The 57,671-nt window shown below is 47.5% G+C and carries 46 protein-coding genes (1 of these 46 only partly in view); 31 read left to right on the forward strand and 15 right to left on the reverse strand.

What is annotated here, in order from left to right; all coding sequences use genetic code 11:
* The 21 genes from mfd to BM265_RS01555 all read left to right on the forward strand — a co-directional run.
* Nucleotides 1-1,716, forward strand: the end of a protein-coding gene (gene mfd / locus BM265_RS01455) for a transcription-repair coupling factor (RefSeq protein WP_074959709.1). The gene continues 1,737 nt to the left of window position 1, outside the view; only the last 1,716 of its 3,453 coding nucleotides appear in the window; the start codon falls outside the window, past its left edge; its stop codon occupies nt 1,714-1,716.
* 54 nt (nt 1,717-1,770) lie between these two features.
* Nucleotides 1,771-2,475 carry an AzlC family ABC transporter permease gene (locus BM265_RS01460; RefSeq protein ID WP_074959710.1) on the forward strand — a complete coding sequence of 235 codons (705 nt, stop codon included), beginning with the start codon at nt 1,771-1,773 and terminating at the stop codon, nt 2,473-2,475.
* The gene (locus tag BM265_RS01465) at nt 2,472-2,771 is read left to right on the forward strand and encodes an AzlD domain-containing protein (protein WP_074959711.1); all 300 of its coding nucleotides are present in this window, start codon (nt 2,472-2,474) and stop codon (nt 2,769-2,771) included. The genes BM265_RS01460 and BM265_RS01465 overlap by 4 nt, the downstream gene beginning before the upstream one ends.
* Nucleotides 2,772-2,809: 38 nt before the next feature.
* Nucleotides 2,810-5,635, forward strand: a complete 2,826-nt coding sequence (locus BM265_RS01470; protein WP_074959712.1) for a sigma-70 family RNA polymerase sigma factor — start codon at nt 2,810-2,812, stop codon at nt 5,633-5,635.
* A gap of 917 nt (nt 5,636-6,552) precedes the next feature.
* On the forward strand, nt 6,553-6,984 hold the full coding sequence (gene mraZ / locus BM265_RS01475) for a division/cell wall cluster transcriptional repressor MraZ (RefSeq protein ID WP_051506341.1): 432 nt from the start codon (nt 6,553-6,555) through the stop codon (nt 6,982-6,984).
* A complete protein-coding gene (rsmH, locus tag BM265_RS01480; protein ID WP_074959713.1) occupies nt 6,985-7,920 on the forward strand; it encodes a 16S rRNA (cytosine(1402)-N(4))-methyltransferase RsmH in 936 nt (311 codons plus the stop codon). It abuts the gene before it with no gap.
* A gap of 88 nt (nt 7,921-8,008) precedes the next feature.
* A complete protein-coding gene (locus BM265_RS01485) occupies nt 8,009-8,512 on the forward strand; it encodes a septum formation initiator family protein (protein WP_074959714.1) in 504 nt (167 codons plus the stop codon).
* Nucleotides 8,513-8,638: 126 nt separating this feature from the next.
* Entirely contained in the window at nt 8,639-10,972 is a 2,334-nt protein-coding gene (locus BM265_RS01490; protein WP_074959715.1) for a penicillin-binding transpeptidase domain-containing protein, read from the forward strand.
* A gap of 35 nt (nt 10,973-11,007) precedes the next feature.
* Nucleotides 11,008-12,441 (forward strand): UDP-N-acetylmuramoyl-L-alanyl-D-glutamate--2,6-diaminopimelate ligase, encoded by a 1,434-nt coding sequence (locus BM265_RS01495; protein WP_074959716.1) that lies wholly within the window; start codon nt 11,008-11,010, stop codon nt 12,439-12,441.
* 48 nt (nt 12,442-12,489) lie between these two features.
* Nucleotides 12,490-13,854 (forward strand): UDP-N-acetylmuramoyl-tripeptide--D-alanyl-D-alanine ligase, encoded by a 1,365-nt coding sequence (locus BM265_RS01500; protein ID WP_074959717.1) that lies wholly within the window; start codon nt 12,490-12,492, stop codon nt 13,852-13,854.
* On the forward strand, nt 13,851-14,867 hold the full coding sequence (locus BM265_RS01505) for a glycosyltransferase family 4 protein (RefSeq protein ID WP_074959718.1): 1,017 nt from the start codon (nt 13,851-13,853) through the stop codon (nt 14,865-14,867). Before BM265_RS01500 ends, BM265_RS01505 begins: the two co-directional genes overlap by 4 nt.
* Nucleotides 14,868-14,901: 34 nt before the next feature.
* Nucleotides 14,902-16,131, forward strand: a complete 1,230-nt coding sequence (locus BM265_RS01510; protein WP_081358332.1) for an FtsW/RodA/SpoVE family cell cycle protein — start codon at nt 14,902-14,904, stop codon at nt 16,129-16,131.
* A gap of 186 nt (nt 16,132-16,317) precedes the next feature.
* A complete protein-coding gene (murG, locus tag BM265_RS01515) occupies nt 16,318-17,451 on the forward strand; it encodes an undecaprenyldiphospho-muramoylpentapeptide beta-N-acetylglucosaminyltransferase (protein WP_074959719.1) in 1,134 nt (377 codons plus the stop codon).
* 79 nt (nt 17,452-17,530) lie between these two features.
* Entirely contained in the window at nt 17,531-18,472 is a 942-nt protein-coding gene (locus BM265_RS01520; protein WP_074959720.1) for a hypothetical protein, read from the forward strand.
* Between the two features lie 69 nt (nt 18,473-18,541).
* Complete coding sequence (gene murA / locus BM265_RS01525) at nt 18,542-19,798, forward strand: UDP-N-acetylglucosamine 1-carboxyvinyltransferase (protein WP_074959721.1); 1,257 nt, start codon at nt 18,542-18,544, stop codon at nt 19,796-19,798.
* 75 nt (nt 19,799-19,873) lie between these two features.
* Complete coding sequence (locus BM265_RS01530) at nt 19,874-21,040, forward strand: cell division protein FtsQ/DivIB (RefSeq protein ID WP_074959722.1); 1,167 nt, start codon at nt 19,874-19,876, stop codon at nt 21,038-21,040.
* A 195-nt stretch (nt 21,041-21,235) separates the two neighbouring features.
* Nucleotides 21,236-22,423 (forward strand): cell division protein FtsZ, encoded by a 1,188-nt coding sequence (ftsZ, locus tag BM265_RS01535; RefSeq protein ID WP_074959723.1) that lies wholly within the window; start codon nt 21,236-21,238, stop codon nt 22,421-22,423.
* 340 nt (nt 22,424-22,763) lie between these two features.
* Nucleotides 22,764-23,699: a coiled-coil domain-containing protein gene (locus tag BM265_RS01540; protein ID WP_074959724.1), complete on the forward strand. Its 936-nt coding sequence runs from the start codon at nt 22,764-22,766 to the stop codon at nt 23,697-23,699.
* The gene (locus BM265_RS01545; protein ID WP_074959725.1) at nt 23,699-24,259 is read left to right on the forward strand and encodes a FumA C-terminus/TtdB family hydratase beta subunit; all 561 of its coding nucleotides are present in this window, start codon (nt 23,699-23,701) and stop codon (nt 24,257-24,259) included. Before BM265_RS01540 ends, BM265_RS01545 begins: the two co-directional genes overlap by 1 nt.
* Nucleotides 24,260-24,438: 179 nt before the next feature.
* On the forward strand, nt 24,439-25,806 hold the full coding sequence (locus BM265_RS01550) for a serpin family protein (protein WP_074959726.1): 1,368 nt from the start codon (nt 24,439-24,441) through the stop codon (nt 25,804-25,806).
* A gap of 768 nt (nt 25,807-26,574) precedes the next feature.
* A complete protein-coding gene (locus tag BM265_RS01555; protein WP_074959727.1) occupies nt 26,575-27,963 on the forward strand; it encodes a sensor domain-containing diguanylate cyclase in 1,389 nt (462 codons plus the stop codon).
* A gap of 58 nt (nt 27,964-28,021) precedes the next feature.
* Here the strand turns inward: BM265_RS01555 and thrS are convergent, their stop codons facing one another.
* The 3 genes from thrS to BM265_RS01570 all read right to left on the reverse strand — a co-directional run bounded on the left by thrS (nt 28,022) and on the right by BM265_RS01570 (nt 31,088).
* Nucleotides 28,022-29,965 carry a threonine--tRNA ligase gene (gene thrS / locus BM265_RS01560; RefSeq protein WP_074959728.1) on the reverse strand — a complete coding sequence of 648 codons (1,944 nt, stop codon included), beginning with the start codon at nt 29,963-29,965 and terminating at the stop codon, nt 28,022-28,024.
* A gap of 69 nt (nt 29,966-30,034) precedes the next feature.
* Nucleotides 30,035-30,661: a suppressor of fused domain protein gene (locus BM265_RS01565; RefSeq protein ID WP_081358333.1), complete on the reverse strand. Its 627-nt coding sequence runs from the start codon at nt 30,659-30,661 to the stop codon at nt 30,035-30,037.
* A gap of 28 nt (nt 30,662-30,689) precedes the next feature.
* On the reverse strand, nt 30,690-31,088 hold the full coding sequence (locus BM265_RS01570; RefSeq protein ID WP_074959730.1) for a hypothetical protein: 399 nt from the start codon (nt 31,086-31,088) through the stop codon (nt 30,690-30,692).
* A 595-nt stretch (nt 31,089-31,683) separates the two neighbouring features.
* Between BM265_RS01570 and rny the strand changes: the two genes are divergently transcribed.
* Nucleotides 31,684-33,252: a ribonuclease Y gene (rny, locus tag BM265_RS01575; protein WP_431767982.1), complete on the forward strand. Its 1,569-nt coding sequence runs from the start codon at nt 31,684-31,686 to the stop codon at nt 33,250-33,252.
* A 77-nt stretch (nt 33,253-33,329) separates the two neighbouring features.
* Nucleotides 33,330-34,910 (forward strand): O-antigen ligase family protein, encoded by a 1,581-nt coding sequence (locus BM265_RS01580; protein ID WP_074959731.1) that lies wholly within the window; start codon nt 33,330-33,332, stop codon nt 34,908-34,910.
* A gap of 74 nt (nt 34,911-34,984) precedes the next feature.
* Here the strand turns inward: BM265_RS01580 and BM265_RS01585 are convergent, their stop codons facing one another.
* The 8 genes from BM265_RS01585 to BM265_RS01620 all read right to left on the reverse strand — a co-directional run bounded on the left by BM265_RS01585 (nt 34,985) and on the right by BM265_RS01620 (nt 42,263).
* Nucleotides 34,985-35,401, reverse strand: a complete 417-nt coding sequence (locus BM265_RS01585; protein ID WP_074959732.1) for a hypothetical protein — start codon at nt 35,399-35,401, stop codon at nt 34,985-34,987.
* 98 nt (nt 35,402-35,499) lie between these two features.
* Nucleotides 35,500-36,288, reverse strand: coding sequence for a nucleoside phosphorylase (locus BM265_RS01590; RefSeq protein ID WP_074959733.1), 789 nt, complete (start codon nt 36,286-36,288; stop codon nt 35,500-35,502).
* A gap of 127 nt (nt 36,289-36,415) precedes the next feature.
* Nucleotides 36,416-36,982 carry a DUF3592 domain-containing protein gene (locus BM265_RS01595; protein WP_074959734.1) on the reverse strand — a complete coding sequence of 189 codons (567 nt, stop codon included), beginning with the start codon at nt 36,980-36,982 and terminating at the stop codon, nt 36,416-36,418.
* Nucleotides 36,983-37,031: 49 nt separating this feature from the next.
* Nucleotides 37,032-37,871 carry a DUF3592 domain-containing protein gene (locus tag BM265_RS01600; RefSeq protein WP_074959735.1) on the reverse strand — a complete coding sequence of 280 codons (840 nt, stop codon included), beginning with the start codon at nt 37,869-37,871 and terminating at the stop codon, nt 37,032-37,034.
* A 127-nt stretch (nt 37,872-37,998) separates the two neighbouring features.
* A complete protein-coding gene (locus BM265_RS01605) occupies nt 37,999-38,520 on the reverse strand; it encodes a DUF3592 domain-containing protein (RefSeq protein ID WP_074959736.1) in 522 nt (173 codons plus the stop codon).
* 19 nt (nt 38,521-38,539) lie between these two features.
* Nucleotides 38,540-39,577 (reverse strand): leucine-rich repeat protein, encoded by a 1,038-nt coding sequence (locus BM265_RS01610; protein ID WP_074959737.1) that lies wholly within the window; start codon nt 39,575-39,577, stop codon nt 38,540-38,542.
* A gap of 322 nt (nt 39,578-39,899) precedes the next feature.
* Nucleotides 39,900-40,739, reverse strand: a complete 840-nt coding sequence (gene nadC, locus BM265_RS01615; protein ID WP_074829930.1) for a carboxylating nicotinate-nucleotide diphosphorylase — start codon at nt 40,737-40,739, stop codon at nt 39,900-39,902.
* A 21-nt stretch (nt 40,740-40,760) separates the two neighbouring features.
* The gene (locus tag BM265_RS01620; protein ID WP_074959738.1) at nt 40,761-42,263 is read right to left on the reverse strand and encodes an L-aspartate oxidase; all 1,503 of its coding nucleotides are present in this window, start codon (nt 42,261-42,263) and stop codon (nt 40,761-40,763) included.
* Nucleotides 42,264-42,655: 392 nt separating this feature from the next.
* Between BM265_RS01620 and BM265_RS20510 the strand changes: the two genes are divergently transcribed.
* The 7 genes from BM265_RS20510 to BM265_RS01650 all read left to right on the forward strand — a co-directional run bounded on the left by BM265_RS20510 (nt 42,656) and on the right by BM265_RS01650 (nt 49,749).
* Nucleotides 42,656-43,186, forward strand: a complete 531-nt coding sequence (locus BM265_RS20510) for a GntR family transcriptional regulator (RefSeq protein WP_242940746.1) — start codon at nt 42,656-42,658, stop codon at nt 43,184-43,186.
* A gap of 21 nt (nt 43,187-43,207) precedes the next feature.
* Nucleotides 43,208-43,786 (forward strand): substrate-binding domain-containing protein, encoded by a 579-nt coding sequence (locus tag BM265_RS20515; protein ID WP_242940747.1) that lies wholly within the window; start codon nt 43,208-43,210, stop codon nt 43,784-43,786.
* 163 nt (nt 43,787-43,949) lie between these two features.
* The gene (locus BM265_RS01630; protein WP_074959739.1) at nt 43,950-44,648 is read left to right on the forward strand and encodes a helix-turn-helix domain-containing protein; all 699 of its coding nucleotides are present in this window, start codon (nt 43,950-43,952) and stop codon (nt 44,646-44,648) included.
* Nucleotides 44,649-44,819: 171 nt separating this feature from the next.
* Nucleotides 44,820-45,893: an ABC transporter substrate-binding protein gene (locus tag BM265_RS01635; protein WP_074959740.1), complete on the forward strand. Its 1,074-nt coding sequence runs from the start codon at nt 44,820-44,822 to the stop codon at nt 45,891-45,893.
* A 169-nt stretch (nt 45,894-46,062) separates the two neighbouring features.
* Nucleotides 46,063-47,586, forward strand: a complete 1,524-nt coding sequence (locus BM265_RS01640; protein ID WP_074959741.1) for a sugar ABC transporter ATP-binding protein — start codon at nt 46,063-46,065, stop codon at nt 47,584-47,586.
* Nucleotides 47,573-48,667 carry an ABC transporter permease gene (locus BM265_RS01645; protein ID WP_074959742.1) on the forward strand — a complete coding sequence of 365 codons (1,095 nt, stop codon included), beginning with the start codon at nt 47,573-47,575 and terminating at the stop codon, nt 48,665-48,667. Before BM265_RS01640 ends, BM265_RS01645 begins: the two co-directional genes overlap by 14 nt.
* A 20-nt stretch (nt 48,668-48,687) precedes the next feature.
* On the forward strand, nt 48,688-49,749 hold the full coding sequence (locus BM265_RS01650; RefSeq protein WP_074959743.1) for an ABC transporter permease: 1,062 nt from the start codon (nt 48,688-48,690) through the stop codon (nt 49,747-49,749).
* Nucleotides 49,750-49,959: 210 nt separating this feature from the next.
* Here BM265_RS01650 and BM265_RS01655 read toward each other — a convergent pair whose 3' ends face one another.
* The 3 genes from BM265_RS01655 to nuoE are packed head-to-tail and all read right to left on the reverse strand — an operon-like array spanning nt 49,960 to nt 54,120.
* Complete coding sequence (locus BM265_RS01655; protein ID WP_074959744.1) at nt 49,960-51,702, reverse strand: NADH-dependent [FeFe] hydrogenase, group A6; 1,743 nt, start codon at nt 51,700-51,702, stop codon at nt 49,960-49,962.
* 19 nt (nt 51,703-51,721) lie between these two features.
* Entirely contained in the window at nt 51,722-53,614 is a 1,893-nt protein-coding gene (locus BM265_RS01660; protein WP_081358335.1) for an NADH-quinone oxidoreductase subunit NuoF, read from the reverse strand.
* Between the two features lie 14 nt (nt 53,615-53,628).
* A complete protein-coding gene (gene nuoE, locus BM265_RS01665) occupies nt 53,629-54,120 on the reverse strand; it encodes an NADH-quinone oxidoreductase subunit NuoE (protein ID WP_013499541.1) in 492 nt (163 codons plus the stop codon).
* Between the two features lie 580 nt (nt 54,121-54,700).
* Between nuoE and BM265_RS01670 the strand changes: the two genes are divergently transcribed.
* Nucleotides 54,701-55,330, forward strand: a complete 630-nt coding sequence (locus BM265_RS01670) for a cytidylate kinase-like family protein (protein ID WP_074959745.1) — start codon at nt 54,701-54,703, stop codon at nt 55,328-55,330.
* Nucleotides 55,331-55,596: 266 nt separating this feature from the next.
* Here BM265_RS01670 and ptsP read toward each other — a convergent pair whose 3' ends face one another.
* Nucleotides 55,597-57,270: a phosphoenolpyruvate--protein phosphotransferase gene (gene ptsP / locus BM265_RS01675; protein WP_074959746.1), complete on the reverse strand. Its 1,674-nt coding sequence runs from the start codon at nt 57,268-57,270 to the stop codon at nt 55,597-55,599.
* Nucleotides 57,271-57,671: the final 401 nt, after the last annotated feature.

Consider the following 57,671-nt stretch of genomic DNA (forward strand, 5'->3'; position numbering starts at 1 on the left):
CTTACAAAGCTGTATGCACAGCGCCAGATGGCAAAGGGATATTCCTTTGAGCCCGATGATGACTGGCAGAGGGATTTTGAGGAGAGATTCGATTATCAGGAGACCGATGACCAGCTGAGGGCGATAAACGAGATAAAGGGCGATATGGAAAAGCACACCCCGATGGACAGACTTCTCTGCGGTGATGTTGGCTTCGGCAAGACGGAAGTTGCGCTGAGGGCGGCTTTCAAGTGCGTTGTAAACGGAAAGCAGTGTGCTATACTGGCACCCACCACGGTACTTGCATGGCAGCACTATCAGACGGCGATTAAGCGTTTTGAGCATTTCGCGGTGAAAGTGGAACTGCTGTCAAGATTCCGCAAGCCCAAGGAACAGGCGGCTATAGTTCGCGAACTTAAAAGGGGTACTGTTGACCTGATAATAGGTACACACAGGCTGGTATCAAAGGATGTTGAGTTCAAGGACTTGGGTCTTGCCATTATAGACGAGGAACAGCGTTTCGGTGTGGCACACAAGGAGAAGTTCAAGGAGAACCACCCCGGGGTGGATATACTGACCCTTTCGGCGACACCTATACCCAGAACGCTGAACATGGCTCTCAGTGGCATAAGGGATATGTCAGTTATAGAAGAGCCGCCTATGGACAGACATCCGATACAGACCTACGTTATCGAGCATAATGACGGCGTTATACTGCAAGCCATAAGCAAGGAGTTAAGGCGCGGCGGACAGGTATACTATATACACAACAGGATAGATACCATACTCAGGACGGTTGACCGTCTGCAAAAGAGCTTGCCCGATGCAAGGATAGCCTATGCCCACGGAAAGATGGACGAAAAAGAGCTATCCGAGATATGGCGGCAGGTTGTTGAGCATGAGGTGGATATACTTGTATGCACTACGCTGATAGAAACGGGCATAGATGTTCCTAACGTGAACACGCTGATAATCGAGGACGCTGACAGGCTGGGACTTTCACAGCTGCATCAGCTGAGAGGTCGCGTGGGACGTTCAAACAGGCGTGCTTTTGCTTACTTCACATTCAGGCGCGGTAAAGTGCTGAACGAGACCGCAAGCAAGAGATTGCAGGCGATAAGGGAGTTCACTCAGTTCGGTTCGGGCTTCCACATAGCTATGCGCGATCTTGAGATACGAGGCGCGGGAAGTATACTTTCGGCAAAACAGCACGGTCATATGGAGGCTGTGGGATACGATATGTATTTAAGACTCCTCAACGAAGCCATAGCTGAGCAGAGGGGCGAGGAGATACCTCATTCGCCTGAGGACTGCCTTGTGGATATTGCGATAAATGCTTATATCCCCGATGGCTACATTGAAAATGCGGCGCAGAGAGTTGATGCGTACCGCAAGATAGCTTCGATAGCGACGGAAGAGGATTCACGCGATGTTCTGGACGAACTGATTGACCGTTACGGAGAACCGCCGAAATCGGTGCTTGGTCTGGTGCAGATAGCACTGCTGAGAAACAGAGCTTCAAGGCTTGGCATAAAGGAAATAAAGCAGATGGGTCCGAAGATGCAGTTCTATATCACGACTTTAGAGCCAAGGCAGATAGCGGCGCTGGCAGGAAAATACAAGAGCCGTGTGCGCTTCGTGGACGAGCTGAAACCGTATTTCGCGGTGACAGCGGCAAAACAGCAAAAGTCTGCGGAGCTTATGCAGGAAGTCATCGAGACTATAAACCTGCGCTGAATACAGTATCATCATGGTTTATATGGGGAGACCCGTTAAGATAGGAGAATAGATTTGAAAAAAGATTTCGTAAGGGGTATGTCGCATGGGGTGCCGATAATGCTGGGGTATCTGTCGGTATCCTTTGGATTCGGCATAATGGCGGTCAGCAATGGGCTAAGTGCGCTTTGTGCTTCGCTGATATCCCTGACCAACGTTACAAGCGCGGGACAGGCGGCAGGCGTTGACATCATTGCGGCAGGGGGAACTCTGCTGGAGATGGTGCTTGTGCAGATAACTATAAATATGAGATATTCGCTGATGGCGCTGTCGCTTTCACAGAAACTGGACAAGAAATTCACAACACCCCACAGGTTAGCGGCAAGCTACGGCATAACAGACGAGATATTTGCGGTGTGTGCCGCACAGGAAACTCCGCTGACACCGGCATATATGTACGGTATGATATTCGTGGCTGTGCTGGGCTGGGTAAGCGGTACGGCAATGGGTGCGGCGGCAGGTCAGCTTCTTCCTGCGGCTGTATCAAGCGCTATGGGACTGGTGCTGTATGGTATGTTCATTGCGATAGTGATACCTCCCTGCAAAAAGGAAAAAAGCGTGCTGGCGGTATCGCTGATAGCAGTGGTGATAAGTCTGCTGTTCAAGTATGTTTTCACTGCTGTGTCAGGCGGATTTGCGATGATAATTTGCGCGGTGGCGGCTTCGCTGGCAGGAGCCTGGCTTTTCCCTGTAAAAGATAAGCAGGAGGGAAAAGAATGAGTATAGCGATTTATGTAGCGGTGATGGCGGGAGTTACCTACCTGATACGCATGGTTCCCTTTACATTTTTCAGGAAGAAGATAACTTCAAGATTCTGGCTGAGTTTTCTGCACTACATACCATATGCGGTACTCAGTGCCATGACAATGCCCGCCATATTCTACAGCACGGGCAGTACAGTCACTGCCGCGGCGGGAACGATAGTCGCGCTGGTGATGGCTTATTTTGAACTTCCGCTGATAGCGGTGGCGCTGGGCGCTTCGGCAGCGGCTTTCATAGCGGGGCTTATAATTTAGTAGAAGAAACAACGAGTTGAGGACAAAAGGAGAAGACTTTGGATACCAACGATAAAAGATCATTTTTTGAAAAACAATATCTCAGGCTGTATAAAAAGCTTTATTACAGCGCACTGGCGGTGCTTTGCAGTGAAGCCGATGCGGGTGAAGCTGTTCGTGAGGGCGTGCTTGCGATGTACGCGGTTTTTGACGGTGAATGTACGGCTAGAGAGTTCGATGTAAGGATATTCTCGGTGCTTATGGAGAATGCTGAAAAATACCGCAGGAATAAGGGCTTTTCACGAGGTGGGGAAGTCGGGAAATCAGATGTGCCGCAGGTATTGAAAGAGATCGAAAAGATATCCCACAAGGAAAGGCTTTGCCTTGCGCTGAATGGCATAGCAGGGTTTTCGGCGGCTGATATCGCGGATATCACCGATATGAAGCCATTTGAAGTGAAATCGAATCTCTCTGACGGCAGGAACAGGCTTAAAAACAGCGGTCTGAAAGGTTTCAGGCGCGGAGTGCTGATAAAGGGTCAGGAAGAAATGTTCCCGATACCCGAAAAGCTTCTTCCTGAGAATATCGGTGAGATGCTGGATAACGGCAGTGTGGCGATAACATCTGCGGCGATAGATGCTGCAAACAAGGAACAGCGAACTTTCAGAAAGCGCAGTGATCTCCCGAAGATAGCTGCGGCTACCGCTGTGATAGCTGTTGTGGGCGGGATCGGATTTATGCTTCATGGCGGAAAAACTCCCGAAAAATCAAAGGGTACGGAAAATGTCAGCTCTCAAGCAGAAGAGGAAAGAGATGATATAGATTTCTCAGGTCTGAGGCGAGGTTCTTATAAATCACTGCATACATATTTAATTGAAAGCCACGACAAAAACTGGGAATATTCAAACTATATATCAGATACGAGATATATAAGCAGCAATAATTTTACGGAAGAGCAGATCTTTAGCGATTTGAGTAGGTTTTACGAAAGTTCTTACAGCTACGGAGATATAAAACTGCTTACAGACAGCGATCCTGCTGAGGCTGACAGCAGAGAAAAAAGCAAGCTAAGAACATTTTTGCAGGAAAATGACAAGGTGTTCAGATCAAGATTTACAACTATAAACACCTGCAAACTTGAAAAGGGCAAGGCGGTATTTTCAGAGAATGATCTGATGGACAGCACATATATCAGGCAGGAACTTGCCGAAAATCAGGTATTCAAGGAAAACGGCACCAAGTACGGACCATACATCGTGGGTATGAAGCTGCAGGGCAACTATCTGATAGCGGCGTATAATTTTCATATGCCCGAGATAATAGACGACAAAAAGATCTGCCAGGAGTACTGCGGGGTATGCGTTTTTGACAAGAACAGCGAAGAGCTTCTTTATGAGTACGAACAGCCGGGCATAATGGGTAAGCTCTGCGTTGACGATAATGGCAGGATAACGGTTATAAGTCAGTACAACACGGGCAAAAAGGCTGCTGAAGCTGAGGCGTACAATTCGGGCAGACCTGCTTTTCTTCCTGATATATATGAAAACGGTGAAGCATCGCTGATATCGGAGGACGATATATATATTTCTTCCTTTGCTGAGAGTTCAAAGCTTACGGTAATGAGCAGCATTGATATCTCGGGAGATATGATGTGTACTGACAAGATGGTGCTGACTGCTGAGCTTTTCGGCATGGTGGAAAGCGGCGGCGATATGATACTGAAGTCGTCATGCGATGATAGCGATGGGGACTCAGTGCAGCTGATGCGCATAGATACCTCGGCAGGACTGGAGCTAAAAGCTGTTGGTAATATCCCGAGCGATACGGGAGTATCTTTCGGTGTTATTTCGGATTATACGTCATATTACATCAATAATGGTTCGAATGAATTCATAATAGAAAACGGGATACTATATATTGTCAACGGCAGTGGTGTAATGTGTTTTGATGAGGAACTGAACTATCTGGGAGAGTACGTGCGTTCGGTATACCTCGATGAACTTTCCGATGACACTGAGTTATGGGGCGTGGATTGGCATACTGCGGCGTTTGATGGCTCAACTGTATATTTTGCGGATATCATCGAAGATCTGGACCGTGACGATGAAGATGTGCTGATACTTGAATCGGTGGATCTGAGTGATATAAACTCTCCTAAAGCTATCAGTTACAAAGAGGATACGCTTTCGGCGCCTGCGGCATGGGCAGGATATGGATATAACGGTGCTGTGGAAGACGGCAGGTTGCTACATATGCTGGTATCAGGCGAATCGGAAGATAACATGAACTGTACGATACAGCTTGTTAGCCTTCGTCCCGAAGATGTTGCCGAGGGTAAGGCGGGGCGCAGGGTATATGATATGAAACAAAACGGAGAAGCAGTTATCCCGAGTTTCGATGATGTTAAATATGCAGAGGAGTTGCCTTTGCACAAGCCCGGAGTGATATCTCAGCTGAAAGACCTGCCGTTCGATAATGATTATTCTTCGTTTTATCAGATAAAAGGAAAATATATGTGTATGGCAATTGAGAGCATGATCGACTGTGATGCCAAAGAGATATCCGAGGACGAATACATAGACTTGTTGAACGTTGACGAAACCGGTGAGTTCGATAAAGTCGAAGTAAAGTATGATGACAATGATGAGCCAAAATACTATTATTACAACAGCATAACCTCAAGTCTGAGTTATATCCTGATAGAAGTTCAGGGGGACGAGCTGAAACAGGTATATACAACGCCGTCTGAAACTGTTGAGCTGGAGGGATTTTATGCTCATCCCTCTGAGGATACAGAGGGTTTTGCGGTGTACGATAACTATCTGTATATCTTTGATTCTAAGAACTCAGCCGTTGGCTATAATATTGCGGATACCGAAAAGTAAATAGTCTGATATTTGAGCACGTTCGCAGTCTGCGGGCGTGCTTGATTTTTTGGGGATACAAAAGTGCGTCATACTTGCAGATGAGATCGGCACTTGACGCATCCGCGGAGAATACGCCGTCGGCACAATATGATGGGGTGACCGGTACGGCGTTGATCTTATATGGTATATCAAAGACGGTGCTTACTGCGGGGGCACCGCCTTAAACGTTTGCGGATAATAGTTTATAGGATGCTTTTATGCATAATGACGAAAAGAATGTTGAAAACCTTGGGGGTAATTGGGAAAATGAGATCGTTTGTGGGCGGTTTGTCACTCATGGGGTGTATTTCTACGAAAATTTTATGTGGGGTCGATATTGTAATAATTAACTTCGTTAACAAAATGTGCTGTAACCGATTTTTAGTTTTTGGCAAAAAATGTAAGTTTTAACTGTACGTTGATTTACGCATTAAATCGATAAAGTAACAAAAGTTCTGTATTTTGTGTGAACTTTTAAGAAAACTTATTGACGAGTACCAGTTATTGTGGTACAATAGGACTATAGGAACAGCCCTTGCGGCAGTTTTCACGGCGAGCAGTGTAATAATTTTGTAATTATATGTGTGTTCGCTAACTAAATATCCGAAAATTTAATGGGTCAAACACCCAGATATAGTGGTTGGTTTGAGTTAATAAAAAGTTTACAAGTTACAGAAAAATTACAAAACCCTCTCTAAAAGTTACAAAATGCGACATCAGGTTACAAGTAGATCGTGCCGAGTACAATAAATTTCCCTGCATCTTCAAGAATTCAGGAAAAATACCAATTGCAATTTTTTTCATTATGCTGTATAATGTTCATAGTGGTAAAAAGTGCGATTTGGTGTCAAAGTTTTACCAAGTCGCGGCAGATATGTCCGTGAGGGGGTGAGCGCTTGGCTTTAAAGACCTTGATGGGTACTTATAATCAGAGCATGGACGTAAAGGGACGCATGAGCTTCCCTGCAAAGTTCCGTGAGATCATCGGCGAGCGCTTCATCGTTACGAGAGGTATCGACCACTGCCTGCTGGTATTCTCTCCCGAGGATTTCGACAGGCTCAACGAAAAGTTCCGTGAGATGCCCCTGGCATCGGGACGGGATATCATAAGGTTCTTCACGGGCAGCGCCATTGAAGCCGAAGCGGACAAGCAGGGAAGGATACTGGTGCCTCAGCCGCTGAGAGACTGGGCGGGACTTGAAAAGGAAGTCATCGTGATGGGACTGACCGACCGCTGCGAAATCTGGGATAAATGCAGGTGGGAGGAACGCAGTGCGAAGCTGGACGATGAAGCACTGCTGGCGGCTCTTGAAGGAGTTGGGATATAAATGGAATTCAAGCACGTCTCTGTTTTGCTGAACGAGTGCATCGAGGGACTTGATATAAAGCCTGATGGCATCTATTGCGATGGTACTGCGGGCGGCGCGGGACATTCGCGTGAGATAGCCAAAAGGCTGACCACGGGAAGGCTCATCGCTGTTGACAGAGATCCCGAGGCGGTGGCTGTTGCGACGGAAAGATTGTCGGGACTGCCTGCGACTGTTGTTCACGGAAATTATTCCGAACTGGACGAGATATTCGCAAGGCTCGGTCTTGACGGCGCAGACGGCATACTGATGGATCTGGGCGTATCCTCCTATCAGCTGGATAACGCGGAACGAGGATTTTCGTATCACGCGGACGCTCCGCTGGATATGAGAATGAGCAGTGAAGGACTTTCGGCACGTGACGTTGTAAACGGTTACGATGAACGGACACTGGCGAGGATAATATTTGAGTACGGCGATGAGAAATTCTCGCGGAATATCGCAAAGAAGATAGTTCAGGTCAGGGAAGAAAAACCGATAGAGACCACGCTGGAGCTTGCCGAGGTGATAAAATCGGCTGTACCCCAGAAGGTCAGAAGAGAGAAAAATCCCTGCAAGAAGACCTTTCAGGCGATAAGGATAGAGGTAAATGCGGAGTTGGAACATCTGAGCACCGCGCTGGACAAGGCTTTCGATCTGCTGAACGTGGGCGGAAGGCTTTGCATAATCACTTTCCATTCGCTTGAAGACAGGTTGGTCAAACAAAGATTCAAGAGCTTTTGTCAGGGCTGTATATGCCCGCCTGATTTTCCCGTGTGCGTTTGCGGGAGAACTCCGAGAGGAAAGCTCATAACAAAGAAACCGATCGAACCAACAGATACAGAGAACGAAGAAAACAAGCGCGCACACAGCGCAAAACTCAGGATAATAGAGAAGATAAAGAACGACCCGCAGTGACGGGAAAAGACAAAGAGAGACAGACAAAAAGGAAGCTTGTGTAAAATTTTCTGTGCGCTTTTGGGGCGCGTATAGAGGTGTATCATAAATGACAAAATATAACGACCACAGCAATCTGGCTCATGAATTCGAACTGCCTTACGTGGATAATCCCGAACATGGCAGAACGGCTGTACATGAAGAAAAGAAAAAGCCCAATGCTATCCCTGCTGCTCCTGCTATGAGCATCGGTGCGAAGCTGGCGTGGGCTATACTGATAATCATAGCTGTTTCTCTGATGGGAAGCCTTATCTACGGCAAGGTGGAGATATCCAGACTTTACAATGAAAGGGCCGGTCTGGAAAAGCAGCTCGATCAGCTGCAGAACGAAAATGTAAGTATGCAGTCTGAGATAGCAGAGAGAATGAATATGACCAAGGTCGAGGAATATGCAAGGAACGAACTGGGTCTGCAAAAGCTTGATAAATCTCAGATAGAGTATATAGAGATCGAAACACCCTCAGTGGCTGAGGTAAAGGGCGGCGATAAGGAAGATGCTCTCACTCGCTTTAAACGCTGGATCGATCACGCTTCGGAATATCTGAGGCACTAAATCATATATTATATAAGAAAGTTAAGCACAGATAAATTGTACTTAGCTTTCTTGTTCTATTTTCAAATAGGTTATGTCTTCCCGCGGGGAAGCATAAAACGCATTTATCGGGACGGAGGTTAAGTGATGACCGATAAACCAAGTCTTAAAATGAAAACAAGGCTCACCATATGGCTGTGCCTGCCTGTTCTGCTATTGCTGATATACATGATATGGGGCATATGGAAGGTATCCATAAAGGAAGGCGCAAAGTGGAAAGAGCTGGCTAATTCACAGCAGCTGAAATCCACGGTGGTGCCTGCTTCAAGAGGTTCTATGTATGACGCAAAGGGCAATGTTCTTGCCCAGAGCGCTACGGTGTACAGGATATATGTTGACCCCATAATGCTGAAACAGCAGTGCGATGCAAGGGACAAACGTATCGAGGAACTGAAAGCCGCGATCAAGGAAGAGGACAGTACAGAGAAGGTACTCAAGTACAAGGAAGAACTTGATAACGCAAAGACAAGCACCGAGACTTTCGATGAGCTTGTGGAGTTCCTGGCGCTGAAGCTGAAGATGGACACAGGCGATGTAAGGACCAAGCTTGGTGATATCACAAGCCAGTACATCATACTTGGCGAGGGTATCGAGAAGACCCTCCGCGATGAGATAGAAGATAAGCTCACTGAGCTTAAAATAGACGGCGTAAGAGGCGAAGAGCAGACAAAACGCGTTTATCCTCAGGAATCCCTGGCTGCCCATGTGCTGGGTTATACGGATTTCGAGGATAATGGTATATACGGTCTTGAAGCTTATTACGATGACTACCTCAAAGGCGTTGACGGCAGAGTAGTAACCGCAAAGGACAAGGACGGAAACGATATACCCTACCGTTACAAGCAGAGCTATGATGTTCAGAACGGCAACGACCTTAACCTGAACATTGATATCAATATCCAGTATATGCTGGAAAAAGGTCTGCAGAAAGCGTATGAAGAAAATCAGCCTACTGACAGAGTCTGCGGTATAATCATGAACCCCAAGACGGGTCAGGTATATGCCGAGGCTACGGCATTCAGCTACGACCCCAACGAGCCTTCGCTGATATCTGATAAGCAGGTGGCTGCGAAGCTGGCGGGTATGAAAAATTCTCCCGAATATGAGACTGAAAGACAGAATGCATGGAGTTTGCAGTGGAAGGACAAGTGCGTTTCGGAACTGTATTTCCCGGGCTCTGTATTCAAGATAATCACAGGAGCATCAGCAATTGAAGAAAAGGCGATATCGCTGGACGAAACATTCAACTGCAACAACCATATAACCGTGGAAGACAGAGATATCTCCTGCTGGACCACAGGCGACCACGGCGCACAGAATCTGGCGGCGGCTATGGCGAACTCCTGTAACCCTGCTTTCGTGCAGATAGGTCTTAAACTTGGTGCTGATAACTTTGTAAAATACTTCGACGGATTCGGTTATAATGAGCTTACGGGCATCGACCTGCCCGGCGAGGTAAATTCCTACAATATACATCAGCTCAGCTGGCTGGGCCCCGTTGAACTTGCTACATCTGCTTTCGGTCAGACCAACAAGGTAACACCGATACAGATGATAACAGCAGTATCAGCGGCAGTAAACGGCGGATATGTTGTTACACCGAGAGTAGTCAGCAGCATAACCGACCAGAACGGAAACGTTGTAAAGAGAAATGACAGGGAAGTCAAGAGACAGATAATCTCCGAAGAGACTTCCGCTGCCATGAGAGAGATACTCAAGGGCGTTGTTGAGACAAACAAGAGTTCCAACTGCTATATACCCGGTTACAGCATAGGCGGTAAGTCGGGTACATCGCAGAAGCTGGACGAAAATGCAAAGGGCGATACCTACGTTGGTTCCTACTGCGCATTTGCTCCTGCGGAAGACCCCGAGATAATCATGCTGGTACTTGTGGATCACCCCACAGGCGAACAGTTCTACGGAAGTATGGTGGCTGCGCCTATCTGTCAGGAAGTGCTCAGCGAGGTACTGCCTTACATGGGTATGTTCCCGAACTACACCGAAGAGGAACTGGAAAGCGTATCCATCAATGTTCCAAATGTTCAGTACTACACTGTTGAAGAGGCTACAAAGACACTGGAAGAACTTGGATTTGTAGTTAAGATAAAGGGCGAGGGCGATACAGTCCTGAGACAGATGCCCGCAAGCGTTAAGATCGAGCACGGCGGTTCTGTTGTGCTGTATACTGATCAGAGAACAGAGATCGAGAAGGTCACTGTGCCCAGTATACAGGGTCTTACAAGAAGTCAGGCAAAGGCAACTCTGGAAACTTACGGTCTGAATCTTATAGCAGAGGGTTCTGCGGCGGCTGAAGAAGTAAGCTACGCGCTGGGTGACCAGACTTACGAACCGGGTACCAGCGTACCTCTTGGTACAGCCGTAACGGTAACATTCGCGACTATGGAGGTAGCTTCACAGTAAGGCTGAATGAAAAAACTTTTAAGGGATGAACATGAATGAGATTATATGAACTGATAAAAGAAGTGGCAGAGACTTCTCTGCCTGATATGGAAATAACGGGACTGACCTCCGATACCAGAGGGGAAGTCACCGAGGGCAGCATTTTCGTGTGCATAAAGGGCAAGACCTTTGATGGACACGATGCAGCAAAGCAGATGCTGGAAAAGGGCTGTGCAGCAGTTGTCTGCGAGAGAGATCTTGGTCTTGAAAAGCAGATAATCGTTGAGGACACAAGGGCAGCTTTCCCAAGACTGTGCGCAGCATGGTTCCGCCACCCCGAGAGAGAGCTTGAACTCATCGGTGTTACAGGCACTAACGGAAAGACTACCATCACCACGGTGATAAAGAAAGTCCTCAGCGGATTTGGCTGCAAGGTGGGTCTTATTGGCACCTGCCAGAACGAGATAGGCGATGAGATAATTCCCACTGCAAGGACAACTCCCGAGCCTTACGACCTGTTTGAGCTGTTCAGAAAAATGGCAGACGCAGGCTGTAAGTACACCATTATGGAGGTATCATCTCAGGGACTTGAACAGAAGAGAGTTCAGGGCTGTCATTTCAGGGTGGGTGTATTCACTAACCTTACTCAGGATCACCTTGATGTACACGGTACAATGGAGAATTATTATCAGGCAAAGAAGATGCTGTTCGATATAAGCGATACAGCGATAATCAATATCGATGACAAGTACGGCGAAAGGTATACTAAGGAGATCCCTTGTCCTTTCAAGACCTACTCGGTGAGCAGAAAAGCCGATTACCGTGCTGAGGATATCATGCTTGGCACTGACGGTGTGAAGTACGTGTTCAGCGACGGCAAGGTGAAGAAGAACGTAAGCTTCAATATGCCCGGACTTTTCAATGTATCCAACTCCCTGGCTGTGATAGCTTGTATGGAAGAACTTGGATATACTCCCTGCAAAACAATAGCAGGATTTGAGAAGATACAGGGCGTTCGCGGCAGAGCGGAGATAATCCCCACAGGCAGAGATTTCACTGTTATATGCGATTACGCTCACACTCCCGATGCGCTGATAAACGTGCTTTCGGCTATAAAGGAGAGCGCTAAGGGCAAGGTGAAGTGCTTATTCGGCTGCGGCGGAAACCGCGACCGCACAAAGCGTGCGCCCATGGCAGCAGCTGCGGCTGAACACGCTGATTTTCTGATAGTTACATCGGATAACCCCAGAGATGAAGACCCCGATGATATCATAAACGACGTACTCAAAGGACTTGAGGGCAAGGATACTCCCTATGTCCGCATGACCGACAGGCGCGAGGCTATCCACTGGGCGATAAAGAATGCCGAAAAGGACGATATCATCGTGCTGGCAGGCAAGGGTCACGAGGATTACCAGATACTTGCAGGCGGAGTTAAGATACACTTCGACGAGCGTGAGGTAGTCGCTGAGGCGCTGAAGGAACTTTGATAATTAACCTGACCCGAGGGTACGGGTCGAGCAAAGGGTGGTAAAGCAATGGAAAAATTAATGCTTTCAGAGATAATACAGGCTGTAAGAGGAAGCTATGGCTTTCCTGCCGATGTTGAGGTAAAGGATATCTCTACCGATACAAGAACTATAACAGAGGGCTCGCTGTTCATAGCGCTGAAAGGTGCTAACTTCGACGGGCACGATTTTGCCGCACAGGCTATGGAGCTTGGTGCTATAGCTGTGGTGACGGAAAGACCCGTTGACGGCGCAAGATGCCTTATCGTGGATTCCACCGCGCAGGCATTGCTGGATGCGGCATCATATTACCGCAGTAAATTCGATATACCACTGGTGGGCATAACAGGCAGTGTGGGAAAGACCACCACCAAGGAAATGATATACAGCGTGCTTTCCCGCAGTTTCAAGACACTTAAAACCGAAGCCAACCACAATAACGAGGTAGGTATGCCCAAGACTTTGCTGGAGCTTGATGATTCCCATCAGGCGGCAGTTATCGAGATGGGCATGAACCACAAGGGCGAGATCTCGAGAATGTCCACAAGCTGCAAGCCGACTATCTGCGTTATTACCAATATCGGTGTTTCGCATATTGAGAATCTCGGTTCCCAGGAGGGCATACTCAAGGCTAAGATGGAGATACTTGACGGCGCTTCCGCTGATGCTCCGCTGATACTCTGCCGTGATGACAGACTTCTCGCAAAGGCTGAGATATACGGCGGCAGGAAAGTTTGGTACTACTCGGTATCCAAAAAGGACTGCGATGTTTATGCTTCAGATATCGCTGCTGACAGCAAGGGCATAAGCTTCACTATACATTATAACAGAGAAAAGCTCAACGCTAGGATAAATTGTCTGGGTGAGCATAATGTCAAGAATGCGCTGGCAGCTTTCTGCGCCGGTGCGGCGGCAGGTATGGAGAATGAGGATATCATTGCAGGACTTGCTGATTTCAGACCTGAGGGCATGAGACAGAATATTATCAGTGAGAATGGCATGACCTACGTGCTGGATTGCTACAATGCAGCTCCCGATTCCATGAAAGCGAGCCTTTCGGTGCTGAGCCAGATATCTGTACGCGGCAGACGTTTCGCTGTGCTTGGGGATATGCTTGAACTCGGAAAGGGCGCGGCGAGATATCACCGTACTGTTGGCGAGTATGTCAAGGCATCAAAGACAGATGTACTGCTGTGCTTCGGCAAGAATTCGGCGTACTATATAGAGGGCGCTTGCGACAAGGGCTTCGACCGTGAGAATACTGCACATTTTGAGACTTACGAGGAGCTTGTGGAGTATCTGAAAGCAAATCTCAAAGAGGGCGACGCTGTGCTGTTCAAGGGCAGCCGCGGCATGAAGCTTGAGGAAGTTTACGAGGCGATAAAACAGGCGTGAAGCTTTCGTTTATAATATTTGCTCTGCAGCTTGCCGTGGGCGGACTGCTGGGGCGGCTTTTCATTCCCGTGTTCAGAAAGATGAAGACAGGAAAAATGGAAATATATATCGGCGACCGATTTAAGCAGGACGGCTCCGAGCCGCGGGGCGGCGGAGCGCTGATGCTGTTTTGCTTTGTAACAGCCTGCTTTGCGGCGGCTGCCGCTGAGGGTTTCAATGCCAATGAGATAAAGGCAGCGGCTTTCACGGCGATATTCGCCGCGGTGCTGACCGCTGTGGGACTTATGGAAGACTACGACCGCGATGTGCGCGGCGGGATAGGCATGAAAAGCAGATACAGGGTGACGATAAAGCTGCTGCTTTGCGGCGGCTATACCGCGCTGATGGGGCTTTTCGGGTACAGCTGCAAGCTTGTGCTGCTGCCTTTCAGATGGGGGTATGTTGACCTCGGGTGGGCTTACATACCACTGAATGCGCTGCTGATGACAGTTATTATCACGGCGGCGGAGATATGTGATTGCCAGAAAGGTATACACGAAACAGGCGTGGACGGACTTTATCCGATGACGATGTTTGTGAGCTTTCTGGGACTTTTTGCGGCTTTCGGAGACGGCAGTCGCGAGGTAGTCAGAGTGATATGCCTTTGTGCGGCGGGAAGCTGTGCGGGGTATCTGATATGGGGGGCTAAGCCCTCGAAACTTTTCCTTGGGCAGTCGGGAGGATTGTTCCTTGGGAGCGTGATGTGCGGCATACTGATGATCTCGGGGCTGCACGGAGCGGTGCTGCTTGCTATGGCAGTGCCTTTCATCGAGCTTGCTGCGCATATTTTGCAGCGGGCGGTATTCAAAAGAAATAAAAAGCTGCTGTTCAAAGGCGCGACGCTTCACGAGCATTTACGCAATATCGGGTGGAGCGAGTACCGCATAACTGCGGCGTATGCGGCAGTGCAGGCGTTGTTCTGCGCGGGTGCGGCGGCTTACAGTATATATGAATCGAGGCTGGTGATAAACTAGCCTTATCAAGAAATTGAGCGGAGGTACAGCATTAATGGCTGATAAGGGTATACACCGCGACCGTGACGGCGGTCTTACACTGAACAATCACCTGATACGGCAACCCGTGGCGCAGGCGAGAAAAAAGCTTAACTTCAATTTCAAATCGATAAACAAGGGCGTGGATATCCCGTTCCTGCTGCTGATACTGGTACTGCTGGGATTCGGCGTGCTGATGATGTTCTCGGCTTCCTATGCCTGGGGCATAAACGATATGGGAGACGGATATTTCTACGCTAAAAAACAGCTGACATTCGCGGGCATAGGCCTTGTGGGTATGCTGGTGGTATCCGTGCTGGATTACCATTTCTTCCAGAATACGGTCGTTTGTTACATCTTTTTTGGCGTGATGTACGCCATGTGTCTGTACGCGGCGTTCTTCGGTTCGTCAACTGCGGATGCAAGCCGATGGATAAATCTGGGATTTGTGCAGTTCCAGCCCTCGGAGCTTCTGAAAGTAGCGTTTATAATAATATTCGCCTACATAATGGCGGTAAATTTCCCTAAATTTGATAACTGGAAGTACTGCGTTATACCTTTCACGGTGATAATGGGTATAACGGTCATCGTGCTGGGTCTCCAGAGACATCTGTCTGCGGTGCTGATAATAGGCGTTATCGGCGTCAGCATGATGTTTGTAAGCGGTATGCCCGCCAAGACTTTCTGGAAATTCATAGGCGTTCTGGCGGCGGTGGCTGTGCTTTGTCTGGCAGTGGTGCTGATGGCGGGTAAATTCTCCTACTTACAGGAAAGAATAGACGGCTGGCGCAACCCTGAGGCAGATATACAGAACAATACATGGCAGACCTATAACTCACTGGTAGCTATCGGTTCGGGCGGCTGGTTCGGACTGGGGTTCGGTGAATCGCGACAGAAATTCCTGTACCTGCCCGAAGCACAGAACGACTTCGTATTTGCTATAATCTGCGAGGAACTGGGATTTGTGGGTGCACTGGTAGTTGTGGTGCTGTTCGTTATCTTCGTGCTGAGAGGATTCTATATAGCCGCAAATGCCAAGGACAGATTTGGTATGCTGGTGGCTGCGGGCATCACGATACAGATAGGTCTTCAGGCTTTCCTGAATATCATGGTTGCTTCAAACTCCTTCCCGAACACGGGTATATCACTGCCGTTCTTCAGTTACGGCGGTACAGCGCTGATAATACAGCTGGCTGAGATGGGAATACTGCTGAGTATATCACGTCAGGGACACATCAAAAAATGATAAAAAACAGCGCCTTCGGCATTTTGCTGTGGCGCGGTTTTGCGTATTTTGTTAAGTGTTAACTGAAAAATGTTGCTTTGTTAATAATATTTTAGTATAATTGAAATGATAATAAGTATACTATGTAAACGTTCGCGAAACTCTTCGTGAAAAGGTTGCACAGAATAAGAAAGAGGTATCTGCTGTATGCTTAGAGTACTGCTTGCAGGCGGCGGCACAGCGGGTCATGTGAACCCCGCGCTGGCTATTGCCGAGATAATAAAAGAAAACTATCCCGATGCGGAGATATGCTTCGCAGGAAACCCCGATAAGCTTGAAGCAAAGCTTGTACCAAAGGCGGGATACAAATTTGAACCGCTGAAAATAGAGGGCTTTCAGAGAAAGATAAATGCCGAGAACATCAAAAGGAATTTCCGTGCAGCTGTGTATCTGGCTAAGTCGGGAAGCCGATGCAAAGAGATCATAAAGGGATTCAAACCCGATCTCGTTATAGGTACGGGCGGCTACGTAAGCGGACCTGTGGTAAGGGCGGCAGCCAATATGGGCATCAGGACTGCCATACATGAACAGAACGCTTTCGCAGGTGTTACAAATAAGATACTTTCAAAAAAAGTCGATGTTGTTATGATGACAGTTGAGGAATCAAGGAAGAATTTCCCCGATGCAAAAAAATGCGTGGTGACGGGTCTGCCCGTAAGGGGAGGCTTCGGCAGGCTGACAAAGGCTGAGGCACGCAAAAAACTGGGTATCCCGGAGGATGCACAGGTAGTACTGTCAGCGGGCGGAAGTCTGGGTTCAAAAGTACTGAACGAGAATATAATGAAACTCTTTAAATGGTATCAGCGTGAGGGCAGGGAGGTATACCATATACACTCCTACGGTACCTACAAGGATTATGAGAATTATATAGCTGACTGCGAAAAACAGGGCATAAAGCTTAAAGGCAACGATCACCGCATAGTTGACAGCTATGTAGATATGCCCAAGGCTATGGCTGCCTGTGACCTTATTATCACCAGATGCGGTGCGGCGTCACTGGCTGAGATAGAAGCTATGGGCAGATGTTCGATACTTATACCCTCACCCTGGGTAGCGGAGAACCATCAGTATCATAATGGTATGGTACTGCAGAATGCGGGCGCGGGATTGGTTATCGAAGAAAAAGATCTTACGGAAGAAAAGTTCGTGGGGGCAGTGAGAGATTATCTCGATGACCCCGAAAAGCTGAAGGATTGTTCCGAAAAGGCAGCGGCACTCCATATCAAGGATACGAAGGAGCGCATAATGAACTGCCTCAGACCTCTCATAGGTAAGAAATAATGGTTGGTAAGTAAAGATATGGTTGACAGGTAAAGAACCGGATATATAGAATCGGATATGATGTGAGGAATGATATAATTTGGCAATTGACAGAACTATACAAACAAAGCGTTCGGGTTCGGGTGCAACGATGGACAGCTTGAAAGTTCCTGATAATATTAATGAAAAGCTCGGTCACAATTCCTACAGGGGTTCAAAAACGAATGCCGCCGCCGAAGAGATATTCTCGGGCAACAGGTATTCAAAGCAGACCCGTTTTGGCGCTGCCGATAACAAGTATGAAGGATCTGAGCGAAGAGCAAGATACAGGTACAATAATCCCGCGGATGATCCTGACAGCTTTATACCAAAGCCCGACCCCAATAAAAAAGCTCCCGACCTGCTTCATCAGGGTGTAAAGGTCGGCTCAGCATATGTTGAGAGAAAAAAGGTAATAATCTGGATAACCGTGGCGCTGGTACTTCTTGCCTGCGCACTGCTTTTCCTACCGCCGCTGATGAACAGCACAACTCAGGAAACAACAGTGGATTACGACAGAAACATCTTCCAGAAAATGGGCATGACAGAGTTCAAGACCTATGCGCTGTCGAATTATTCGGTTTACAGTCAGGATGCATTTTCCTCTGAGAAAAACGAGAACTACCGTGTTATCGAAATGACTGTTCATGTGCAGAACTCATCTCCTTTTCAGGTGGTGATACCGCAGTATAAGGCGCTTCATGTTCCAACTAAATATGAAGACAAGGTATGCTATGTGACCTCTGCCAGACGCGCAGCCACCAAAGATGGCGAGGGCAAGGTCGTAGGCGATGTTATAGACGGTTTTCAGGGCAAAGACGTTACTGTGGAGCTTATGATAAACGTAGCGGATATGACAGAAGAAGAGCTGGATGAGTGCGTTACGGGTATGGTGCTTTCCACAGTCAACACAAAGAAGAAGATAGCAAGGAACGTGTATGTGCCTTGCCTGCCTGCTATGCTGTTTATATCAAACGCTGTTACGGTACAGCTTGACCCGTAGATATCAGGTAACAAATAACAAGTTTCGCGCATAAAATAAGCTATACTTCAATTAAAGGGGCGTAGCTTGATGCAGAGACTTATCATAAATGGCGGAAAACGGCTGTGCGGCGAAATAAGGGTACAGGGTGCCAAAAACAGTGCGCTGCCGCTGCTTGCAGGTTGTCTGCTGGCGGAGGGCAGGACGGTGCTTAGGCGATGTCCCGAGCTGACGGACGTTTTTGCCGCTTGCAGGATACTTAACGAACTGGGCTGCAAATGCAGTTTCAGGAAAGATACTGCAGTGACCGACCCTGTCGGTGCTGATGGTTACAGGATAACAGAGGAGCTTATGCGCGAGATGCGCAGTTCCATTGTTTTTCTGGGGGCAGTACTGGGTAAGACAGGCAGATGTGAACTGAGTTATCCCGGAGGCTGCGAACTCGGTCCCAGACCGATAGATATGCATCTGGCTGCGCTTAAACAGCTGGGTGTCAGGATATGCGAGGAGCATGGCAGGATAAGCTGCACCTGTCCCAAGGGGATAAGGGGCGCGGTGATCGACCTGCCTTTCCCTTCAGTGGGGGCTACCGAGAATATCATGCTGGCGGCGGTGTGCGCTGAGGGTGACACTGTTATCCGAAATGCGGCGCGTGAGCCCGAGATTGCAGATCTTGCGAATTTTCTGAACCGCTGCGGCGCTGACATCAGGGGCGCAGGGTGCAGTACGCTGAGGATATGCGGCGTGAAGAAGCTTCACGGCTGCGAATACGATGTTATGCCCGACAGGATAGCGGCGGCGACCTATATGGCAGCTGCGGCTTCGACGGGGGGCGAACTGGGATTGCTGGGCATCAGGTGTGATGATGTTCAGGCGGTGACGGCGGTGTTTGAAGAGATGGGTGCAGCGGTCTACTGCACAAATGACAGGATATTCATAAGCTGTGTAAAACCGCTGAAAGCAGTGCGAATGATACGGACGATGCCTTATCCCGGCTTCCCGACGGATGCACAGGCTTTGGTGATGGCTGCGCTGACTACGGCGCGTGGCAGCAGTATGATAGTAGAAAATATATTTGAAAGCAGATTCCGCCATGTGGACGAATTGGTGCGCATGGGGGCTGATATAAAAGTATCGGGCAGAACAGCTGTGATACAGGGCGTGAAAAAGCTCTGCAGCGCGAATGTAAGGGCGCATGACCTCAGGGGCGGCGCAGCGCTGACAGTTGCCGCACTGGGCGCCGAGGGGACTTCCTCGGTGGAGGGTGTGTGCTATATCGACAGGGGCTACGAATTTATCGAGAATGTGCTGGGGTCGGTGGGCGCTGATATACACAGAGAGTTCTGACGAAAAGTGTGTAAAATTTTGGGAACGGCATAAACATGATATGCCGGTAATTATCAGACAGAGGAAAGAAATAAAATGAGTGTTGATTTTGAAAATGAACCTGTGCCTGCGATGACGCCGAGAAGGGTCGGGCGCAAGCTTGACCTGCGTATGCTTTATGCGCTGGCGGCAGTCGCAGCAGCAGTGGTGGTACTTATTCTCTGCATGACGATATTTTTCAACGTCAGCAGTGTTGAGGTAAGGGGCGTGAGCCTTTATACCGATGACCAGATAATAAATGTAGGCGGTATTTACGAGGACATGAATCTTGTCAGGACGGATGCCGCAAGGGCTGAAAAGCGCCTGCTGGATAATCTCGTTTACATAGACGAGGTCAAGGTGTCGAAGTCCTACCCCTCAACGGTGGTCATTGACTGCAAGGAAGCCGTAAAAGCGGCGGATATAGAGTTTGAGGGCGGATACTATGTGCTGAGCACATCGGGCAGGATACTTGAAGCGAACAATCCCATGCCTACGGGCGGTATCCCCATAATCACGGGATTCAAGTTCTACACGGCGCAGGATCTTATCGACAAGGGCAATGAGCTCACCGATGAAGAGATATTCGCTTACCGTGCGGCAGGTACAAATCTGAGGTCGGAGGATAATTACAGCGACAAGATAATCATCGACCTTATGGCAGAGCTTGCTGAACAGGGCTATGAAAACGTGAAGACTATTGATATAACTTCCCGTGCGAATATCATACTGAATATTGACAACAGGCTTGATATCAAGCTGGGAAGCTCCGCAGATATCGGCTACAAGCTCAGCTATTTCAAGGCTGTGATGGGCAAGCTGGCTGATAACTACGAGGGCACCCTCATCTATAACGGCTCTGAAAACGGCGTTTCGGCTATACCTAAGGATAAGTACCTTGGCAAGCCCACATTTGCAAAAGACCCCGAAAAGACCGATTCGGACAGCAGTTCTGCTGATGAAACGAACCCAGAAGACGACAATACAGCCGACAACGGAAATGACAACAGCCAGGCTGAAAACAACGGCTATGACAACGGCGGTCAGGTTGATAACGGTTACGACGGCGGATATGATAATGGCGGCTGGACGGATAATACCTGGGACAACGGTCAGTACAACGAAAACGGAGGCTGGGCTGACAATAACTGGGATAACGGTCAGTACTACGATAACGGCGGAGGTTATGACTATACCTACGATGGCGGCGAGTATGGTTGGTAATATAATCAATTAATAAAAAATTAACTAATATAATGGTATTAAATTGTCAAAATCCTTTACAATTCGGGAAATTTGTGATATAGTATTAATGTATCTAATTATGTTCTTCGGGTCGGATTATATAAAGACAGAAGAAATATAAGGTTAATAATGACCCGTAAGGATATGTGAAAATTTTTTGGGAGGATGTTTACTATGAGTTACGAATTTGTAGAAGAGCCCCTTGTTGGCGCAAGCATTAAAGTCATCGGCGTCGGCGGCGGCGGCGGAAACGCACTTAATGGCATTGCAGCGGCAGGTATCCAGGGCAATGTTGAGTACATAGCTGTTAATACCGATATACAGGCACTTAAAAAATCACAGGCAGACAGACAGATACAGATCGGCGCTAAGCTGACTCACGGTCTGGGTGCAGGTGCAAAGCCCGAGATCGGTGAGGCTTCCGCACAGGAAAGCCAGGACGAGATAGCTGAGGCTATCAAGGATGCTGATATGGTATTTATCACCGCAGGTATGGGCGGCGGTACCGGTACAGGTGCAGCTCCCGTAGTTGCTGAGATAGCTCAGAGCCTTGAAAAGCTGACAATAGCTGTTGTTACCAAGCCTTTCAAGTTCGAGGGCGTTAAGAAGATGCAGAGAGCTGAAAGCGGTATCGAGCAGCTGGTAAAGCACGTTGATGCTCTGATCGTTATACCTAACCAGAACCTCATCACCAGCGATATGAGACTGACCATGAAGCAGTCCTACCAGATCGCCGATGAAGTGCTGAAGACCGATGTTATCGCTATAGCTGAGATAATCACAAGACATGATGAGATAAACGTTGACTTCGCCGATGTTACTACAATCCTGAAGGGTGCGGGCAGAGCTCACATCGCTATCGGCCACGGCGAGGGCAAGGATAAGGTACAGGATATCGTTGATCAGGTTATCGCTTCCAAGATACTTGAGACTTCTATCAGAGGTGCTAGAAGACTGATCGTTAATGTTAATATGTCCGAAGACCTGCTTATCAGCGATATGGACGAGCTGACTGCAGCTATCGCAGATGCAGCTGATGACGGCGCAGAGATCATCTTTGGTAACGGTACAAATCCCGAGACCAAGGATTGCATGGACGTTACTGTTATCGCTGCTGACTTTGTTGACGGTATCCCTTCTGCTGCTAACTATCAGGAAGCTGCTGCTCTTCAGCAGTCTCAGGTACAGGCAGTTCAGGCTGTACAGCAGGTATCTCCTGCTCCTACCGCTCAGACATTCTCTTTCCAGAGAACCGAGGAGGACAAGAAGGCTGACGCTGAGGCTATGTACAGAGCTGGCGTAAAGGCAGCTGACAAGACTGATATCTACGACGATATCTTCAACGTTTTCAAGAATAAGTGATCCATACTCAAAGACGAGTCAGTCGGCTCGTCTTTGCTTGACTGAATTTGTTCAGATGTTCTGAATTGAGTTCAGCTACAATAACAAAAAACTGAACCGGTTTTCATACGCTCGGCGGCGGGTGAAAATTGCTTGATTTCTATAAATATCGGCATAAATCGGACGGAAATATGCACAAAAACGACTGTGAATATTGTGTAGATTACTGAATTTTCATGTTTATGCTCAAATCGTCAAAATAAGTGGTTGAAATAATCTTTTATTTATAGTATAATAAAGTGGTATTAAGATTATTGAAAATTATCTTTTAGCAAACATATATATTCAGGAGGGAATTAAAATGGCTAGTAATGGTTATTTGAGAACAGTAAGAGTCGGCGGCTTCGATAAGCAGGACGTTCTGCAGTATGTTGATGAGCTGACTTCTAAGATCTATCAGCTGGAGACTAAGGTCAAGGATCAGGAAGAGCAGATAGACCAGCTCGCTCAGGGCGGCAGCGACTCTAAGGGTGACGACGAGGCCAAGAAGGAACTCGAAGCTAAGGTAGAGGAAGCTAAGCAGAAGATAGCTGAGCTGATGGCATCTACCGATACCATGAAAGTCAGAATTGCCGACTATGAGCAGCAGATTGCTGATAAGGACGCAGAGCTCGAGGAGAAGAACGCCGAGATCGAGACACTGAAGGACAAGGTTGCAGAGGCAGAGCAGAAGGCTAGCCAGGCTGCTAACAGCGGTTCTCAGCAGGCATTCGATATGGGTCAGATCTTCGTTCAGGCTCAGCAGACTGCTAATATGGCTATCGAGAAGGCAAGAGCAGACGCTAAGCAGATCACTGACGAGGCTGAGGCTCAGGCTAACCAGGCTATCGATGACGCTAACGCACAGGCTGAGGCTACTGTTACCAAGGCTAATGCAGAGGCTGAGCAGACTCTCAGCGCAGCTAAGGCAAGCGCAGAGGCTACCAAGGCTGAGGCTAAGAAAGAGGCAGATCAGGTTACAGGTGCTGCTTACTCCGAGGCTTCCAGAGTTAAGAAGGAAGCAGAGGCTGAGGCTGAAAGACTTGTATCCGAGGCTAAGGAGAAGGCTGCAGCTATCAAGAACGATACTGTTGAGATCAGAACAGCTGTTAAGGAGCAGTTCACAAACCTCAGCGACACAGTTCAGAAGCTGGTTACTTCCCTCAACGATCTGTACGGCAGCAGCATAGGTGCTGTTAATACCGCTAGAGATCTTATCGATGACGGTCTGGATATAGTTTCCGACGAAGAAGAATAATGGCTGAACTAAGAAAATTTCGCACCGAGGAGCTTAAAGCAAGAAGCGGAGAGCTCCGCTGCGGTGATAAAATACTGGTCACAGGCACTGTCTATACAGCCAGAGATGCGGCACATAAAAGGTTCGCAGCACTGCTCGATGAGGGCAAGGAGCTGCCGATTCCCCTTGAGGGCGCTGTGATATACTACGCAGGTCCTACACCCGCACCCGAGGGCAGACCCATAGGTTCATGCGGTCCTACTACTTCGGGCAGAATGGACAGGTTCGCACCGAGACTCCTTGATCTTGGTCTGGGCGGAATGATCGGTAAGGGCGAAAGATCGCAGGAGGTTAGAGATGCCGTTGTGAGGAACAAGGCAGTATACCTGTGTGCAGTAGGCGGTGCAGGTGCGCTGGCTTGCAACTGCATAAAGTCCTGTGAAGTTATCGCTTTTGAAGATCTTGGCTGTGAATCAGTTAAGAAGCTCTATGTTGAGGATTTCCCTCTTATCGTGGCAGACGACTGCTACGGCGGAGATATCTTCTCCAGCGGCAGAGCTGAGTACTGCAAAGCAGAATAATGATATATCGCGCGGCATCGGGAACGATCGCCGCGCTTTTTGTATTATATGAACTAAAATGCGATATTAAGTTTGTGCACTATCACACCAAAAATATCAGGGCGGCTGTACGTATATAAAGTGTAAGACAAATGAAAGGTGATAACAAAACACCGACAACAAAACAGGAGGAAACAAAAATGAAAAACACATACTTAAAGAGAACTATATGCACTGCACTTGCAGGTCTGATGATGGCGATGACCGCCTGCGGAAACGTTACAGAGGAGAAAGAATCTCCCGCATCGAAAAAGAGCGAGCCCGATACATCGTTTTCAGCGGCTGAACCTGATAACGGCGATAAGCCTGCCGAGTCTGAAATATCACTGACAGTAAAGCCTTTGTCTTCGGTAACTCCTGAAAAGAGCGATGAAATGCCCGACGACGATTTCAATGCTTCGTACCGCAATTACGCGGCTGAATTTTTCAAGACCGCCTGCGCAGAGGATATCAAGGCGGGCAACAATGTTATGATATCACCTGAGAGCGTTATGATGGCTCTTGGAATGACTGCCAACGGAGCAAAGGGTGAGACCCTTTCAGAGATGGAAAAAGCTCTTGGCGGTCAGGGAATAGATACCGTAAACAAGGCTATGCAGTACCGCATGACAAAGTTCATGAACAGTGAAGACATAACTTTCAATGTGGCGAATTCCGTATGGGTTCGTGATGATGCAGACCGTATCAAGATGAAGCAGTCTTTCTGCGACAAGGTAAAGTCGGTATACAACGCTGACAGCTTCCTTGCGCCTTTTGACGATACTACGTGCAATGATATAAACGGCTGGGTAAACAATAACACAAACGGAATGATACCAAATATTCTCGACGAGATACCATATGATGCGGTGGCATATCTGGTGAATGCGATGGCATTTGAGGGCGAATGGGCTTCGCCTTATGCAGAACATCAGGTGAATGAGGATCAGACCTTCACCAACAGCAATGGCGAGGAAGAAAAGGTGACTATGCTGTACTCCGAGGAAGGCGGTTATTTCGAGGATGAGAACACAACGGGCTTCCTGAAGTATTACAAGGGATATGATTACGCTTTCATGGCTATGCTGCCTGCTGAGGGTACTGACATGGTTGACTATGTGGCAGGTCTTGACGGCGAAAAGCTGAAGAATCTGTGGCAGACTTCCGGCGGAAAAGTAAATGCTTGCATACCCGAATTCACCTATGATTACGGCAAGGAACTCAGCGATGACCTGAAAGCCATGGGTATGACCATGCCTTTCGGTGATGGTGCTGATTTCTCTGAAATGGCTGAGACCGGCACAGGTTCGCTTTACATAGACAAAGTTATCCACAAGACCCATATTGAGCTTGACCGCAACGGCACAAAGGCTGCTGCTGCAACGGTAGTTGAAATGGTCGATGAGGCTTGTATTGAAATAGAGGATCCCAAGGAAGTATATCTGAACAGACCTTTTGTTTATGCGATAATCGACACAGAGAGCGGTACACCTGTTTTCATGGGCGCTGTGAATACTGTTAACGGCTGATAGGCGACATTGGAATATATTCTCCCTGATGATAGTTTTGCCCCGGAGCATTTTAGTGTGCTTCGGGGCAATGTATTTTTTACGAGAAATCATGCGTCGGTGGGAGAGACGGATATTTGTTTTTATCAGAAGTTTGCGAGGGTTCGCCCCTCGTTCCTCGGGTCGAGTCATCGGATAACAGCGACTGCGTCGGCTGTGGCTTCGCTGTCCGATGACGGGCGCGGCAATATATTTACGCACATAGTTTGAGCGTATGCATACGGTCGCATACGCTCGTAATTTTTTGTAGCGATGACTGCGTCGACCGCGTGCCGCGCCTTATTTGGTCGTTAGTTTGCTGTGCTATTTACAGCACTCTTGTCACGCTAGTTTTGCGCCTTGATCGAGAGGCTCTGCCTCTAACAGTCAGCTTTGCTGACTGTGGCTTCCGCAAGCCTTTCGCGAAAGGCTTGAGCCAAAGCTCCCTTCGCGGCATAGCTTTGTTCTGGTCGCTGGTTTGCTGCCGCGCAACGCTTGACCCAAAGCTCTCTTCCTTGGCAGATTTCCATGGGTTTACTGTGTTTTTATCGGGAAGTCATATTGCTCGGTGTGATTTTGTGCGTTGTAACAAAAACGCAAAACAAATACAATAAAAAGGTGACATTTTACTTGACAGCAATTGACAATCATGCTATAATAAACAAAAGAACTTGATGTGAAATTTCTATGAATCTTAATAATGTTGATATTTACTTATCAATATTTTAAAATGGCGAAAAGAGGTGTACTATGGATAGAAAACAAACCAATGTAAAAACAAGTATGCGTAATTTTATTATTGCACTTGCTCTTTTGCTTACTACTAATATACTGATGGGTGTTATACTTGTAAATGTATCAAAAAACGCTCTTCGCGCCCAGATAGAAGAAAGAATGCTTGATGTATCTAAGACTGCCGCCGCACAGATCGACGGTGATGTGCTGAAAAATATTACGGCTGAGGATAAGGACACCGAGGAATATAACAGGACGCTTAATATACTCCGTTCATTTCAGGATAATATCGAGCTTGACTATATCTACGGTGTAAAACCGGGTCCCAATAATACTTTCACATTCACCATCGACCCTGACAGGGAAGACCCTGCGGATTTCGGTGAGACTATCGAAACTACCGATGCTATAGTAAGTGCAGCTAATGGCAGATCAGATGTTGATAAATCACCTCACAGTGACGACTGGGGCAGATTCTATTCGGCGTACAGCCCTGTTTACGATACCGAGGGCTCGGTAGTAGGTATCATAGGCGTTGATTTCAGCGCGGACTGGTACGAAAAAGCCCTTAATTCTCAGACATCGGTAGCTGTTATAGTTACCTGTATCGCTGTGACGATAGGTATCATACTGTCATTCATTATCATGTCACAGAACAGAAAGCGTTTTACAGCCATGCTTAACAGGCTTGACGACCTCGACGATGTTACGCAGAAGATCGACAAGATCATCATGGCTGGTTCGCTAAAAAGACTTGAAATGCTGCCCGATGCTGACAGTACGGTGCTGAAAACACTGGCAAGCGGTGAAACATACGATGAACATACCCCCAACGAATATGAAGCAGTAACTTCAAGTATTGAAAAGGTATACGATAAAATGCGTTCCTTTGCAAGGTATGTTGAAGCAAGGTCGGAGATAGACGGCACTACGGGCGTTAAGAACAAGGCGTGTTACAGAAACAGGATAAAAGAGCTGGACGAGCAGATATCTGCGGGCAAAGCTGATTTTTCAGCGGCGTTTTTTGATATCAACGGTCTGAAGAAGATATATGTTCACCACGGTTTTGAAGCCGGTGAAAAGCTTTTGTTTGAATGTGCAAAGGTGCTGAAAAACGTATTCGGCAAAGAAAATGTTTATCATGTAACAGGCGACGAGTTCATTATACTGACAGACCAGAAGCAGAACTGGCAGATGAAAGACCTTTTTGCAGAGTTTGAGAAAGAACTTGAAAAGTACAACGAAGAACACGTCCGTGATAATATTCTCTCGGTCGCAAAGGGTTTCGTTACCTACGACCGCGAAAAGCACAAGAATTACCGTCAGGTATTTGTTGAAACCAAAGCGGCTTGTGACGCTGACAAAGATGATCACTACGGCAGAAACAAGATAGAGTTACAGTAAAAAAACAAGCGATGTACCTGCAATAGGTACATCGCTTTTTGTGTATACAAACTTTGTATTACTTAGCCTTTGTGTCGATCTCTTCCTTCAGCTTAGCGATAGCATCGTCTGCGGGCATAGCGGGCAGCTCGCCTTCTTTTCTGGAACGTACTGTTACAGTGCCGTCCTTAACTTCGTTATCGCCTACGATGAACATATAAGGAACTCTGTCGAATCTTGCCTGCTTGATCTTAGGACCGATGTTATCGTCCTCAGCGTCTACCTCAACTCTCATGCCGAGAGCGCGCATCTTATCGCAGAGGTCGTAAGCATAGTCATTGTGCTCGGGCTTGATGGGCAGTATACGTACCTGCTCGGGTGCCATCCACAGGGGGAGCACGCCTGCGTACTTCTCTATCAGCAGAGCAAGAGTTCTCTCGTAGCAGCCCATGGAAGTTCTGTGGATGATATAAGGATTGCGCATCTTGCCGTCCTTGTCAACATACTCCATGCCGAACTTCTTGGAGAGCAGCATATCTATCTGTATTGTGATAAGGGTATCTTCCTTGCCGAATACGTTCTTGATCTGGATATCCAGCTTAGGACCGTAGAATGCAGCCTCGTCGATACCTATCTCGTAATCAAGACCGATATTGTCCAGTATCTTCTTCATTGTGCCCTGAGCTTCGTCCCACTGCTCGGGAGTACCCTCGTACTTGTCCGTTCTGTTGGGATCCCACTGAGAGAAACGGTAGCTTACGTCCTCTGCAAGCCCCAGCGTTTCAAGGCAGTAATTTGCAAGGTCGAGACAGCCGCGGAACTCTTCTTCAAGCTGTTCGGGGCGGAGTATCAGATGACCCTCGGAGATAGTGAACTGTCTTACTCTGATAAGACCGTGCATCTCACCGCTGTCCTCATTGCGGAACAGTGTGGAAGTCTCACCCAGACGCATGGGAAGATCTCTGTAAGAACGCTTTCTGTTCAGGAATACCTGATACTGGAAAGGACAAGTCATGGGACGCAGAGCGAAACATTCCTTTGTCTCGTCATCGGGGTCGCCAAGCACGAACATACCGTCTCTGTAATGATCCCAGTGACCCGAGATCTTATAGAGATCGCGCTTTGCCATGAAAGGAGTTTTTGTCAGCTGATAGCCGCGCTTGTATTCCTCGTTCTCTATCCATCTCTGGAGAGTCTGTATTACCTTAGCGCCCTTGGGCAGCATGATAGGCAGACCCTGACCGATGTAGTCAACAGTTGTGAAGTACTCCAGCTCTCTTCCCAGCTTGTTGTGGTCACGGAGCTTTGCTTCTTCCATAGCTTTCAGGTGCTCTTCCAGCAGAGAAGCCTTGGGGTATGCAGTACCGTAGATACGGGACATCTGTATGCCGTCCTCAGCCTTGCCCCAGTATGCACCTGTACACTGTGTCAGCTTAACAGCCTTGATGGGAGCAACGCTCATGATATGAGGACCTGCGCAGAGGTCAACGAAATCGCCCTGCTTGTAGAATGAAAGCTTTTCGCCCTTGCTGTCGTGCTTGTCGATAAGCTCGATCTTGTACTTCTCGTTTCTTTCCTCCATCAGCTTTATAGCTTCATCGCGGGAAAGCTCAAATCTTTCAAGCTCATAGCCTTCCTTGGCAAGACGCTTCATCTCAGCCTGTATCTTTTCAAGGTCAGCGGGAGTGAAAGGCTTTTCAACTTCAAAGTCATAGTAGAAGCCGTTATCAGTAGCAGGACCTCTGCCCAGCTTAGCATCGGGATAAAGGTTCTTTACTGCCTGAGCCAGCAGATGGGAAGCAGTATGCCAGAAAGTCTCTTTGCCCTGCTTGGAATCGAAAGTCAGCACCTCAAAATCGCAGTCGCTGTCGATAACGGTTCTCAGATCCTTGACCTCACCGTTTATCTTTACGGCACAAGCTGCTTTGTACAGACCCATGCCTATACCCTTGATTATCTCACTTGCAGGTACAGCCTGCTCGATCTCCCTTACGGAGCCGTCTTTTAACGTTAGCTTTATCATTACTATTCCGCCTTTCATTTTTACCATCTGCGGGTGAATATTGCCTGCCCGCAGGATATTTTGCTTTGTTTATACTATTGATTTTCTGTAATAGTCGGTAACATCGCTGCCGAGCTTCTTGTATATCTCAGCCACGCTCTCATGAGAGCCTAGAGTTTTCAGCTCAGCATCGGTCATGCCGATCATTTCGATGAATTCCACTCTGCCGTTAGGTGTTTCAAGTGTGTTTACCGACGGGTCGTTGATGCAGATGAAGCCTGTCAGCGGGGACTTCTGCTCAAAGTCTATACCCGCGGTCTGACCCGTGTACAGGTACTCGTTGTTCTGGAATATCTCACCGTTCTTGCAGGTTATCCTTGCTATCTGCTGAAGAAGTCCTGCAACGCTTTTCAGTTCGTTGGCCTCGTTTTCGGGGGTATAGCAGTTCTTTTTCAGTTTGAATGTCAGCTCGAAGCCAAAACCGCTCCATTCCTTGTCCTGGCTTTCTTTTTCGTAAAGCTCGGTAAGACCGTAGCTGACAAAGTGCCAGAAATCACCGCCGTCATAGATGCTTATGCCGTTCAGCGGGTCGTTGCCGCCCAGTTCATATGGTACTACGGTACCATAGTGTATAGGCGCTGTCTGACCGGGATATATCCTTTCAAATTCTGCGGTAATAGCATCCCAGCCGCTGGTCTCGGGTTTTCCGACTTTCATGATATCCCTCCGTTCATATTGTTTCAGGTCAGTTTATGTTATCGCATACCACGCCGGATGATACGACCTGCTGTGCGCTGACTTTCGCTTTGCCGTCAGCCTTGTTGGCGGGAAGTACCATGAATATATAAGCGTAGACCCAGAAGCACAAAAGCAGTACGCTCATGATATTAGCCACTGCGCTCAATCCTCTGGTGAGCGATTTTTTAACTATGAATCTTGTTTTTTTGCCGTTTTTCTCCCTTGCCAGTGCATTGAAGAATCCCAGGAACCAGTATGCGCCTATCCATATCGGCACAAAAATCAAAAATCCCAGTGTGTAGGTTATCGAATGCCTGTATGCCAGGAATGATACCACTCCCGCACCGATACTGGCAGCGATGCATATAAAATAGCATATCATTGCGAATGTTTTTCTGTTCTTCATTTTTACGTTTCCTCCCATTGTTCTGTTACGTGTGCAAAAATAATGCGAAAATAAAAAGTCCCACAGGAGCATAAAACTCCCATGGGACGTAAATAACGTGGTTCCACCCAGGTTCGCACAGCACCGCTTTGCGGAAGTGTGCCTCATTTAGTCTTTAACGCAGAACTGCGGCGTGTATTGGACGCACTCTGGGGCGGTATCCGTGAAGCTTTGCGATGTCCCGCTTTCAGCTTGTGCAGGACTCTCTGTGATGCGCTTTATATGCCAAACGGCTTCCCCGTCATCGATTTATAATATTATAAAATTATCATATCACTCTTTAATGCGTTTGTCAAGGGGGATTTTAGGGCATATCCCCAAAAAATAAATTTTTAGCAGAATATCTAAAAAACACCTTGACATTTTCGGCGATTTGTTATACAATAATATTATGCATTAAAATTTTTATCGGTCCCGCGGAGGCGGTTTACCATAAAACTATTCATGCTAAATGTATCTTTACAATTTAATATCGGGCAGAGGCTTTTTTCGGGGATACAAGGGGTGTCCGTGAGGAAAAGGACTCTGTACTTTCAAGAAGGAGGAATGCTATACAATGATAGGTATCGGTTTAGCGATAGGACTTTGTGTAGCGGCTCTTGTTCTTGGCGCAGCTATCAGTGGCTACATTTGTTTTAAGAAGGGAATCGACTATCGCAAGGAAACTGCCGAAGCAGCTATAGGCTCTGCCGAAGCGGAAGCAGAAAAGATAGTAGAGGAAGCGAAGAAAAACGCAGAGACTCTTAAAAAGTCAGCATTGGTGGAAGCAAAGGACGAAATACATAAGTCCCGCCAGGAAACTGAAAAAGAGCTGAAAGAAAGAAGAAGTGAGGTATCCAGACAGGAAAGACGTATCCAGCAGAAGGAAGAGAGCATCGACAAGAAGCTGGACAATCTGGAAAAGAAGGAAGAAACGCTTCAGAAAAAGCTGAAGTCCGCCGACGAGAAGGTGGCTGAGGCTGAACGCATCAAACATTCACAGCTGGATATGCTGGAGAAGATATCCGGTCTGACAGTTGATCAGGCTAAGGAATATCTGCTGGCACAGCTTGAGGGCGATCTGGTACATGAGAAGGCTGTCAAGATAGCTAACTATGATGCACAGATCAAGGACGAGTGCGATGCCAAGGCAAGGCAGTATATCTCGCTTGCTATTGCGAGATGTGCAGCAGATCAGGTCTCTGAGACCGCTGTATCTGTTGTGGCACTGCCCAACGATGAGATGAAGGGTAGGATAATCGGACGCGAGGGAAGAAATATCCGTACCATTGAAACTCTCACAGGTGTTGACCTTATCATCGACGATACCCCCGAGGCTATCACCATTTCCTGTTTCGATCAGGTAAGGCGTGAGGTCGCAAGGATAGCGCTTGAAAAGCTTATCCAGGACGGCCGTATCCACCCCACCCGCATCGAAGAGATGGTAGAGAAAGCCAAGCGAGAAGTTGAACTCAAGATCAAGCAGGAGGGCGAAAGAGCTGTGCTGGAGACCAATGTTCACGGTCTTAATCACGAGCTTATCAAGCTGCTGGGTCGTCTGAGATTCAGGACCAGCTACCGTCAGAACGTGCTCAATCACTCGATAGAGGTGGCACATCTGGCAGGTATGATGGCATCTGAACTGGGTGTTGACGCAAATCTCGCAAGAAGAGCAGGACTGCTCCATGATATAGGTAAGGCACTGAGCTATGAGATCGAAGGTTCTCATGTTCAGATAGGCGTAGATGTATGTAAGAAGTACAAGGAAAATGCCGATGTTATCCACGCTATTGAAGCACACCACGGCGACGTTGAAACGAGAACAGTCGTTGCGGCACTGGTACAGGCGGCAGATGCTATCTCCGCGGCAAGACCCGGCGCGAGAAGCGAGAACTATGAAAACTATATCAAGAGATTACAGAAGCTTGAAGAGATCTGTACTTCCTATGACGGCGTAGAGAAATCTTTCGCAATACAGGCAGGCAGAGAGGTAAGGATCATGATCCAGCCCGACAAGATCAACGACGAAAAGATGGTCTTGGTGGCAAGAGAGATCGCGAAGAGGATAGAAACAGAGATGGACTATCCCGGACAGATCAAGGTGAACCTTATCAGAGAAAGCAGAGTAGTGGAGTATGCCAAGTAAGGCTTGACAATGGCGGACAGGCAATGACCTGTCCGCCTTTTTTATAAAAAATTTATAATTAAATACAGAGGCGCATCATGGCAAAGGATAAAAAAACAGATACGCTGAACAAGGGGCACAAGCACCTGTTTGGCTCTACGGAAAAATCAGATTTTATTCTGAATATGGACTTTAACGGTGCCCAGAAAATGTGCAGCCGTTTCTGTATGCTGGCAGTGCTGATAATATCGCTGGTGCTTATACCTGCGTATTACACTCAGCATATCGAGATGTATGTTGAGGATAATATACCTCACTATCTCGGCGATAATTTTATATTCTATTCGGCATCGATGGTCATGCTTATGGGCGGACTGGGCTATCTGGTGTTTGATGTGGCAAGGCAGAAGGGTCTTGTGGATATCAAAAACAACAAGACGCTGATACTGCCCATACTGTTGCTTGTATCGACTTTGGTATCGGCACTGGCGGCATCCAGCAAGCACGATTCTCTGCTGGGCTACATCGGCAGACATGACGGTTTTCTGATGACTCTTGGCTGGCTGGGACTTTTTGCCGCGGCGGCAGCACTCAGTGATGTCGATCGTAAAAAAACTCTCTCTGACCTCATCGTAGGCATGGGAACATTTCAGGCGATAGTAGGTATTATCGAATCTATCCCCGGTGCATCGTCTGTTACAAAGAATTATTTTGAAAATCTCTTCCTCTATCCCAGCACCACCGATGTTGCAGATGCTTCAAAGGGCGAGATATACATATCACAGGAGGAGAACTACACGTCTTTCGGAGTGTATATAAAGAGCAGGGTCGCAAGCGGATTCCTTACTTCTCCCCATGCGCTGGCAGCTTTTCTGTCTGTGGCATTTGCGCTGGCTATCGGCGGCGCGGCTTTTGATGATAACAAAAAGCGCAGGATACTTTACTGCATAGCTGCCCCGATAATGGCTGCTGCTGCCTGCTTGACAGATGTTTATGCAGGCGTTCTGGGAATAGGCACAGCTTCGCTTATCGTGCTGATAGTGGCCGTTATCAAGACGGCAAAGGGCGGCAAGGGCGCACTTGCGGTGTTCATTCCTCTGGCTGTATCGGGTATCGCGGCAGGCGCACTCTTCGGCACAGGCACAGCCAAGTTCAATGATGAGAATGTCATCTTCACCGACAGCTATGTTGTAAGGTCGATAGGACACTATGAAAGATATGACTACGTATACGGCATAACAGACAAAGAGTCCGATACCCGCGGCATCTACGATTATCTCTTAGGTGATGCGGTAAATGTGATCTCGGATAAACCTGCGCTGGGCGTTGGTCCCGATAACGGTCTTTACTATCTTTCTAATTATAACCTCACCATGGACCGCAGTTATAATGAGTATATGGATACCGCTATGCAGAAGGGTGTTATCACACTGATACTGTATGCTGTCTTCCTTATAGCTACGCTGATAAAGGGCATAAAGCTTGCAGCTGGCTTCATCAAGGGCAAGTCCGATTGGATATCTGCGGCAGCATTTGCGGCGGTACTGGCGTATATGGTTCAGGCTTGGTTCAACACCACCTGGTTCAGTGCGACTTACATAATGTTCATCGCGGCAGGTCTTTGCTGGGATATTTCTGTTAGAGGAAAATCAGATAAGGCTAAGACGAACAGCAAATGATAAAAAGGCGTTGAGACTTATCTTGAAACGCAAATAGAATCAAAGCCCCGAGGTTTTGCACCTCGGGGCTTGACTTATATCATATCCCTGATAAGATCAAAATACTTTTCATCTTCGCTTTCAAAGATCTCTTCTCCTGCAAGCATATAGGCACGCATAAGATATTTCTTGGCATCTGCTTTTCCCAATTCTTGTGAACACTGCCCCAGACGAAGCATAAGAAAGGGGTTTGTGTAACCCTCGCCTGAAAGATTTGATTTTGCGTCCCAAAGATACGGATATGCATCCTCATATTTCCCCTGCATGAAAAAGGCATCTGCGATAGATGTCTGGAACCACACTGCTTCACTTTGTGCGTTTATCGGCTTACTTAATGAAGCCAACCCCTCCAGCCATATTTTTATAGCCTGATCGTATTCTTCTTTATCAAATAGTATGTTGCCTTCTTCGGCATAATCATCTGTGCTTTTCTTTTCAATACAATTATCCACGGTATGCGCCTCCTTTTGGGATACAGATATCAAACAAAACACCATAGTATGTCCGACATGGTCATCGGAAATACTATGGCGTAAAAGCTTCTGTATCGTTATGCTTTATCCTGGCGAATAAGCTTTCTTATAGCTTCCACCGCGCATTTTATTCCGCGTGAACTGTCGTCAGTCAGGGTATCGGGCAAGCCCTGTTTGGAGCGTTCCATGTTCCAAAGGGCTGTAAGTACACAGCCGCAGCGTACACCGAGGACCATGCCCACCGAGTATATCGCAGCGCACTCCATCTCAGAGGAGAGACAGCCGCATTTTACAAAGCTCTTCCATCTTGGCAGAAGATAATCCGCCACGCCTGAGCGCTCAGGCTCTACCTGACCGTAAAAGCTGTCCTTGGAGTGTACCACGCCCACATGATAGCGGTTTCCGTTCTCATCTGTGGAAAGCTCCTCGGCGCTGTCAGCCAGTGCCCTAAGTACGGAATAATCCGCCGCCGCAGGATAACCTATTGGAAGATACTCGTATGAAGTACCCTCGGCACGTATGGCGCTGTTTGCGATAATGAGATCGCCGCCCCATATCTTAAGGTCTATGCCGCCGCAGGTGCCAATGCGTACAAAGGTATCCGCACCGCATTTTGCAAGCTCTTCCACCGCTATCGCCGCAGATGGTCCGCCTATGCCTGTTGAGCATACCGTTACCTTTTCACCGTCGAGTGTGCCTGTGTACACATTGAATTCGCGGTTGTTTGCCACCTGTACAGCGTTATCCAGAAGTGCCGCTATTTTCGGCACACGCCCGGGATCGCCGGGAAGAATAACATATCTGCCCACTTCCTCGGGAAGTGTCTGTATGTGGAACTGCCGCTGTCCGTCAAGAATAGATGCCATGATGATACCTCCTTGAACATCTGTTGTTTTATGTTTATAACGACATTCAGCACGGTACAGTTTTTCCGTACCGTGCGAAATGTTTTACAATAATATGGTGAAGGATTGGAAATGTCAATAGATCAGTTCAGCGATAAAAGTCATTATGATCGTCATACTGACCGTAATTATATTTTTGACCGTTTATGCTCGTTATTACAGCACATGCAGCCATTTCGGGGACACTTTTCATGCCTTTCCTTGATGCTGTATTCCTGATGCCTATAACGATAAATACCACGCCGAACAGAGTGAGTAATACCGAACATATCATGCTGCCTTTGCCGGAATCATCATATGTTGTATAATGTTCGTCAGAGGGGGCAGAGGGATTGTAGTATACCTTGATACTTGTTCCGATATCGACTTTCTCACCCGAACTCAGGGTAGACGAGCCGGAATAAGCCTTGCCGTTTACATCAAATGTGTAAGCAGTCAGATAAACATAGTATGTAGATCTGCTGTACTTGCCCGATTGGCTTGTTTTCATCTGCCTTGTTACTGTCTGCACAGTGCCGTTCGTGGACTGTGTGCAGCGCTTGTGCATCTTTTGGGCGTTGCTGCCGGTCACGAAAAATATCAGAGCCATTATTATCATTATTATACCCATGAATATCATTATGCCGGGCTCTGGCTTTGTACTTCTTCTTGACATATACGTTCCTCTGTGTCTTGTATGCCGATCATTCGGATACTCGGTATTATCAGTTCAGCTGATTGAAGTCATTGTAATTGTTGCTGCTGCCGCTGTATACGTTGTTATTGTTGTAGCTGTTGTTATAGTTATTATTGTAGTTGTTGTTATAATCATTGCTGTAGCCGTTATTATAGCTGTTATTGTTGTTATAACCGTTGTTGTAGTTGTTGAAGCCGTTGCTGTCGTAGGTATTATAGCTGTTGTTATTGTTATAGCCGTTGTTATAATTGTTGTAGCTGTTTGTATCGCTGAAACCGTTATTGTAGTTGTTATTGAAGCTGTTGGTGCTGTTGTAATTGTAGTTATTATAGTTGCTGTTATAATTGTTATTGCCGTTCATGCCCGAAAGTACAGCGCCTGCTGCCATTCCGCGTACACCGCCCATGCTTCTTCTTGATGCTTTGGTCTTTATTCCTGAAACGAATAATATCACACCGATCAGACCAACGAATACAGAAGCTACCATTCCGCCTGTGCCTGTATCATCATATCTGGTGTAATGATCGTTGTCGGGGTCGGAAGGATTGTAGTATACTGTAAGGTTTGCGCCTTCGCTGAGTCTTTCGCCTGACTGGAGAGTAGACGAACCGTGGATAGGCTTGCTGTTAACTTCAAACTCATAGCCTGTCAGATAAACATAGTAGGTGGTTCTTCTGTGCTTGCCTGATTTTCTTGTTCTGCGCTGCTGGGTCACTGATTGAACTATGCCGTTTGTGGACTGTGTGCAGCGCTTATGCATCTTTTTGGTGTTGTTGCCGGTCGTGAAAATGACCATTGACATTACGACCATTACTATCCCGATAAAGATCATAAATCCGGGACTTGCCTGTGTGTTTCTTCTTGCCATATTCTTTCTCCTCCGTATAGTCTACATATAATTTAAGCCCTTGGCTTTTCTTTATACATATATTATCACTTTTGAAATGATTTTTCTACCAACTCAGATTTGCAATTGCGCAACGAAAAGTTGCATTTTACTGCCACTGTCCGTAGCTGCTGAAATCGTCCTTTTCCGCCTGCTTTTTGCCCAGGTGAGACAGGAAAAATCCCACAAGGACTACTATCACACCGATGCCTACAAAACCGAATCCTATGCACTTGAACAGAATTGAAATAAAAGATATGGTCTTATCAGCAGGAACATAAGCTTTATGCGGAGAATCAGGGTCTATCATGATGTCAGCCTTGTCGCCTATATCATAGGGAGGATCATTTGAATATGCATTTGCCGAGAACTCGTATGGAGCGCCCTCATACTCATAGCTGTATATCGGTGAAGCCAGACCGTCTTCATTATATTTGTAGCTGATAACATAAGCCTCAACAGGTACGGTGCATTCTTCCTTTTTCTTCGCATCGATCTTGCTCAGTATAATGCCTACGGCACCGAGTATTCCGCCCACCAGTATGAATATCGCCATTACCAGGCATACCGCAAATGCAGGTGAAACGTTCCTGTTTGTGCCGTTTACACGAAATGATGTACTTACTCTCATTGTATATCCTCCGTCATTATCAAAGCTTCTTTTTGCCTTTGACCTGGGCGGCTATCTTGGTTACATCGGTGATATTTATCTTGCCGTCACCGTTTACGTCTGCCCTTGCCTGTGCGGCACTGTCCAGCAGCTTTTTGCCTTTTATATGAGCGGCGCACTTTGAAACGTCTGTGATATTCACCAGACCGTCGCCGTTCACATCACCTTTGAGACTTCCGCCGCTGCCGTAGGTGTAATTAAGTCCGTACTTCTTGACGTAAGTTTCGCCCGCAGTTCCTGCAATGACTTTGGCGGTAAATCCGCTGACTTTATTTGAGTTAAGATCAAAACCTATGGCATAATCGCCTACGACCTGTACTGCGGCGGGGATATTAAGGGTCTTAAGGCTTGAACATCCGCGGAATGCGCCGTCTGCTATCGAGCAAACACTTTCGGGGATAGTAACGTTTTTCAGTGATGAACAGTTATAGCACATCAGCTGAGGGATAGTGAAAAGCTTTGAGGGAAGTATCAGTGTCTCCAGTTTGGTACAGCCGCTGAACAGCTGATCGCCCAGCACACAGTCATTTCTCGGCATAGTCACGCTTTTCAGAGAAGATTCAGCAAAGCAGAGTCTTCCCAGATACATGGTATTTTCGGGGATATTTATTGAAGCGAGCTTTGTGCAGTCAAAGAAAGCCTTATCCTCCATGATCTCCACACCTTTGCCGACCTTTACGGTTGTGAGCTCATAGCAGTTGCTAAAAGCGCCTTTACGTATCACTTTGACGGTATCGGGGATAACGAGGGTTTTCATATTCTCGTTGAACAGAAAAGCATTTTCGCCGATCTCTGTAACTGTCAAGCCGAAAATCTGCGCAGGTATCTCAACGTTCTCCGATTTACCTACAAAACCTGTTACGGTGCAGGTCCCGTCGCCTTTTTTGCTTACCACGAAGCCGCCCTGTGAAGTATCAGCCGAAGCTATGATAGTGCTGTCTGATACTGTGCAGGGCAGATAAGCTGTTCCGCCGAAAACTACTGTCAGTGCGATCGCAAATGCTGCTATTCTTTTCATAAATGATCTCCTCTTCCTTTTTGGGCAAATAATGCCGTAGATTTTACTTTTACGGTCAGTCCCTTGCGGCGACATATATCCCGAAATACAGCAAACGACATAAATCAAATATTTATGTCGTTTGCTTTTAATGATCATATTGTAATACTATCACTTTTCAAGGTAAAAATCTACCAACCGAACTTTGCATTTGCGCAATCATGAGTTGCAATTGCAAGGTTATAGTAAACGACATATATTTCAGGACATTCAGCACTCACAGCCACAAAAAGCACAGCGTCTGCGAGCGCTGAATGTAGAAATAAATATGTCGTTTACTATATCATTTTACCATCTTCATGGAGATATCGAATGCCTTGACAGAATGTGTCAGTGCACCGAGCGAGATTATATCAACGCCTGTTTCAGCTATACCGCGGATAGTTTTTTCGGTAACATTGCCGGAAGCTTCAAGCAGAGCTCTGCCGTTTGTCAGCTTAACAGCTTCTGCCATTTCCTCGTTGGACATATTATCCAGCATGATTATCTCAACGCCAAGGTCGAGAGCTTCTTTCAGCATTTCCATGTCGGCTACTTCAACTTCTATCTTGACTGTATGACCGACTTTTTCACGCAGAGCGTTAACCGCACCTGTCATGCTGCCGTAAGCATCAAGATGAGTATCTTTCAGCATAGCGCAGTCGCTGAGATTGTAGCGGTGGTTCTTTCCTCCGCCCACGGTAACTGCATACTTCTGTATAGCCCTGAGTCCCGGGAGAGTTTTTCTTGTATCAGCCACGCTTGCCTTAGTGCCTGCGATAAGCTGAACGCACTTGTTTGTGGCGGTAGCTATACCCGACATATGCTGCACCAGATTCAGTGCAGTGCGCTCGCCTTTGAGGAGAGCCCTTGTGGGTCCTGTTATCTCAGCGATGATGTCGCCTTTTTGTACAACTTCGCCGTCATGTATAAAAATTCGGAAAGACACTCTGTCGTCCAGCAGTTTGAAAACTCTCAGAGCTACTTCAATGCCGCAGAGCACTCCTTCGTCCTTTGAAACGTACTTTGCAGTGCTGACAGCGTCATCGCTGACCAGCAGGTCGGTGGTCACGTCTATATAATTGATATCTTCCAGCAGAGCTGTTTTGATGATATCATCTATCTGGAATTGCATAAGTCTCATAAATTTACCTCCGTGGTATCATCAGAATCCGTGTTCGTAGTCAACGTAATCGAGGGGGACACTTTCAAAAGCTATCTCAACAGCCTCGGTAAGCACGATATATGCCACTGTTGCAAGGCTTTTGGCTTCGATATAATCGCGGTCGAGCTTGAAATTGCCTTTCACAAGCATCTCGCGGATATGCGCTACCCTTGTAAGGCTGTCCTGAAGACTGCCGATATCGGGCAGTACAAAATATGCCTTCTGCATGATAGATCTTATCTCGCGGCGGATTCCCGAGGGGATATGCTCCGCGTTCTCGTCTATCTTGTAATCGAAGCTTTCCAGCTCCTTGTTTTTGTCTATCTTCTCGGCGATATCGTGTGCCGCACGTCTTGAAAATACAAGAGCTTCCAGCAGGGAATTGCTTGCCAGTCTGTTGTTGCCGTGAACACCTGTGTGTGAACACTCGCCACAGGCATACAAACCGTCGATATTCGTCCTTGCATAGGTATCAACATTTATTCCGCCCATAAGGTAATGGTGGCAGGGGAATATCGGTACAGGTTCCTTTGTCATATCGTAGCCTGCTTCAAGCAGGTTCTTGTATATCATGGGGAAACGGTTCTTGACGAACTCGGGATCCTTGTGGGAAATATCGATGTAGAATTCGTCAGAGCCTGTTCTTCTTGCTTCAAATATTATGGAATGTGATACCACATCACGGGGAGCAAGTTCAAGTCTGCGGTCGTAGTTCTGCATGAATCTTTCCTTGTTGCAGTTCAGCAGATAAGCGCCCTCGCCGCGTACAGCCTCGGATATCAGGAAGCACTCCCTTGTCTTGCGGTTGTTGAATGCGGTGGGATGGAACTGTATATAGCTCAGATGCTGTATCTTAGCGCCCATCTCATAAGCCTTGGCGATACCATCACCTGTAGCTATGGCTGAATTTGTGGTGAACTCGTAAACTCTGCCAATGCCGCCTGTTGCGAATATCGCCTTGTGAGAATTGCAGGTGATGTACTCGTCGTCCTTCAGCACAAGGAAAGAGAATCCGTCGCCGACTTTGTGGCAGTCGCACATCAGAGCGTTTTCCCATATCTCAACATTGGGAAGTGTCTGTACATAAGCCAGAAGCTTGGTTTCTATCTCATAGCCCGTAGCGTCCTTATGGTGGAAGATACGGTGCTTGCCGTGTCCGCCCTCAAGAGTGCGGTGATAGTCACCGTCAGGCTTTTTATCGAATTCAACGCCAAGCTGTATTATCCTGTCGATATCCTGAGCAGCCTCGGTAACAAGCACCTCGGTAGAATCGGGATCGTTCTCAAAACCGCCTGCTATAAAGGTATCCTCTTTGTGATATTCGGGAGAATCCTCGGGGCTTTTGTAAACGCCTGCGATACCGCCCTGAGCCAGCGCGGAATTGCACAGCGTGAGCTCGCGCTTTGCCAGCACGAGAACTTTCAGATCGGCAGGGAGATTTACTGCCCCGTACAGACCTGCGGCGCCGCAGCCTGCGATGATAACATCATAATTTTTGCTCATAAAATTTTACCCTCTTTGCTATGCAGTGATCTACATCAATGCAACAGTATATGGTCAACTGTATACTTATTCCATTATAACACAACTGTGTCGGAATTTCAATAGTTAATGTAAAAAAATGAGCATTCCGCCGCAATATGTTTTTATCAGGTAAATACAAAATCTGGAAATTGAAAAATTTGTACGCTTTGATAGATGCGAAGATGTTTGGTCAAAACCGCCAAATTAGTTTATAATGAATCTGTTAACTATACAAAATTGGGAAAAATACGCTAAAGTTGTATTTACAAGTGTTCTTATATGTGCTATAATTTGTTCAAATTAGTAAAGTCATATATTGAAATTTGGAAAATACATGGTATACAACCGATAATAAGATCGAGGGGGAAGTTATGGACAACTATAAATATCTGATGATCGTGGACTGGGTAAAGGAGCATATAGCGTCAAAGGGTCTGAAGCCCAATGACCGTTTTCTTACCGAAAAACAGCTGTGTGAGATCCACGGTGTCAGCAGGCAGACAGTCAGACAGGCGCTGATGCTGCTTGAGAGTGAGAATGTTATAGTCCGTGTGCGCGGCAGCGGTACATTTGTGGGGAACAGGTCATCTGTATCCTCGCCTGTATCTGTAAGGGGCAGCATAGGAGTGATATCCACTTATTTCAGCGATTATATATTCCCGCACATAGTTACGGGAGTTGAGAGCGTGCTTGGCAGTGCGGGCTGCACTATGCAGTTGGCGATAACTCACAACCAGGTGTATGAGGAAACTCAGGCGCTTGAAAGTATGCTGGCAAACGGAGTTCAGGGGCTGATAGTAGAGCCTTCAAAGAGTGCTCTGCCGAACCCGAACATGGACCTTTATGCGAAGCTAAGGCGCGAGAAGATACCGCTGGTATTCTTCAATGCGAAGTATCCCTGAGCAGATCAGCCCTGTGTTGCTATGGACGACGAGGCAGCAGGCAGAACTGTCACTGACTATCTGTTCGACTGCGGACACACAAAAATAGCGGGAGTATTCGCATTGGACGACCTGCAGGGTCATAAGCGTTACAGTGGATTCATGCAGAGCTGTCTGGCACACGGTATTCGCGAATCGGAGAGGAATGTAATATGGTTCGCAACGTCGGAAAGAAACGATATATTCAGCTATACCCAGGATAAGCTGCTGGGTCTGCTGAAAGACAAGAGCGCAGTTGTCTGCTACAATGACAAGATAGCTGTGAAGCTGCTTAAACTTTGCAGAGATAACGGCATAAGGGTGCCCGAGGATATCTCTGTGGTGGGCATAGACGATTCCAGGTATGCTTCCATCTGTGAGGTGCCGCTGACTACGGTGCATCATCCGCAGAAAAAGCTGGGCGAAGCCGCTGCGAAGCTTCTTCTTGATATGATAGAAGGGCGCGAGAACTCGCCGAAGGATATGCTGTTCACTCCCGAACTTGTGGTTAGGGAGTCTGTGACAGACCTTAGAATGGGTAATACATTACAATCGGTTCAGAGGAAAAAGGGTGTGAAATAGAGAGAGTTTATCCGTTTGCGCACATAGCGGCGAGCAACGTTATGTGCGGATGGTGATATGTACACAGCAGCGCACCTTATGACCTTGGTCATGGGTGCGTTTTTAATAAATGAAAATGGAAGAGCATAGTTGTACATACAAGATAATGTGGTGGTGACTATTTATGAGAGAGAAAAGCTGTTCGGAAGAATGTTGCAATGTAAGAAAACTTGATACCAAAAGGATAGGTGAGCTGCTCAGGAGCGGCAGTACCGCAAGCTGCGGAAAGGTGCTGGACGAGGTACTGGATGAGGTCGGATTTGACGGTCTGCATTCATTGGTGCTGAGACTTTATGTCTGTACCGATATGTATCTGGAAGCCAGAAGCTTTACGCGGCAGCTGGGAGTGACCGACGAGGAGTTTACGGCGTGCTTCGGCGGAGTTGACGAGATAGAAGAAAGACTTTCCACGGTGGAAAAAGCCCGGGAAAATATGCATGATATGCTGGAGCAGTGCATACGCTGGAGAGTTGAAAAATGTCATGAAAACGGCAATTCTGTTGTTAGAGACGCCCGCGAATACATCGATGAGCACTATATGAGCAGTGCACTTTCACTGACTGCGGTGGCAGAGGCTGTGGGTATAAGCCCTGCTTATCTCAGCGCATTGTTCAAGCGCGAGACAGGAAAGAACCTATCCGAGTACATAACAGGCATAAGGATAGAGCATTCAAAAGAGCTCCTTTGCTGTACTTCAAAGCTTATATATGAGATAGCATTCGAGGTGGGTTTTCAGGATTACAGGTATTTCAGCCAGATATTCAAAAAATGTACGGGACAGACTCCAAGACAGTTTCAGAATAGTGCAAACATATGTATGTAGAATTTTTTACGTGGCAGTAAAAATTTAAACAAATTGAGTAAATATTTTGGTATAAATGTATGCACAATTTGATTATAATGTAAGTACAAGTTAAGAACACGAAAGGTGTAAGGCGAAAGTACACCTTTGGAGGATAACACAATGATATGAATATCTGAGGAGGAAATCAGAATGAAAGTCAAGAAGATTTTGGCAATGGCAATAAGTATGGTGATGTGCGCTGCAATGTTCGCAGGCTGCGGAGATACAGAAAGCGGTTCTGATGACGGCGGAAAGTCTGCAAAGTCCGGCGCCAAAGACAACGGCGGCGCTGATAATGACGGCGGCGAAGATGAGGTCGGAGATACAGGAACAGCTGATGACGGCGATTATATCTACGTTGGTATAATCAATAATGACCCCAATGAGTCGGGCTACCGTACAGCTAACGACAAGGACCTCAAGGCTACATTCTGTGAGGAGAACGGATTCAAGGCTGATTTCTATTACAGCCTCAAGAACGATGAGCAGATAACAGCCGCTCAGAAATTCATTCAGGACGAAGTTGACTATCTGCTTCTGTCCGCAGCTGATACCGCAGGCTGGGATACAGTTCTGCAGGACGCTCAGGACGCAGGCGTAAGAGTAATACTCTTCGACAGAACCATCGATGCTGATGAGAGCCTGTATGAAGCTTCCATCGTTTCCGATATGGCTAAGGAAGGTCAGACCGCAGTTGACTGGCTGAAGGGTCAGGGACTTTCCGATTATAAGATAATACACCTTCAGGGCGTTATGGGTTCTGCTGCACAGAAAGGCAGATCTCAGGCACTGACAGATACAGCAGCTTCCGACGGCTGGGAGATAGTTGAAGAACAGACCGCTGAGTGGAACGCTGAAAAGGCACAGCAGATAGTTCAGTCCGTTATCGACTCGGGCAAGGATTTCAACGTAATCTATGCTGAGAACGATGATATGGCTAAGGGCGCTGTTGCAGCACTGGATAAGGCTAATATATCCCACGGCGTAGGCAAGGACGTTATCGTTATGGGCTTCGACTGCAACCAGTGGGCACTTAAAGAACTGCTGGACGGCAACTGGAACTATGACGGACAGTGCAATCCTTTCCAGTCCTCTTACATAAAGGATATAATCGACAAACTTGAAAATGACGAAACTCTCTCTGAAAAGACTATAATCATGGATGAGAAGGGCTTCGATGCAACTACCATCACGCAGGAAGATGTAGATAACTACGGTATCTGATAACAGGTCACACTGTTTTCCCGGTTTCTGCCGGCAATGTTCGGCAGACGTCGGGACTATAATCAAAGGCTATGATAAATTTCAGATAAAGAAGTAAGTGCGGTGCGGCATAGGCGAGGTCAATTATGTCCCCGCACTTATTTTGAGATCACGAGCGGGAGGACTGCAAATGCAAAAGGATTCACTGCTTGAAATGCGGGGTATCTACAAGACTTTCCCCGGAGTAAAGGCTCTGCAGAATGTTGACTTTACTCTTAAAGAGGGCGAGATCCACGCACTTATGGGTGAGAACGGCGCGGGTAAATCCACGCTGATAAAAGTGCTGACAGGCGTACACGTAAAAGACGGCGGAGAGATATTCGTCAGGGGACGTGAGAACGCTGTGCATATAAATTCGCCGAAACAGGCTCAGGCGCTGGGTATAAGCACTGTTTATCAGGAGATATCCCTTTGTCCTAATCTGTCTGTTGCCGAGAACATCTTCCTTGCAAGAGGCAAGGGCATAGGTGTGAACTGGCGCAATATGAATAAAAAAGCCGATGAGCTTCTAAAAGAGCTGGGCATAAATGTAAGAGGTTCCCAGCAGCTTGCCAGCTGTTCTATAGCAGTTCAGCAGATGGTGGCTATCGCCAGGGCGGTGGACATGGAATGTCAGGTGCTGATACTCGATGAGCCTACATCGTCGCTGGACGAATCCGAGGTAGCAAAGCTGTTTGTGCTGATGCGCAAGCTCAAGGAAAGAGGCGTAGGCATAATCTTTGTTACACACTTCCTGGATCAGGTTTATGAAGTATGTGACAAGATAACCGTACTGCGTGACGGCAAGCTGGTAGGCGAGTACGAGATCGAAAAACTGCCGAGACTTCAGCTGGTATCAAAGATGCTTGGCAAAGAGCTTGACGATATGGCTGATATCAAAAACGACAGCCCCACATTCAAGAAGACCGACGACAAGCCCGTATACGAGGGTGAAGGTCTGTGTTCTTCCGAGGGCATAAGCCCCTTCGATTTCAAGATACACAAGGGCGAGATCAACGGCTTCACAGGTCTGTTGGGCTCGGGCAGAAGCGAATGTGTACGTACTATATTCGGCGCTGACAAGGTAACAGGCGGTTCGGTAAAGATCGACGGCGAACCTGTAAAGATAACCAAGCCGAGACAGGCTATGAAATATGGCATAGCATACCTCCCCGAAGACAGAAAGCGTGACGGCATCGTGGGCGACCTTTCCGTAAAGGATAATATCATACTCGCCCTGCAGATAAAGACAGGCTTTTTCAGACCGATATCCAAGGCAAAGGCACTGGAGTATGCCAACAAATATATCGACCTGCTGGATATAAAGACAGCCTCGGTAAATACACCGATAAAGTCCCTGTCAGGCGGTAATCAGCAGAAGGTCATACTTGCCAGATGGCTGCTGACAGAGCCAAAGTATCTTATACTCGATGAACCTACAAGAGGTATAGATGTCGGAACAAAAGTAGATATACAGAAGCTGATGCTGAAACTGGCTTCCGAGGGAATGAGCGTAACATTTATATCTTCCGAAACGGACGAGATGCTGCGTACCTGTTCGAGACTGCTGGTAATGAGAGACAGGAAGCTCGTTGGCGAACTTACAGGCGATCAGCTCAACCAGAATACCATCATGGCGACTATTGCGGGAGGTGATACAAATGGCGAACAATAATGCACAGCCCAAAAAGGCAGGTATTGCAGGTCTATTCAGGCATCAGATAATGATACCCATAGCTGCGCTGATGCTGCTGGTGCTGTTTAATCTCATCGCAGATCCGTCATTTTTCAAGATCACACTGGGTAACAACAGCGACGGCAACCCCGTGCTGAACGGCTACCTTATAACTATAATCGACAGCGGCTCCGAGCTTGCCATACTTGCACTGGGCATGACCCTTGTAACGGCGGCATCGGGCGGACAGGATATCAGCGTGGGTGCGGGCATCGCCATAGCGGGCTCGGTACTGCTGAGAGTACTCTGCGGAACTGAGACCAGTCCCGAAACTCTCCATGCTCCCGTTATCGTGGCATTTCTGGTAAGCTGCCTTGTGGCAATGCTATTCGGTGCTTTCAACGGTTCGCTTGTGGCATTTTTCAAGATACAGCCAATGATAGCGACCCTGATACTGTTTACCGCAGGACGCTCCATTGCGGCATGGATAAACAACAACCAGCTGCCTAACGTGAATGAGCCTTCATTCAGCTACTATGGCACATATATCCCGGGCATACCGATACCCACACCTTTCTTTATAGCACTGGCGTGCTTCCTGGTGACATGGCTGCTGCTGAGATTCACCACACTGGGACTTTACGTGCAGTCGGTGGGTATAAACGAGAAAACTTCCAGACTTAACGGTCTTAATCCCGAACTCATAAAGCTGCTGACTTATATCCTGCTGGGACTTTGCGTTGCTATCGCGGCGCTTATCAAGGTCAGCCGTCTTCAGACGATAAACTACTCGGTAATCGCTAAGGATATCGAAATGGACGCTATACTCGCAGTTGCACTTGGCGGAAACGCACTGGGCGGCGGTAAGTTCAGCATGAGCAGCTCCATTCTCGGCGCATATGTTATACAGTTTCTTACTACTACTCTTTATAAATTCCAGGTCAAGGCAGATGCACTTCCTGCATACAAGGCTGTAGTAGTTATAATCCTTGTAGTGATGAGCGCTCCCGCTGTACGTGAGAAGCTCTCGATGCTTATAAAAAAGCTGCGCTCTGAAAAGCCCGCGGCTCAGAATTCCTGACGGACAGGAGGTAGAGTTTTATGTCAATAGTAAAAAGACGGAGCGGCGAACTCAAAGCTCCCACAAAAATGACAGATACTAACCTGCTGACCATGATAACCATATGCGTATTTGTGGCGATGTACATATTTGCGGTGCTCTTCCTGAAAAAGGGATTTCTGAAACCGCAGACATTCTTTAATATACTCAACGCTAACGCGGCACTGATAATACTCGCCTGCGGAATGAGCCTTGTTATGATAACGGGCGGTATAGATATCTCTGTGGGCGGCGTGACGGCTCTGGTATCCATGAGCTGTGCAGTCTATCTGGACCATAAGGGCGGAAGCCTGCCGATGGCTATACTGATGGCTGTGGGCATAGGTCTGGCATTCGGTATAGTGCAGGGCTACCTTGTGGCATATCTGGAGATACAGCCGTTTATAGTCACGCTGGCGGGAATGTTCTTCGCGCGAGGTGCGACGACCATCGTTTACAATAAGCCTTTCAATGTGGCTAATGAAGATTTTGTAAAGCTCAAAGCCACAAGAATACTTATACCATATATGGGCACATACAACAAAAGGGGCAAGTATATCCCCGCTTACATCGAGATAGGTGTTATAGTGGCGATAGCTCTGGCGATACTGCTGTTTGTACTGCTGAAATGGGCAAAACCCGGAAGAAACTTTTACGCCGTTGGCGGCAACAGGCAGAGCGCGCTGATGCTGGGCGTAAACGTAAAAAGGACAATATTCTTCTCTCATTTAATTTGCGGACTGATGGCGGGCATAGGCGGCTTCGTGTATTTTATGCACGTTGGTTCCGGCTCGCCGCAGCACGCAAGCGGTGCCGAGATGAATGCCATAGCATCATCCATAATAGGCGGCACCATGCTGACGGGAGGCGTCGGCAATATCATCGGTACAGTGTTCGGCGTGCTTTCACTGGCACTTATACAGAACATAGTATCATCTGCAGGACTTGATGACGCATGGTGGACAGGCATAACCGTAGCAGGTATGCTCTGCATCTTCCTTGTGGTACAGAGTATCATAATTGCACGTCGCAAGAAAGCTAACGCGGCAGCGGCTAAACAATAATACATATCCTTTCTTTTAACAACAGGCGTGTCCTTAAAACCGGAGACACACCTGTTGTTTTTGTTTGTAAACAATGATCTATCGCACGGACTGCGGGTTTTATTGAGGAGTCCTTTCATCCTCAATAAAACCCGCAGTCCCTAAGCTACCCCATAACACAGAGCAAAAAACAGCCCGCAGAAATTTCTGCGGGCTGCACGTATTAGCATATTAGTCCTGATACTTGCCTCTCTTAACGTAGGTAGTATGCAGATACTTGTGAGCGTTGTGAGCGCCGGGAGCTTCGAAGAAGTCCTTGTACAGCATATCGCAAACAGGGCTCTCATGAGACATTCTGAGATTCATGCTGCTGTCTGCATCGTACAGAGCCTTAGCTCTGATAGCCTTGAGGTCAACGAAGTTTCTGACAGCGTCGCTCTGAACAGGCTGACCGCCGCCGTTGATACAGCCGCCGGGACAAGCCATGATCTCAACGAACTGATAATCTCTCTCGCCGGAGAGTATGCCGTCGATGATCTCTCTTGCGTTAGCAAGACCGGAAGCAACTGCAACCTTAACGGTAACGCCGCCAACAGTGTAGGTAGCTTCCTTCAGACCCTTAGTACCTCTTACATCGTGGAACTCCAGAGGCTCGCACTTGCCGTCCAGCTTAACAGCTGCGGTTCTGAGAGCAGCCTCCATAACGCCGCCTGTTGCGCCGAAGATAGCGCCTGCACCGGAAGCGATCTCGAAAGGATCGTCGAACTTCTCGTCAGGCAGAGCATTGAAGTCGATACCTGCTTCTCTGATCATTCTGCCCAGCTCACGAGTTGTGAGTGCAACATCAACGTCATCATAATCGCCGTTTCTCTGCTCTTCTCTTGTTACCTCGAACTTCTTAGCAGTACAAGGGATAACGCTGACTACGAACAGGTTCTTGGGATCGATGCCGTTCTTCTGGCAGTAGTAGCTCTTGAGCAGTGCGCCGAACATCTGCTGAGGAGACTTGCAGCTCGACAGATGAGGCAGGAAATCAGGATAGTAGTGCTCACAGAACTTTACCCAGCCGGGGCAGCAGGAAGTGAACATAGGCAGAGTGCCCTTGTTCTGTATTCTCTCGATGAGCTCGTTAGCTTCTTCGATGATTGTAAGGTCAGCAGTAACGTCCATGTTGAAGATGTTAACGTCGCCCAGTCTTCTGATAGCAGCGACCATCTTGCCCTCAACGTTAGTACCAACAGGGTTGCCGAACTCTTCGCCCAGAGTAGCTCTGATAGAAGGAGCGGTGAAGAATACGACCTTCTTCTCGGGATCAGCGATAGCGTCCCAAACCTTCTTCTCGCTGCTCTTCTCAGTAAGAGCGCCAACAGGGCAGGATACGATACACTGACCGCAGCCTACGCAAGCTGTAGAAGCAAGAGGCATATCGAATGCGGAACCAACGTGAACGTTGAAACCTCTTCTGATGTTGCCGATAACGGAAACGCTCTGTACATTCTTACAAGCAGCAACGCATCTCATACACTGGATGCACTTGTTGTTATCTCTTACCAGGAAAGGAGTGGAGTCGTCGATAGGCTTATCCATTACCTCAGGCATGAATCTGTCTTCATCTGCGCCGTAAGCAACGCTGAGCTTCTGCAGCTCGCAGTTGTTAGCTCTTACGCAGGACAGACACTTCTTCTTGTGATTGGAAAGCAGCAGTTCCAGAGTAGTCTTTCTGGACTTTCTTACCTTGGGAGTATTGGTGAATACTTCCATACCCTCTGCTGCGGGGTGAGTACAAGCAGCAACAAGACCTCTTGCACCTGTGATCTCAACTACACAGATACGGCAAGCACCGATGCAGTTAACGTCTTTCAGGTAGCAGAGCGTGGGTATATCCACATTGGCAGCCTTGGCAGCTTCGAGAACGGTGGAGCCTGCAGGAACTTCCACAGGGATGCCGTTAATTTTCAGATGAATCATTTCCATAGTTTATACCCTCCTCTGCTTACTTCTTGATGATAGCGCCGAACTTACAGTTGTTCATGCAGACACCGCACTTGATACACTTAGTGGTATCGATAACGTGAGGATTCTTAACAGTACCTGTAATAGCGTTTGCGGGACAATTTCTAGCGCAGAGCGTACAGCCCTTGCACTTGTCGGCGATGATCTCATACTGGAGCAGGTTCTTGCAGACGCCTGCAGGACATTTCTTGTCCTTGATGTGAGCAAGATACTCGTCGCCGAAATACTGAAGTGTAGACAGAACAGGGTTAGGAGCAGACTGACCCAGTGCACACAGAGAAGAAGACTTCATGTGTGTAGCCAGATCCTGGATCTTCTCCAGATCTTCCATCTCGCCCTTGCCGTCAGTGATCTTCTCCAGCAGCTGGAGGAGCTTTCTTGTACCAACACGGCAGGGAGTACACTTACCGCAGCTCTCATCAACAGTGAAGTTGAGGTAGAACTTGGATACATCGACCATACAGTTGTCCTCGTCCATAACGATAAGTCCGCCTGAACCCATCATGGAGCCCAGAGCAGAGAGGCTCTCGTAGTCGATAGGAGTATCTATGTGCTGTGCAGGGATACAGCCGCCCGAAGGACCACCTGTCTGCGCAGCCTTGAATGCCTTACCATCGGGGATACCGCCGCCGATCTCTTCGATGATTTCACGGAGAGTAGTACCCATAGGTATCTCAACCAGACCAACATTGGTGATCTTGCCGCCCAGAGCGAATACCTTAGTACCCTTGGACTTCTCAGTACCCATAGCAGCGTACCAAGCAGCACCGTTTCTGATGATCTGTGCGATATTAGCGTATGTCTCAACGTTGTTCAGCAGAGTAGGCTTGCCGAACAGACCCTTAACAGCAGGGAAAGGAGGTCTTGGACGAGGCTCACCTCTGTTACCCTCGATAGAGGTCAGCAGAGCGGTCTCTTCGCCGCATACGAATGCACCAGCACCGAGTCTGATCTCGATGTCGAAGCTGTGACCTGTGCCGAGAATGTTCTCGCCCAGCAGACCGTACTCTCTTGCCTGATCCAGAGCGATCTGGAGTCTGTTAACAGCAACAGGGTACTCAGCTCTTACGTATACATAACCCTGGTGAGCGCCAACAGCGTAGGAAGCTATTGTCATAGCCTCGATAACAGCGTGGGGGTCACCCTCGAGGATAGATCTGTCCATGAATGCGCCGGGGTCGCCCTCGTCTGCGTTACAAGCAACGTACTTGATATCGCCGGGAGCGTCCTTTGTGAACATCCACTTTCTGCCGGTGGGGAAGCCTGCACCGCCGCGTCCTCTGATACCGGAATCGAGAACTTCCTTAACTACCTCATCGGGAGTCATGGAGGTCAGTGCCTTGTAGAGTGCCTGATAACCGTCAGTAGCGATATACTCCTCGATATCCTCGGGGTCGATAACGCCGCAGTTTCTCAGAGCGATTCTCTTCTGCTTTCTGTAGAAGTTAGTCTCATACAGAGATATGATAGAGCCGTCCTCGTGAACAGTCTCCTGATACAGCAGATCCTTGCAGATCTCGCCGTTTACGAGGTGCTCGTCAACGATTCTCTTGATGCCCTCGGGAGTAGCCTGTGCATAGAAAGCACCCTCGGGGTATACAATAACGATAGGACCGAGAGAGCAAAGACCGAAGCAGCCTGTTCTTACAACGAGTACTTCGTCAGCGATGCCCTTTGCAGCCAGCTCATCTTTCAGAGCCTTCAGAACGTCCATAGAATGTGAGGACTGGCAGCCGGTACCGCCGCATACGAGTACCTGCTTGCGGTAGCCTGTTTCCTTGGCGAGCTTTTCGCCCTCCTCAGCGATTATTGTCCTGACTTTAACGATATCCGCCTTAGCGGCTTTGATCTTATTCAGTTCTTCGATGGTCATACTGCCTTACCTCCTTACTTGTAGCTATCCAGGATCTTTGCGACCTGTTCGGGTTTCAGCTTGCCGTAAACGTCCTCGTCTACCAGCATAACGGGAGCCAGACCGCACGCGCCAACGCAGCGGCAGGAATCGATGGAGAACATACCATCAGCAGTACACTCACCGCTCTTGATGCCCAGCTTTGCTTCAACAGCCTCCAGTATCTTATCGGAGCCCTTAACATAGCAGGCAGTACCGAGACAGACGCTGATCCTGTGCTTGCCCTTGGGGGTAAGAGAGAACTGGCTGTAGAATGTTGCAACGCCGAATACCTCCGACAGTGAAACGCCCAGTCCGTCAGCGATCATCTTCTGGACCTCGATAGGAAGATAGCCGTAGATCCCCTGAGCCTCCTGCAATGTAGGCATCAGTCCACCGGGCTGGTCATGGTGCTTAGCAATGACTTCCTTAAGCTGTGCCTCCTGCTCAGGAGTACCCTGAAAAGGAATAACGGTTTTCTCAGTCATAAAATAACCTCCTTAATTGATTTTGCATAACAAAATATACTGATCATGCGCTGCGCGTAAAAAGCACGGCAAGCCCTCAGGGAAATGTGCAAAATGCAGAAATTTCTCCGGACATAAAAACAAAGCCGTCTATTATCCTTTTTACATAGGGGATATAAGTGCGTATATGCCCTATAAATCAAGGCGCAGCCAACATTATTATTATACATTATTTCGACTTTCTTTTCAAGCGTTTTAGAAAAATTAATACACAAACTTAATTGCATTTTTTTATGCATTTTTACGCAAAATGATTGGTTAGACGCATATAATTCGGTTAGGTTAGACTAATTTTACGCCAATCCCCGACATTTCCGACCTTAAAATCAATTCCCATAGGCTATGAGGTATATATGATTTTATATGTCTGCAGGATTTCTTTCATTTTCATACTGTTAAATTAGTTTATAAAGAATCGTCAATTGATAAAATGCACAAAATATTTTCGCTAAATTTGTGAATGATTTTTTGCAATTTTTGTATACAAAACACAAAAAGTATGCTATAATAAATTCAGCCCAAAGGAAAGGAGCGATGTTCCATGAGGTCTATCATAACTATCAGCCGTGAATTTGGCAGCGGCGGCAGAGAGATCGGCAAACTGCTTGCCAAAGATCTTGATATCCCGTTCTATGATAAAGAGCTCCTGGAAATGGCTTCCAAGGACAGCGGGATATGCGAGGAGCTCTTCGTAAAGAATGATGAGAGCTATACCAACAGTTTCCTGTTTTCACTTGTTATGGGCAGCTACCCTGTATCCGCAGACGGCAGGATAAATCCCGATCTTCCTTTGAACCACAAGATATTTCTTGCGCAGTTCGATACTATAAGGAAGCTGGGAGATAAAGGTCCGTGTGTGATAGTCGGCAGATGTGCGGACTATGTACTGAGGGATAACCCCAATGTGATCAACTTCTTCCTGACGGGAGATATGTCAGATAAAAAAGCGCGTATCCTCGGAAGATACGATATCGAAAAGGACAAGGTGGAGGACTTCATCAAGAAGACCGATAAACGCCGTGCATCCTACTACAACTATTATACCGACCAGAAATGGGGCGCAGCTCCCAATTTCGACCTGTGCATAAATACCTCAAAAACAGGTATACAGGGTGCGGTAAAGCTCATGAAGGAGTATATAACCATCAAAGAGAACTATAGACCCAAGTGAGCCGCCATTAAATAACGACATTCATGTTTTTAATTCATTTTACTTTCCTTACTACGAAAAGACACCGAGCCGGGAGGTCGGTGTCTTTTTGTGTGTAAAAAGGCGGTTGACCGGTGTGACGAGGGGCGAAAAATCGCATACTCCCACCCACAACAAACTCCAATTTAAGACAAGTCCAAACATCAACCAAAAAGCCATAGCAAATCCGACCACACGCCGGAAATACTATGGCTTATTCCTTATTATATATAAGTCAGCAGCAGCGATCAGTAATGCAGTACCCTTTGAATATTGCTGTGTACCTGCCGCCTGTCGCTGAGATTCAGACTGCGTATCATTCGCCTTACGGGAAGTATCTGCGGGGGCGCAACGGAAAGTGAATCCAGCTGCATATCTAATAGTATCTCTGTCAGCGAAAGGTCTGCACCCATCTCGCCGCAAAGACATACCTTTATACCCTTGCTGTGAGCGTTGTCAACAACAAGCTTTATCATTCTCAGCACCGCCAGATGATTCGGCGGAACAACATTTTCGTAGTTGGGATTCTGCCTGTCTATCGCCAAAGTGTACTGCTCAAGATCGTTGGTGCCTATGCTGAAAAAGTCCACCTCACGCGCCAGCAGATCGCTTATCATCACCGCCGCGGGAGTCTCTATCATTACACCAAGCTCCACATCGTTGCCGAAAGGTATGTGCTTGCTCAGAAGCTCGTCCTTGACCTTGTGCATGATGTCCTTTACGCGGAAGACCTCGTCCACATCTATTATCATAGGTATGAGTATCGAAAGCTTGCCGTAAGCCGATGCCCTCAGCAATGCCCTCAGCTGTGTCTTGAATATGTCCTGCCTGCGCAGACAAAGCCTTACAGCCCTCATGCCAAGAGCAGGATTCTCTTCCTTGTCAAGACAGAAATAGTCAGCAGTCTTGTCCGCACCGATATCCAGGGTACGTATTACAACGCGCTTGCCCTTCATGTCCTCTACAACTCTGCGGTAATTGTAGAACAGTTCCTCCTCATCAGGGAAACTGTCTCTCTGCAGATACAGGAACTCCGACCTCAGCAGACCTACGCCCCCAGCGTCGTTCTCAATGGCAGATTCCAGATCTCCCAGACCACCGATATTGGCATATACCTCTATCTCCCTGCCGTCACGGGTGACGTTCTTCCTGCCCTTCAGCCTTTGAAGAAGCTCGTTCTTGCGCTCTTCCTCTTCCTCGCGCCGTGCCAGCTTTATCTGGGTCTCGTTGTCGGGCTCGATGTAGATCACTCCGTCATAGCCGTCAACTATCGCGAAACGTCCGTCAAAATCTTCCAGCTTCACATCGCCAAGACCTATCAGCGCAGGTATGTTCATAGTCCTTGCCAGTATGGCAGTATGTGAATTTATGGAACCGCCCATGGTGCAGAAAGCCGCAACTTTCGTCTTGTCAAGAGTCGCCGTCTCGCTGGGCAGAAGATCTTCCGCACATATTATGGATATGTCATCCAGCACGAACTCCTTAGCAGACAGATTCTGCAGCTGCCTGATTATCCTCTCCGAAGCATCATAAACATCGGCGCTTCTCTCGCGGATATACTCTGAATCACCCTGACGCATAAGATCAGCCAGTGTCTGGGAAGTCCTTGCCACTGCATATTCGGCATTCAGCCTCTCATCGAATATCAGACCGCGCACACCGCGCTCGTACTGGCTGTCGCTGAGTATAAGCTCGTGTATATAGAAGATCGCCGCATCAGTCTCACCGATCTCCTCGGCTGTCTTTGCACGCAGGATACGCAGTTCTTCGACAGCGCCCTCCTTGGCGTTCATATATCTGTCCCATTCTTTTTCGGGATCGTTTATCTTGATCTTGGTAACGCTGACTTGGTCACGCTGATAAAAGCTGATGATGCCTCTCGCGATACCACGGTATACAGACCTACCTCGCAGTGTGACCATGCAGTTCACCTCCGTTCAATGTGTTAAACAGGTCATAACTCTACATATTAATTATAACACATTCACTCATGGTTAAAAAGGATGATTTGATTTGTTTACATTTGCGACACATTTTTTGTCATTTTAAAATATTATCAAACTATAATTTTGTTTGTTTTAAACAATTTTATATGGGATATTTTTCCATATCCGACAGTAAAAAGAGGGAAAACCGCTCCTGATAGATATGCTCTCACTCAAAATTACACTAAATTAACACCCCGGGACTGCTCTCGTTTTCCCGATGATCTCCCATATTATCCACCCCGCCTCTTTTGTACACCCTGCACATGAAGACCCCGCCCACTTTGTGCAAACAAATGTTTTTTATTTTTACTCAGACATATTTCTGCAAGAGTTGT

The organism is Hominimerdicola alba (genome assembly GCF_900112155.1).
In the GTDB taxonomy this organism is placed as follows: domain Bacteria; phylum Bacillota; class Clostridia; order Oscillospirales; family Ruminococcaceae; genus Hominimerdicola; species Hominimerdicola alba_D.

Coding starts and splice junctions, on each gene's coding strand:
- BM265_RS01590 (WP_074959733.1), bottom strand. CDS start 36,288: ATGGCATCTATTCTTGACGGACAGCGGCAGTTCCACATACAGACACTT.
- BM265_RS01640 (WP_074959741.1), top strand. CDS start 46,063: ATGCAAAAGGATTCACTGCTTGAAATGCGGGGTATCTACAAGACTTTC.
- ftsZ (WP_074959723.1), top strand. CDS start 21,236: ATGAGTTACGAATTTGTAGAAGAGCCCCTTGTTGGCGCAAGCATTAAA.
- BM265_RS01655 (WP_074959744.1), bottom strand. CDS start 51,702: ATGGAAATGATTCATCTGAAAATTAACGGCATCCCTGTGGAAGTTCCT.
- ptsP (WP_074959746.1), bottom strand. CDS start 57,270: ATGGTCACACTGCGAGGTAGGTCTGTATACCGTGGTATCGCGAGAGGC.
- murG (WP_074959719.1), top strand. CDS start 16,318: ATGCTTAGAGTACTGCTTGCAGGCGGCGGCACAGCGGGTCATGTGAAC.
- BM265_RS01465 (WP_074959711.1), top strand. CDS start 2,472: ATGAGTATAGCGATTTATGTAGCGGTGATGGCGGGAGTTACCTACCTG.
- BM265_RS01545 (WP_074959725.1), top strand. CDS start 23,699: ATGGCTGAACTAAGAAAATTTCGCACCGAGGAGCTTAAAGCAAGAAGC.
- BM265_RS01600 (WP_074959735.1), bottom strand. CDS start 37,871: ATGGCAAGAAGAAACACACAGGCAAGTCCCGGATTTATGATCTTTATC.
- nadC (WP_074829930.1), bottom strand. CDS start 40,739: ATGAGACTTATGCAATTCCAGATAGATGATATCATCAAAACAGCTCTG.
- BM265_RS20510 (WP_242940746.1), top strand. CDS start 42,656: ATGGACAACTATAAATATCTGATGATCGTGGACTGGGTAAAGGAGCAT.
- BM265_RS01645 (WP_074959742.1), top strand. CDS start 47,573: ATGGCGAACAATAATGCACAGCCCAAAAAGGCAGGTATTGCAGGTCTA.
- rsmH (WP_074959713.1), top strand. CDS start 6,985: ATGGAATTCAAGCACGTCTCTGTTTTGCTGAACGAGTGCATCGAGGGA.
- BM265_RS01570 (WP_074959730.1), bottom strand. CDS start 31,088: ATGAAGAACAGAAAAACATTCGCAATGATATGCTATTTTATATGCATC.
- BM265_RS20515 (WP_242940747.1), top strand. CDS start 43,208: ATGGACGACGAGGCAGCAGGCAGAACTGTCACTGACTATCTGTTCGAC.
- BM265_RS01490 (WP_074959715.1), top strand. CDS start 8,639: ATGACCGATAAACCAAGTCTTAAAATGAAAACAAGGCTCACCATATGG.
- BM265_RS01670 (WP_074959745.1), top strand. CDS start 54,701: ATGAGGTCTATCATAACTATCAGCCGTGAATTTGGCAGCGGCGGCAGA.
- rny (WP_431767982.1), top strand. CDS start 31,684: ATGATAGGTATCGGTTTAGCGATAGGACTTTGTGTAGCGGCTCTTGTT.
- BM265_RS01635 (WP_074959740.1), top strand. CDS start 44,820: ATGAAAGTCAAGAAGATTTTGGCAATGGCAATAAGTATGGTGATGTGC.
- BM265_RS01610 (WP_074959737.1), bottom strand. CDS start 39,577: ATGAAAAGAATAGCAGCATTTGCGATCGCACTGACAGTAGTTTTCGGC.
- BM265_RS01565 (WP_081358333.1), bottom strand. CDS start 30,661: ATGAAAGTCGGAAAACCCGAGACCAGCGGCTGGGATGCTATTACCGCA.
- BM265_RS01550 (WP_074959726.1), top strand. CDS start 24,439: ATGAAAAACACATACTTAAAGAGAACTATATGCACTGCACTTGCAGGT.
- thrS (WP_074959728.1), bottom strand. CDS start 29,965: ATGATAAAGCTAACGTTAAAAGACGGCTCCGTAAGGGAGATCGAGCAG.
- BM265_RS01530 (WP_074959722.1), top strand. CDS start 19,874: ATGAGTGTTGATTTTGAAAATGAACCTGTGCCTGCGATGACGCCGAGA.
- BM265_RS01595 (WP_074959734.1), bottom strand. CDS start 36,982: ATGTCAAGAAGAAGTACAAAGCCAGAGCCCGGCATAATGATATTCATG.
- BM265_RS01605 (WP_074959736.1), bottom strand. CDS start 38,520: ATGAGAGTAAGTACATCATTTCGTGTAAACGGCACAAACAGGAACGTT.
- BM265_RS01510 (WP_081358332.1), top strand. CDS start 14,902: ATGGCTGATAAGGGTATACACCGCGACCGTGACGGCGGTCTTACACTG.
- murA (WP_074959721.1), top strand. CDS start 18,542: ATGCAGAGACTTATCATAAATGGCGGAAAACGGCTGTGCGGCGAAATA.
- BM265_RS01630 (WP_074959739.1), top strand. CDS start 43,950: ATGAGAGAGAAAAGCTGTTCGGAAGAATGTTGCAATGTAAGAAAACTT.
- BM265_RS01650 (WP_074959743.1), top strand. CDS start 48,688: ATGTCAATAGTAAAAAGACGGAGCGGCGAACTCAAAGCTCCCACAAAA.
- BM265_RS01555 (WP_074959727.1), top strand. CDS start 26,575: ATGGATAGAAAACAAACCAATGTAAAAACAAGTATGCGTAATTTTATT.
- BM265_RS01495 (WP_074959716.1), top strand. CDS start 11,008: ATGAGATTATATGAACTGATAAAAGAAGTGGCAGAGACTTCTCTGCCT.
- nuoE (WP_013499541.1), bottom strand. CDS start 54,120: ATGACTGAGAAAACCGTTATTCCTTTTCAGGGTACTCCTGAGCAGGAG.
- BM265_RS01620 (WP_074959738.1), bottom strand. CDS start 42,263: ATGAGCAAAAATTATGATGTTATCATCGCAGGCTGCGGCGCCGCAGGT.
- BM265_RS01485 (WP_074959714.1), top strand. CDS start 8,009: ATGACAAAATATAACGACCACAGCAATCTGGCTCATGAATTCGAACTG.
- BM265_RS01540 (WP_074959724.1), top strand. CDS start 22,764: ATGGCTAGTAATGGTTATTTGAGAACAGTAAGAGTCGGCGGCTTCGAT.
- BM265_RS01660 (WP_081358335.1), bottom strand. CDS start 53,614: ATGACCATCGAAGAACTGAATAAGATCAAAGCCGCTAAGGCGGATATC.
- BM265_RS01500 (WP_074959717.1), top strand. CDS start 12,490: ATGGAAAAATTAATGCTTTCAGAGATAATACAGGCTGTAAGAGGAAGC.
- BM265_RS01580 (WP_074959731.1), top strand. CDS start 33,330: ATGGCAAAGGATAAAAAAACAGATACGCTGAACAAGGGGCACAAGCAC.